This is a genomic window from Streptomyces sp. NPDC006309 (assembly GCF_040613095.1).
Taxonomy (GTDB): domain Bacteria; phylum Actinomycetota; class Actinomycetes; order Streptomycetales; family Streptomycetaceae; genus Streptomyces.
Window position 1 is genome coordinate 1 of record NZ_JBEXRO010000022.1, and the last position, 56,921, is coordinate 56,921.

General features: G+C 72.3%; 50 protein-coding genes, 1 rRNA gene and 1 riboswitch (1 of these 52 running past the window's edge). Of the genes, 29 read left to right on the forward strand and 22 right to left on the reverse strand.

From position 1 onward, the window contains the following. Positions 1-155: 155 nt before the first annotated feature. From rrf to ABZ117_RS25330, 11 genes are all read left to right on the forward strand, one after another. A 5S ribosomal RNA gene (gene rrf, locus ABZ117_RS25280) occupies positions 156-272 on the forward strand. A gap of 110 nt (positions 273-382) precedes the next feature. Beyond that, positions 383-1,009 (forward strand): CDP-alcohol phosphatidyltransferase family protein, encoded by a 627-nt coding sequence (locus ABZ117_RS25285; RefSeq protein ID WP_356824068.1) that lies wholly within the window; start codon positions 383-385, stop codon positions 1,007-1,009. Positions 1,010-1,115: 106 nt separating this feature from the next. Continuing rightward, positions 1,116-3,611 carry a mannose-1-phosphate guanyltransferase gene (locus ABZ117_RS25290; RefSeq protein WP_356824069.1) on the forward strand — a complete coding sequence of 832 codons (2,496 nt, stop codon included), beginning with the start codon at positions 1,116-1,118 and terminating at the stop codon, positions 3,609-3,611. 182 nt (positions 3,612-3,793) lie between these two features. Continuing rightward, positions 3,794-4,642 (forward strand): DUF881 domain-containing protein, encoded by an 849-nt coding sequence (locus ABZ117_RS25295; protein ID WP_356824189.1) that lies wholly within the window; start codon positions 3,794-3,796, stop codon positions 4,640-4,642. Next, a complete protein-coding gene (locus ABZ117_RS25300) occupies positions 4,639-4,971 on the forward strand; it encodes a small basic family protein (RefSeq protein WP_003988855.1) in 333 nt (110 codons plus the stop codon). Before ABZ117_RS25295 ends, ABZ117_RS25300 begins: the two co-directional genes overlap by 4 nt. 5 nt (positions 4,972-4,976) lie before the next feature. Next, on the forward strand, positions 4,977-5,858 hold the full coding sequence (locus ABZ117_RS25305) for a DUF881 domain-containing protein (protein WP_356824070.1): 882 nt from the start codon (positions 4,977-4,979) through the stop codon (positions 5,856-5,858). 190 nt (positions 5,859-6,048) lie between these two features. Next, positions 6,049-6,879: an FHA domain-containing protein gene (locus tag ABZ117_RS25310; protein WP_356824071.1), complete on the forward strand. Its 831-nt coding sequence runs from the start codon at positions 6,049-6,051 to the stop codon at positions 6,877-6,879. Between the two features lie 44 nt (positions 6,880-6,923). After that, complete coding sequence (locus ABZ117_RS25315) at positions 6,924-7,661, forward strand: MerR family transcriptional regulator (protein ID WP_356824072.1); 738 nt, start codon at positions 6,924-6,926, stop codon at positions 7,659-7,661. 154 nt (positions 7,662-7,815) lie between these two features. After that, positions 7,816-8,289: a bifunctional nuclease family protein gene (locus ABZ117_RS25320; RefSeq protein ID WP_003988851.1), complete on the forward strand. Its 474-nt coding sequence runs from the start codon at positions 7,816-7,818 to the stop codon at positions 8,287-8,289. Between the two features lie 261 nt (positions 8,290-8,550). Then, complete coding sequence (locus ABZ117_RS25325; RefSeq protein ID WP_356824073.1) at positions 8,551-9,234, forward strand: MerR family transcriptional regulator; 684 nt, start codon at positions 8,551-8,553, stop codon at positions 9,232-9,234. 68 nt (positions 9,235-9,302) lie between these two features. Then, positions 9,303-10,874 carry a DNA polymerase IV gene (locus tag ABZ117_RS25330; RefSeq protein WP_356824074.1) on the forward strand — a complete coding sequence of 524 codons (1,572 nt, stop codon included), beginning with the start codon at positions 9,303-9,305 and terminating at the stop codon, positions 10,872-10,874. Here the strand turns inward: ABZ117_RS25330 and ABZ117_RS25335 are convergent. Continuing rightward, entirely contained in the window at positions 10,778-11,167 is a 390-nt protein-coding gene (locus ABZ117_RS25335) for a PRC-barrel domain-containing protein (RefSeq protein ID WP_356824075.1), read from the reverse strand. The genes ABZ117_RS25330 and ABZ117_RS25335 overlap by 97 nt on opposite strands. A gap of 119 nt (positions 11,168-11,286) precedes the next feature. Next, a riboswitch (glycine riboswitch) is annotated at positions 11,287-11,381 on the forward strand. 173 nt (positions 11,382-11,554) lie between these two features. On the opposite strand from ABZ117_RS25335, the gene gcvP reads away from it, so the two are divergent. Continuing rightward, positions 11,555-14,440: an aminomethyl-transferring glycine dehydrogenase gene (gcvP, locus tag ABZ117_RS25340; protein ID WP_356824076.1), complete on the forward strand. Its 2,886-nt coding sequence runs from the start codon at positions 11,555-11,557 to the stop codon at positions 14,438-14,440. A 55-nt stretch (positions 14,441-14,495) separates the two neighbouring features. Here the strand turns inward: gcvP and ABZ117_RS25345 are convergent, their stop codons facing one another. From ABZ117_RS25345 to ABZ117_RS25370, 6 genes are all read right to left on the reverse strand, one after another. Then, positions 14,496-14,915: a TOBE domain-containing protein gene (locus tag ABZ117_RS25345; RefSeq protein WP_356824077.1), complete on the reverse strand. Its 420-nt coding sequence runs from the start codon at positions 14,913-14,915 to the stop codon at positions 14,496-14,498. A 27-nt stretch (positions 14,916-14,942) separates the two neighbouring features. Next, a complete protein-coding gene (locus ABZ117_RS25350) occupies positions 14,943-16,262 on the reverse strand; it encodes an ABC transporter ATP-binding protein (protein ID WP_356824078.1) in 1,320 nt (439 codons plus the stop codon). Further along, on the reverse strand, positions 16,259-17,119 hold the full coding sequence (locus ABZ117_RS25355; protein WP_356824079.1) for an ABC transporter permease: 861 nt from the start codon (positions 17,117-17,119) through the stop codon (positions 16,259-16,261). Before ABZ117_RS25355 ends, ABZ117_RS25350 begins: the two co-directional genes overlap by 4 nt. Further along, positions 17,116-17,925 (reverse strand): molybdate ABC transporter substrate-binding protein, encoded by an 810-nt coding sequence (gene modA / locus ABZ117_RS25360; protein ID WP_356824080.1) that lies wholly within the window; start codon positions 17,923-17,925, stop codon positions 17,116-17,118. Before modA ends, ABZ117_RS25355 begins: the two co-directional genes overlap by 4 nt. Before the next feature lie 300 nt (positions 17,926-18,225). Further along, the gene (locus ABZ117_RS25365) at positions 18,226-18,624 is read right to left on the reverse strand and encodes a helix-turn-helix transcriptional regulator (protein ID WP_356824081.1); all 399 of its coding nucleotides are present in this window, start codon (positions 18,622-18,624) and stop codon (positions 18,226-18,228) included. A 47-nt stretch (positions 18,625-18,671) separates the two neighbouring features. Beyond that, positions 18,672-20,630 carry an amino acid transporter gene (locus ABZ117_RS25370; RefSeq protein WP_356824082.1) on the reverse strand — a complete coding sequence of 653 codons (1,959 nt, stop codon included), beginning with the start codon at positions 20,628-20,630 and terminating at the stop codon, positions 18,672-18,674. A 448-nt stretch (positions 20,631-21,078) separates the two neighbouring features. Between ABZ117_RS25370 and ABZ117_RS25375 the strand changes: the two genes are divergently transcribed. After that, on the forward strand, positions 21,079-22,560 hold the full coding sequence (locus tag ABZ117_RS25375) for a glycoside hydrolase family 43 protein (protein WP_356824083.1): 1,482 nt from the start codon (positions 21,079-21,081) through the stop codon (positions 22,558-22,560). A gap of 72 nt (positions 22,561-22,632) precedes the next feature. On the opposite strand, the gene ABZ117_RS25380 is transcribed toward ABZ117_RS25375, so the two are convergent. After that, positions 22,633-22,839, reverse strand: a complete 207-nt coding sequence (locus ABZ117_RS25380) for a DUF5999 family protein (RefSeq protein ID WP_356824190.1) — start codon at positions 22,837-22,839, stop codon at positions 22,633-22,635. Positions 22,840-23,187: 348 nt separating this feature from the next. Beyond that, positions 23,188-23,772 (reverse strand): hypothetical protein, encoded by a 585-nt coding sequence (locus tag ABZ117_RS25385; protein ID WP_356824084.1) that lies wholly within the window; start codon positions 23,770-23,772, stop codon positions 23,188-23,190. A 573-nt stretch (positions 23,773-24,345) separates the two neighbouring features. Between ABZ117_RS25385 and ABZ117_RS25390 the strand changes: the two genes are divergently transcribed. Beyond that, the gene (locus tag ABZ117_RS25390) at positions 24,346-25,863 is read left to right on the forward strand and encodes a glutamate--cysteine ligase (protein ID WP_356824085.1); all 1,518 of its coding nucleotides are present in this window, start codon (positions 24,346-24,348) and stop codon (positions 25,861-25,863) included. A gap of 1,285 nt (positions 25,864-27,148) precedes the next feature. Next, on the forward strand, positions 27,149-27,949 hold the full coding sequence (locus ABZ117_RS25395) for a type II CAAX endopeptidase family protein (protein WP_121789860.1): 801 nt from the start codon (positions 27,149-27,151) through the stop codon (positions 27,947-27,949). A 19-nt stretch (positions 27,950-27,968) separates the two neighbouring features. Here the strand turns inward: ABZ117_RS25395 and ABZ117_RS25400 are convergent, their stop codons facing one another. From ABZ117_RS25400 to ABZ117_RS25410, 3 genes are all read right to left on the reverse strand, one after another. Then, on the reverse strand, positions 27,969-28,781 hold the full coding sequence (locus tag ABZ117_RS25400) for a PhzF family phenazine biosynthesis protein (RefSeq protein WP_356824086.1): 813 nt from the start codon (positions 28,779-28,781) through the stop codon (positions 27,969-27,971). Positions 28,782-28,887: 106 nt separating this feature from the next. Next, complete coding sequence (locus tag ABZ117_RS25405) at positions 28,888-29,313, reverse strand: VOC family protein (RefSeq protein WP_356824087.1); 426 nt, start codon at positions 29,311-29,313, stop codon at positions 28,888-28,890. A 132-nt stretch (positions 29,314-29,445) separates the two neighbouring features. Then, positions 29,446-30,297, reverse strand: a complete 852-nt coding sequence (locus ABZ117_RS25410; protein WP_356824088.1) for a class I SAM-dependent methyltransferase — start codon at positions 30,295-30,297, stop codon at positions 29,446-29,448. A gap of 277 nt (positions 30,298-30,574) precedes the next feature. Between ABZ117_RS25410 and ABZ117_RS25415 the strand changes: the two genes are divergently transcribed. The 4 genes from ABZ117_RS25415 (at position 30,575) to ABZ117_RS25430 (ending at position 34,801) form a co-directional block, all read left to right on the forward strand. After that, a complete protein-coding gene (locus ABZ117_RS25415; RefSeq protein WP_356824089.1) occupies positions 30,575-31,201 on the forward strand; it encodes a PadR family transcriptional regulator in 627 nt (208 codons plus the stop codon). A gap of 252 nt (positions 31,202-31,453) precedes the next feature. Further along, positions 31,454-32,116 carry a Clp protease N-terminal domain-containing protein gene (locus ABZ117_RS25420; RefSeq protein ID WP_356824090.1) on the forward strand — a complete coding sequence of 221 codons (663 nt, stop codon included), beginning with the start codon at positions 31,454-31,456 and terminating at the stop codon, positions 32,114-32,116. Positions 32,117-32,637: 521 nt separating this feature from the next. After that, complete coding sequence (locus tag ABZ117_RS25425) at positions 32,638-33,642, forward strand: EamA family transporter (RefSeq protein WP_356824091.1); 1,005 nt, start codon at positions 32,638-32,640, stop codon at positions 33,640-33,642. Between the two features lie 190 nt (positions 33,643-33,832). After that, a complete protein-coding gene (locus tag ABZ117_RS25430) occupies positions 33,833-34,801 on the forward strand; it encodes an EamA family transporter (protein WP_356824092.1) in 969 nt (322 codons plus the stop codon). Between the two features lie 10 nt (positions 34,802-34,811). Here the strand turns inward: ABZ117_RS25430 and ABZ117_RS25435 are convergent, their stop codons facing one another. Beyond that, a complete protein-coding gene (locus ABZ117_RS25435) occupies positions 34,812-35,492 on the reverse strand; it encodes a pyridoxamine 5'-phosphate oxidase family protein (protein WP_356824093.1) in 681 nt (226 codons plus the stop codon). Positions 35,493-35,555: 63 nt separating this feature from the next. Here ABZ117_RS25435 and ABZ117_RS25440 point away from each other — a divergent pair, with 63 nt between their 5' ends. After that, a complete protein-coding gene (locus tag ABZ117_RS25440) occupies positions 35,556-36,887 on the forward strand; it encodes an aminotransferase class I/II-fold pyridoxal phosphate-dependent enzyme (RefSeq protein WP_356824094.1) in 1,332 nt (443 codons plus the stop codon). 570 nt (positions 36,888-37,457) lie between these two features. Here the strand turns inward: ABZ117_RS25440 and ABZ117_RS25445 are convergent. After that, a complete protein-coding gene (locus ABZ117_RS25445) occupies positions 37,458-38,390 on the reverse strand; it encodes a DMT family transporter (RefSeq protein WP_356824095.1) in 933 nt (310 codons plus the stop codon). A gap of 74 nt (positions 38,391-38,464) precedes the next feature. On the opposite strand from ABZ117_RS25445, the gene ABZ117_RS25450 reads away from it, so the two are divergent. Continuing rightward, positions 38,465-39,367 carry a LysR family transcriptional regulator gene (locus ABZ117_RS25450; protein ID WP_356824096.1) on the forward strand — a complete coding sequence of 301 codons (903 nt, stop codon included), beginning with the start codon at positions 38,465-38,467 and terminating at the stop codon, positions 39,365-39,367. A 64-nt stretch (positions 39,368-39,431) separates the two neighbouring features. Here ABZ117_RS25450 and ABZ117_RS25455 read toward each other — a convergent pair whose 3' ends face one another. From ABZ117_RS25455 to lanL, 6 genes are all read right to left on the reverse strand, one after another. After that, the gene (locus ABZ117_RS25455) at positions 39,432-39,902 is read right to left on the reverse strand and encodes a pyridoxamine 5'-phosphate oxidase family protein (RefSeq protein WP_356824097.1); all 471 of its coding nucleotides are present in this window, start codon (positions 39,900-39,902) and stop codon (positions 39,432-39,434) included. A gap of 129 nt (positions 39,903-40,031) precedes the next feature. After that, entirely contained in the window at positions 40,032-40,508 is a 477-nt protein-coding gene (locus ABZ117_RS25460) for a Rieske (2Fe-2S) protein (protein ID WP_356824098.1), read from the reverse strand. Positions 40,509-40,799: 291 nt separating this feature from the next. Continuing rightward, entirely contained in the window at positions 40,800-41,681 is an 882-nt protein-coding gene (locus tag ABZ117_RS25465; RefSeq protein WP_356824099.1) for an ABC transporter permease, read from the reverse strand. Further along, positions 41,678-42,748 (reverse strand): ATP-binding cassette domain-containing protein, encoded by a 1,071-nt coding sequence (locus tag ABZ117_RS25470; RefSeq protein ID WP_356824100.1) that lies wholly within the window; start codon positions 42,746-42,748, stop codon positions 41,678-41,680. The genes ABZ117_RS25465 and ABZ117_RS25470 overlap by 4 nt, the downstream gene beginning before the upstream one ends. Before the next feature lie 484 nt (positions 42,749-43,232). Next, positions 43,233-43,385, reverse strand: coding sequence for a VenA family class IV lanthipeptide (locus tag ABZ117_RS25475; protein ID WP_356824101.1), 153 nt, complete (start codon positions 43,383-43,385; stop codon positions 43,233-43,235). 46 nt (positions 43,386-43,431) lie between these two features. After that, positions 43,432-46,095 carry a class IV lanthionine synthetase LanL gene (gene lanL / locus ABZ117_RS25480; RefSeq protein WP_356824102.1) on the reverse strand — a complete coding sequence of 888 codons (2,664 nt, stop codon included), beginning with the start codon at positions 46,093-46,095 and terminating at the stop codon, positions 43,432-43,434. A gap of 421 nt (positions 46,096-46,516) precedes the next feature. On the opposite strand from lanL, the gene ABZ117_RS25485 reads away from it, so the two are divergent. From ABZ117_RS25485 to ABZ117_RS25520, 8 genes are all read left to right on the forward strand, one after another. After that, positions 46,517-47,287 (forward strand): HipA family kinase, encoded by a 771-nt coding sequence (locus ABZ117_RS25485; protein ID WP_356824103.1) that lies wholly within the window; start codon positions 46,517-46,519, stop codon positions 47,285-47,287. A gap of 17 nt (positions 47,288-47,304) precedes the next feature. Further along, entirely contained in the window at positions 47,305-47,733 is a 429-nt protein-coding gene (locus ABZ117_RS25490) for a DUF3037 domain-containing protein (protein WP_356824191.1), read from the forward strand. Positions 47,734-47,882: 149 nt separating this feature from the next. Continuing rightward, a complete protein-coding gene (gene fabG, locus ABZ117_RS25495) occupies positions 47,883-48,644 on the forward strand; it encodes a 3-oxoacyl-ACP reductase FabG (RefSeq protein ID WP_356824104.1) in 762 nt (253 codons plus the stop codon). Positions 48,645-48,665: 21 nt separating this feature from the next. Continuing rightward, entirely contained in the window at positions 48,666-49,427 is a 762-nt protein-coding gene (locus tag ABZ117_RS25500; protein WP_356824105.1) for an SDR family oxidoreductase, read from the forward strand. A 187-nt stretch (positions 49,428-49,614) separates the two neighbouring features. Beyond that, entirely contained in the window at positions 49,615-51,192 is a 1,578-nt protein-coding gene (locus ABZ117_RS25505) for an ABC transporter substrate-binding protein (protein ID WP_356824106.1), read from the forward strand. 82 nt (positions 51,193-51,274) lie between these two features. Then, positions 51,275-51,958, forward strand: coding sequence for a uracil-DNA glycosylase (gene ung / locus ABZ117_RS25510; RefSeq protein WP_356824107.1), 684 nt, complete (start codon positions 51,275-51,277; stop codon positions 51,956-51,958). A gap of 159 nt (positions 51,959-52,117) precedes the next feature. Next, a complete protein-coding gene (locus tag ABZ117_RS25515) occupies positions 52,118-52,636 on the forward strand; it encodes a hypothetical protein (RefSeq protein WP_356824108.1) in 519 nt (172 codons plus the stop codon). Between the two features lie 1,151 nt (positions 52,637-53,787). Then, positions 53,788-54,699: a Gfo/Idh/MocA family oxidoreductase gene (locus ABZ117_RS25520; RefSeq protein WP_356824192.1), complete on the forward strand. Its 912-nt coding sequence runs from the start codon at positions 53,788-53,790 to the stop codon at positions 54,697-54,699. Here the strand turns inward: ABZ117_RS25520 and lnt are convergent. Next, positions 54,617-56,191 carry an apolipoprotein N-acyltransferase gene (gene lnt, locus ABZ117_RS25525; RefSeq protein WP_356824109.1) on the reverse strand — a complete coding sequence of 525 codons (1,575 nt, stop codon included), beginning with the start codon at positions 56,189-56,191 and terminating at the stop codon, positions 54,617-54,619. The two genes, ABZ117_RS25520 and lnt, sit on opposite strands and share 83 nt — an antisense overlap. Before the next feature lie 296 nt (positions 56,192-56,487). Then, positions 56,488-56,921, reverse strand: the 3' portion of a protein-coding gene (locus ABZ117_RS25530) for a nuclear transport factor 2 family protein (protein ID WP_356824110.1). The gene runs 43 nt beyond the window's last position; only the last 434 of its 477 coding nucleotides appear in the window; the start codon falls outside the window, past its right edge; its stop codon occupies positions 56,488-56,490.

The following is a 56,921-nucleotide window of genomic DNA, read 5'->3' on the forward strand; positions in this document are numbered from 1 at the left end:
CCGGATCTGGAAGCACGGTAACGTGTGGAGGTGACCGGTACTAATAGGCCGAGGGCTTGTCCATTGATGCTCGCGTTCACTGTGTTGGTTCTGAGACCACGACCACGTCACCTCGAGTTTGTTCGGGGTGTTTCGGTTGAAGTGTTTCATAGTGTTTCGGTGGTCATAGCGTGAGGGAAACGCCCGGTTACATACCGAACCCGGAAGCTAAGCCTCACAGCGCCGATGGTACTGCAGGGGGGACCCTGTGGGAGAGTAGGACACCGCCGAACTCCTTTTATAGCTCCGGCTCTTGGGCAGTACTGCCCAAGAGCCGGAGCTTTTTTGCGTTGAGGTAGGGTCAGGGGGCATCGTTGACTCATTTCGCACAGGAGGCCCCCGGGTGGAGGTCCAAGAGACCCGCGTCCAGACAGACCGGGTCCTCACCATCCCCAACATCCTCAGCATGGCGCGGCTCGTCGGCGTACCGCTCTTCCTGTGGCTGATCCTCAGGCCGGAGTTCGGGGGCCCCAAGAGCGATGGATGGGCCCTCCTGGTGCTGGCGTTCAGCGGGATCAGCGACTACCTCGACGGCAAGCTGGCACGGCGCTGGAACCAGATCAGCAGCCTCGGCCGGCTCCTTGACCCCGCCGCAGACCGCCTGTACGTCCTCTCCACGCTGCTGGGGCTCACCTGGCGGGAGATCCTCCCCCTCTGGCTGACCGGCCTGCTGCTGGCCCGAGAACTGGTCCTCCTGGTCATGGTGGGCATCCTGCGCCGGCACGGGTATCCGCCGCCGCAGGTGAACTTCCTCGGGAAGGCCGCCACCTTCAACCTGATGTACGCCTTCCCCCTCCTGCTCCTCAGTGACGGACACGGCTGGATCGCGTCACTCGCTGCGATTTTCGGATGGGCGTTCGCCGGATGGGGTACAACCCTCTATTGGTGGGCAGGAGTGCTTTACGTGGTGCAAGTCCGCCGATTGGTGCGTGCGGACGCCACGGTCGATCGAACTCGGCGATTGTCCTGACGTGAGTCCTGGCGTAACGCTTCGTTGGCCCGCGATGGAAAAGTGCGGGACAATCTGGACGGGTGAAGTCGGCTAGACCGTCGTCTCTGAGGAGGACGCTTCCGACATGAAGGCCGTCGTGATGGCCGGTGGCGAAGGCACACGCCTGCGCCCCATGACCTCGAGCATGCCCAAGCCGCTCCTGCCCGTGGTGAATCGCCCGATCATGGAGCATGTGCTACGGCTGCTCAAAAGGCACGGGCTCAACGAGACCGTCGTCACCGTGCAGTTCCTGGCCTCGCTGGTCAAGAACTACTTCGGTGACGGCGAAGAGCTCGGTATGGAGCTCACCTATGCCAACGAGGAGAAGCCACTCGGTACCGCCGGAAGCGTCAAGAACGCCGAGGAGGCGTTGAAGGACGACGCCTTCCTTGTGATCTCCGGCGATGCCCTGACCGACTTCGACCTCACCGAGCTGATCAACTTCCACAAGGAGAAGGGTGCGCTGGTCACGGTCTGCCTGACCCGGGTGCCCAATCCGCTGGAGTTCGGCATCACCATCGTGGACGAGGAAGGCAAGGTCGAGCGCTTCCTGGAGAAGCCGACCTGGGGACAGGTCTTCTCCGACACGGTCAACACGGGCATCTACGTCATGGAGCCCGAGGTCTTCAACTACGTCGACCCCGATGTTCCCGTCGACTGGTCCGGCGATGTCTTCCCGCAGCTGATGAAGGAAGGCAAGCCGATCTACGGCTACATCGCCGAGGGCTACTGGGAGGACGTCGGCACCCACGAGAGCTACGTGAAGGCCCAGGCGGACGTGCTCGAAGGCAAGGTCGACGTCGACATCGACGGCTTCGAGATCTCCCCGGGCGTGTGGGTGGCGGAAGGCGCCGAGGTGCACCCCGACGCCGAGCTGCGCGGACCGCTGTACATCGGCGACTACGCGAAGGTCGAGGCCGGCGCGGAGATCCGCGAGCACTCCGTCATCGGCTCGAACGTCGTCGTCAAGAGCGGTGCCTTCCTGCACAAGGCGGTCGTCCACGACAACGTGTACGTCGGTCAGCACAGCAATCTGCGCGGCTGCGTCGTCGGCAAGAACACCGACATCATGCGGGCCGCCCGGATCGAGGACGGCGCGGTCATCGGTGACGAGTGCCTGATCGGTGAGGAATCGATCGTCCAGGGCAACGTCCGCGTCTACCCGTTCAAGACCATCGAGGCCGGCGCCTTCGTCAACACCTCGGTGATCTGGGAGTCGCGGGGACAGGCGAACCTGTTCGGCGCCCGTGGCGTCTCCGGCATCCTGAACGTCGAGATCACTCCCGAGCTGGCGGTCCGGCTCGCCGGTGCCTACGCGACGACCCTGAAGAAGGGCGCCACCGTCACCACGGCCCGTGACCACTCGCGAGGTGCCCGCGCGCTCAAGCGTGCGGTGATCTCCGCGCTCCAGACCAGCGCCATCGACGTACGCGACCTGGAGAACGTGCCGCTGCCCGTGGCCCGGCAGCAGACCGCGCGCGGCAGCGCCGGCGGCATCATGATCCGTACCTCGCCCGGCATCCCCGACTCGGTGGACATCATGTTCTTCGACTCGCAGGGCGCGGACCTGTCGCAGGGCAGTCAGCGGAAGCTGGACCGCGTGTTCGCGCGGCAGGAGTACCGGCGGGCGTTCCCCGGTGAGATCGGCGATCTCCACTTCCCGGCGAGCGTCTTCGACTCGTACACCGGGTCGCTGCTGCGCAACGTGGACACGACCGGTATAGCGGAGGCGGGCCTCAAGGTCGTCGTGGACGCCTCGAACGGCAGCGCCGGGCTCGTGCTGCCCAGCCTGCTCGGCAAGCTCGGTGTGGACTCGCTGACCATCAACCCGGGTCTCGACGAGTCCAGGCCGACGGAGACGGCGGAGATGCGGCGCAAGGGCCTCGTGCGGCTCGGCGAGATCGTCGCGTCGTCGGGTGCCGCGTTCGGCGTCCGGTTCGACCCGGTCGGTGAGCGGCTGTCGCTCGTCGACGAGAAGGGCCGGATCATCGAGGACGACCGGGCCCTGCTGGTGATGCTGGACCTGGTGGCCGCCGAGCGGCGCAGCGGGCGGGTGGCGCTTCCGGTCACCACGACCCGGATCGCCGAGCAGGTGGCCGCGTACCACGGCACCCAGGTCGAGTGGACCACCACCTCGCCCGACGACCTCACGCGCGTGGGCGGCGAGGAAGACACCATCTTCGGCGGTGACGGCAAGGGCGGGTTCATCGTCCCCGAGTTCAGCAGCGTCTACGACGGCACAGCGGCCTTCGTACGGCTCATCGGGCTCGTGGCGCGCACCCAGCTCACCCTCAGCCAGATCGACGCGCGGATCCCGCGGGCGCACGTCCTCAAGCGGGACCTGGCGACGCCGTGGGCCGTCAAGGGCCTGGTGATGCGGCGGGTGGTCGAGGCGGCCGGGGACCGCTTCGTCGACACGACCGACGGTGTGCGGGTCGTGGAGACCGACGGCCGCTGGGTGATGGTGCTGCCCGACCCGGCCGAGGCGGTCACGCATCTGTGGGCCGAGGGGCCGGACGACGCCTCCGCGCAGGCCCTGCTGGACGAGTGGGCTGCCGTCGTGGACAGCGCCGGCCGGTAGTACCGGGAACGGCGTGAGCCGCTGCACGCGTGCGTGCCGGACAGGCGCCCCGGAAGGGGCCTGTCCGGCACGCCGGTGGGGCCGTTCGGAGGTACTGCTCGCGACATGCGACGATGTGCGGCATGCCGCAGCAACCCCCCGTTCGGAGCAGCCCCGCGCGGCCGCAGCGCCCGGACGCCTCCATGTCGTTGATCACCAACGTCATGGATCACAGCCTCGACGACGGATACGCCGAGGCCGCCGCCCGGAAGAAGGCCCAGGGTGAGGGCGGTCTGCCGAAGACGCTCCGGGCCAGACTGGGCCTGGCCGCCGGCCTCGTCCTCGCGGCGCTGGTGGTCACCGTCGGCGCGGCCCAGGCGCGTGTGGCGGCGCCCGTGGTGGCCAAGGAACGCCAGGAACTGATCGACCGCGTCGACAGCGAGACCAAGGACGCGGACAAGCTCGAGAGCACGGTCGACAAGCTGCGCGACGACGTGGGTGCGCGCCAGCGGGCGGCCCTGAGGTCCAGCGGTGGCAGCGCGGCGGCGGACCTGGTGGGTGTGCTGTCCGGGGCGTCCGCCGTGCACGGGCCCGGCGTCAGGCTCGTCGTGAACGACGCCAAGGAAGCCACCAGCGGCGGGGACGGGTCCAATCCACGGGAGACGTCGGGCTTCTCCGACACCGGCCGGCTGCGCGACCGCGACATGCAGCGCGTGGTCAACGGGCTGTGGGCCTCGGGGGCCGAGGCGGTCTCCATCAACGGGCAGCGGCTGACGGCCCTGTCCGCGATCAGGGCCGCGGGGGACGCGATCCTGGTCGACAACAGGCCGCTGGTGCCGCCGTACACGGTGCTGGCGGTGGGGGACGGGCAGAGGCTCGGCACCAGGTTCCAGAACAGCGCCGACGGCCTGTATCTGCACGCGCTGGTGGAGAACTACGGCATCCGCGCGACCATCTCCCCGGAGGGTGACGTCCGGCTGCCCGCCGCCCCCAGTGTGATCGTACGTACAGCGCAGCCGAGCAACGAGAACAGCGAGAAGGGCACATCGTGATCGCCGTACTGGGTCTCGTCGTGGGAGTCGTGGCCGGCCTGCTGGTCCGGCCCGAGGTTCCGGCGGTCGTCGAGCCTTATCTGCCGATCGCCGTCGTCGCGGCGCTGGACGCCGTCTTCGGCGGACTGAGGGCCATGCTCGACGGCATCTTCGACGACAAGGTCTTCGTGGTCTCGTTCCTGTCGAACGTGGTCGTCGCCGCCCTGATCGTCTTCCTCGGTGACAAACTGGGCGTCGGCGCACAGCTGTCCACGGGCGTCGTCGTGGTCCTCGGCATCCGGATCTTCTCCAACGCCGCGGCGATCCGGCGACACGTCTTCCGGGCGTGACACTGATGAGCGAACACAACGACGGCAAGGACCGGCCGGAGAGCCGGCTGCCGCAGAGCCGCCCGCCCGAGCACGGGCTGCGCAGGGAACTGCCGGCCGAGGTGCCCGCGTCCGCGTCCCCGCCCGGGGCCGGCCGGCCGGCCGGGGAGCAGCCCCAGCAGCCGCTGACCGGACGGCAGCGGCTCGTCAAGGGCCTGTGGCCGCCGCGTTTCACCCGCGCCCAACTCATCGTCGCGGTGCTGCTGTTCGGCCTCGGCTTCGGCCTGGCCGTCCAGGTGGCGTCCAACAGCGACACCGACAGCGCGCTGCGCGGAGCCCGTCAGGAAGATCTCGTACGCATCCTCGACGAACTGGATTCGCGTACCCAGCGTCTTGAGGACGAGAAGCAGGGACTGGAGAAGCAGCGCCAGGAGCTCCAGAGCAGCTCCGACCAGGCCGCGGAGGCGCGCAGGCAGACCGCCGAGAAGAAGAGGCAACTCGGCATCCTGGCGGGCACCGTGGCGGCGCAGGGGCCCGGCATCACCATGACGATCGAGGACACGAAGGGGACGGTCAAGGCGGACATGCTGCTCGACACGATCCAGGAGCTGCGTGCGGCCGGCGCGGAGGCGATCCAGGTCAACGGGGTCCGGGTGGTCGCCGGCACCTACTTCACCGACTCCGGCAAGAGCGTGAGCGTCGACGGGAACAAGATCGGCGCGCCTTATCGTTTCAAGGTCATCGGCAAGCCGCAGGACCTCGAGCCGGCGCTCAACATCCCCGGGGGCGTGGTGCAGACCCTGGAGAAGGAGCAGGCCACGGCGACCGTGCAGCAGTCCGACAAGATCGTCGTGGCTGCCTTGCGGCAGGTGAAGCGGCCTGACTACGCTCGGTCGTCCTCCCGGTGAACCGGCGGTGCATGGCGGCTGTCGCGTACGGGCATGAGCTTGCGGGGGGTCGGCGCACCGAAGAGGTGGCGCGTGATGGAAACTGTTTGGTGGATACGGACGTTGTGAAGATGTCCGGCTCGGCCGGTGTAGGCAATCAGGGTTCGTCCTGCCCCACGGGCGGGTCTGTTTCGGTCAAGGGGAATCGCCCGTGAAGTTGTTTGCGAAGTTGTTCGGCAAGAGCGCGCGAGAGGGCGGCGACAACGCCACCGCCCGTCATCGTGCGCAGCCTGACGCGGAGGGCCAGCGCCCGCTGTTCCGGGACCAGGTCGCTGGTCCGGGCGGTGACATTTCCGGTGGTCAGGGCGCGGCGTCTGTTGACCCTGCCCAGGCCGGCGGCATAGGTTTCGGGCAACCGTCAACCTCAGGTGCGGGTGGAGGGTTCGCCCCCGGCCCGTACGCGTCCAACGCCCCGGCGGGGCAGCCGCGGCAGGAGGATCCGTCGATGTCGGTCCTGGTGTGTACGAGGTGCGGCAACCGCAACGCGGAGAACGCCCGGTTCTGCTCCCACTGCGGCGCACCGCTGCGCCCCGGCGTGGCGCCCGAGCGGGCCTCCGAGACGACGTCCACGATCTCGATCTCCGGCCTCGAGGCCTACGACTCCGAGGTGACCGGCCAGACGCCGCTGCCGATGCTCTCCCCGGAGGCGCAGGCCGCGGTGGACGCGCTGCCGCTGGGCTCGGCGCTCCTGGTGGTGCGCCGGGGTCCGAACTCGGGCAGCCGCTTCCTGCTGGACAGCGACCTGACCACGGCCGGCCGTCATCCGCAGAGCGACATCTTCCTGGACGACGTGACGGTCTCCCGGCGGCACGTGGAGTTCCGGCGCTCCGCGGACGGCTCCTTCACGGTGGCCGACGTGGGCAGTCTGAACGGCACGTACGTCAACCGGGAGCGCATCGACCAGGTCGCTCTGTCGAACGGCGACGAGGTGCAGATCGGCAAGTACCGGCTGGTGTTCTACGCGAGCCGGCAGGGCATCTGACCCACCCCCGGACCGACGTCCGGGGGGACCCCCAGGGAAGGTCCATGCTGCGAACACCGAGCGGCGGTGCCGGAAGCGGTACCGCCGCCAGGGACAGCGGGCTGATGAGCATCGGCACGGTGCTGAACACGCTGCGCGACGAGTTCCCCGAAGTCACGATCTCCAAGATCCGTTTCCTGGAGGCGGAGGGGCTCATCGAGCCGCAACGGACGCCGTCGGGGTACCGCAAGTTCAGCGCGGGGGACGTCGAGCGCCTCGGTCACGTCCTGCGGATGCAACGGGACCACTATCTTCCGCTCAAGGTGATCCGGGAGTACCTGGACGCCATGGAGCGGGGTGAGGCCGCCCCGCTGCCCCTGGTCGGGCGCCAGCGCACCGCGGAGGACGGCCCGGAGCCTGCGGAGACGCCCACGGTGGCCCGGGTCGGCAAGGCCGAGCTGCTGGCCGCCGCGGACATCGACGAGGCGGACCTGAAGGAGTGGGAGTCCTACGGGCTCATCGCTCCTTTGGCGGACGGGGCGTACGACGCCGAGGCGGTCACCGTGGCCGAGCTCATCGCCGAGCTGGGCCGTTTCGGCATCGAGCCGCGCCACCTCCGGGTGATGAAGGCCGCCGCGGACCGCGAGGCGGGGCTGGTGGACCAGGTGGTGGCCCCGCTCAAGCGCCACCGCAATCCGCAGACCAGGGCACTCGCCGAGGCCCGTACGAAGGAACTGGCGGCGGTCACGACGAAGCTGCACGCCGCTCTCGTGAAGACCGCTCTCGGCGTACGCCTCCCCTGAGTCCTACGGGCCACCGGAACCGGCCCAGGGGCCGGGCTGAGCCCGGTGGGGACCGGGCCCGGAGGGGGGAGCGGCGGGGGTCCGGGCGGCCGGATCGGGCACCTGTTCCCGGCCCGACTACCCAAACGTCCCGGGCACGGCCTAGGGTTGCTGTGTGAACGAGCTCGATGTCGTAGGTGTCCGGGTCGAAATGCCCTCCAACCAACCGATCGTGCTCCTGCGCGAAGTGGGAGGCGATCGTTACCTCCCTATCTGGATCGGGCCGGGGGAGGCGACGGCGATCGCCTTCGCCCAGCAGGGCATGGCCCCCGCGCGACCGCTGACCCACGACCTGTTCAAGGACGTGCTGGAGGCCGTCGGCCAGGAGCTGACCGAAGTCCGCATCACCGACCTGCGGGAAGGGGTCTTCTACGCGGAACTGGTGTTCGCCAGCGGGGTCGAGGTCAGCGCCCGCCCCTCCGATGCCATAGCGCTGGCCCTGCGCACCGGAACGCCGATCTACGGCAGTGACACGGTGCTGGACGACGCGGGCATCGCCATTCCGGACGAGCAGGAGGACGAGGTGGAGAAGTTCCGCGAGTTCCTCGACCAGATCTCGCCCGAGGACTTCGGCAGCAGCAGCCAGTGAGACGCGGCGCCGGCCTGCCGGACCCCGGGTTCCTCCCGGGCGGTGGGCGGTTCCGCGGGGCCGTTGCCCCGGCAATTGCCTCCGGCCAGTGAGAGCGTCCTACGGCTTCCCGCGAGCGCATTCGGCTAGCCTTTCCCCGCGGTGGGATACGGGAAACCACTCCTAGGGTGATTATCACTCGGCGTGCCGAGTGTGGCGATCGTTGACGCACCCCTGGTGACTGCCTACCGTCGAGAAGGCAGGTCAAGGACGGAGGTCGGCGTGAGAACCAGCGGCGACGGTACGGCTGGGGGTGCCCCCGGACGCGGTTTCGGGGAGAGCGGTCCGTACCCGCCCCCGGACTCGCGGCTGCGCTCGAGCGGGGGTTACCCCCATCCCGGCAGCGCGGCCGAGCACGCTCCGCAGCTGCCGACGGCGGTGCCGAACGGCGGAGGGGTGGCGTCCATGACGTCCGAGGAGATCGGCTACCGCGGGCCCACGGCCTGCGCGGCCGCCGGCATCACCTACCGGCAGCTCGACTACTGGGCCCGCACCGGGCTGGTCGAGCCCAGCGTGCGGCCCGCCTACGGGTCGGGCACCCAGCGTCTGTACAGCTTCCGGGACGTCGTCGTCCTGAAGATCGTGAAGCGGTTCCTGGACACCGGGGTGTCGCTCCAGAACATCCGCACGACCGTGCAGCACCTCAGAGAACGCGGTTTCCGCGACCTTGAGCGGATGACCCTCATGAGCGACGGCGCCACCGTGTACGAGTGCACCTCGCCGGACGAGGTCCACGCCCTGCTCCAGGGCGGTCAGGGCGTCTTCGGGATCGCCGTCGGCGTGGTGTGGCGGGACGTGGAGGGCGCGCTCTCCCAGCTGCACGGCGAGCGTATCGACACGGGGGAGACGCTGGTCGGGCAGAACCCGGCGGACGAGCTGGCGCGGCGCCGCAACCGGGCGGTCTGACCGCCGGAGTCCCCGCGGTGCCCTCCGCCGTCACCGCGTTGTCAGTGCCGTGGTGCAGCATCGGAGATGTGAGAAACGCGCCCACGGTCCTGCATCTCGACATGGATGCCTTCTTCGCCTCGGTGGAGCAGGCGTCCAAGCCGAGCCTGCGCGGGAAGGCCGTCGTCGTGGGCGGTCTCGGGCCGCGCGGGGTGGTGGCCACCGCGTCGTACGAGGCACGGGTGTTCGGGGTGCACTCGGCGATGCCCATGGGGCAGGCGCGTCGGCTGGCACCCAACGCCGCCTATCTGGTGCCGCGCTTCACGCTGTACCGGACGATCAGCGACCAGGTGATGGCGCTGCTGCGGGAGCTGTCACCGCTGATCGAGCCGCTCAGCCTGGACGAGGCGTTCGTGGACCTGGAGGCCGGGGGAGCGGCCTGGGACGAGGAGTCGGCGCGGCGGGCCGGGGAGAGGCTCCGCGCGGACATCCGGGCGGTCACCGGGCTCACCGGGTCGGTGGGGCTCGCCGCGTCCAAGATGCTCGCGAAGATCGCCTCCGAGCAGGCGAAACCGGACGGCCTGGTGCTGATCGAGCCGGGGACCGAGCGGGCGCTGCTGGGGCCGATGCCGGTGCGGACCCTGCCGGGGGTCGGCCCGGCCACCGGGGACCATCTGCGCCGGGCCGGGATCACCACGGTCGAGGAGCTGGCCGAGGCGGGCGAGGACGAACTGGTCCGGATGCTCGGCAAGGCGCACGGGCACGCGCTGTACGCCATGGCCCTGGCCCGGGACCAGCGGCCGGTGGTGGCCGAGCGGGAGACCAAGTCGGTGTCGGTGGAGGACACGTACGACGTGGACATCCACGACCGGCTGCGGGTCGGCATGGAGGTGCAGCGGCTGGCCGACCGGTGTGTCCGGCGGCTGCGCGAGGCCGGGCTGTCCGGGCGGACCATCGTGCTGAAGGTGCGGCGGTACGACTTCTCGACGCTCACCCGCTCCGAGACGCTCAGAGGGCCCACGGACGATCCCTCGGTCATCCGTGAGGCGGCGGCGCGGCTGCTGGACTCCGTGGACACCACGGGCGGGGTGCGGCTGCTCGGCGTCGGCGTGTCCGGGCTCGCCGACTACACGCAGGAGGATCTGTTCGCGCAGGCGGCGGGGGAGCGGGCGGTGGACCTCGCCGAGGAGGCCGTGCCGCAGGCCCCGGCGGAGCAGGTGGACCCGGCCGAGCGACAGTGGCGGGCCGGGCAGGACGTGCGGCACGACGACTGGGGACACGGATGGGTGCAGGGCAGCGGGCTGGGCCGGGTCACCGTGCGCTTCGAGACGCCGCAGTCCGAGCCGGGCCGGGTCCGGACGTTCCGGGTCGACGATCCCGCGCTGGCACCGGCCGAGCCCTTGCCGCTGGTCCCGGAGCCGGCCTCGCCCACCCGGCCGGCCTCGGCCACCCGGCCGGCCTCGGCCACCCGGCCGGCCTCGGCCACCCGGCCGGCTTCGGGTGAGCATCCCGGACGTCCGGCCTCGGACCCGGACGGGTACGACGGGCGATCCGGCGGAGGAGTTCAGGGGCCCGGTGCGGGCCGGGACTCCTCCGGTGGCGCCAGGGTGCCGAAGTCGTGGTCCGGGACGCTGGGCGGGGGCGCCGTGTCCAGGCCGTAGTGGTGGTAGAGCTGGAGTTCCTGCTCGGGGGAGAGATGGCGGCCCACGCCGAAGTCGGGGGCGTCCTTGATCAGGGCGCGGTCGAAAGGGATGTGCAGCGTGCCGTCGAGGAATTCGCTGGGCTCCAGGGGGACGAAGGCGTCCCGGGAGAAGAGACCGGTCCGTATGGCCGCCCACGCGGGCACGCCGGTCGCGTCGTCGAGGTACACCTCGTCGATGGTGCCGATCTTGGCGCCATTGACGTCGAACGCCTTGCGGCCGATCAGGTTGCGCGGATCGATGTCGGTTCGCACGGTCCCTCTCTCTCCACGTGGTCGCAACACATCCGTAAGCACTACAAAAGAGCAGATTCAGGGAGGCGGCCACTCGAGGGCTCAGGCGTTGACCCCGCTGGTAGGCTGACAGCGGCTGCTGACCCCGCGCGGGAGAGTCCTCCGACCACGTCGGAGGCGCCGAAGGAGCAAATCCTCCCCGGAATCTCTCAGGCTCACGTACCGCGCGGACGAGGTCACTCTGGAAAGCAGGGCGGGTGTGCACGGCGTCCGCTCTCACCGACGGTGAAAGCCGGTGCCCGCGAGGGCCCGGTGAAGCTCTCAGGTCAGATGACAGAGGGGGAGGCCGTCGGGGTATCCGTACCGGGGTGCCCCTCGAAGGTCGCGTCAGACCAGGAGGCCTCCGCAATGACCGCCCATCGCATTCCGCTCTCCGAACTCGAAGCGGGTATCCCGTTCGAGCAGCGCCACATCGGCCCTGACCAGGAGGCGCGGGCCAAGATGCTCGCGCAGGTCGGGTACGGCTCGCTGGACGAGCTGACCGCCGCCGCGGTCCCGGACGTGATCAAGAACGTCGACGCCCTCGATCTGCCGGACGCCCGCACCGAGGCCGAGGTGCTCGCCGAGCTGCGTTCCCTCGCCGACCGCAACCAGGTCCTCGGCTCGATGATCGGACTCGGGTACTACGGCACGTTCACGCCGCCGGTCATCCTGCGCAACGTCATGGAGAACCCGGCGTGGTACACGGCCTACACGCCGTACCAGCCGGAGATCTCCCAGGGCCGTCTGGAGGCCCTGCTGAACTTCCAGACGGTGGTCGCCGATCTGACCGGCCTGCCCACCTCGGGCGCCTCCCTGCTGGACGAGGGCACCGCCGCCGCCGAGGCGATGGCGCTCTCCCGGCGCATGGGCCGGAACAAGAAGGGCCTGTTCCTGGTCGACGCGGACGCGCTGCCGCAGACCATCGCCGTGATCGAGACGCGTGCCGAGCCGGCCGGCGTCGAGGTCGTCGTCGCCGACCTCAGCGACGGCATCCCGGCCGGGATCGCCGAGCGCGAGATCAACGGCGTGCTGCTCCAGTACCCGGGCGCCTCCGGTGCCGTACGGGACATCAAGGCGGTCATCGACCAGGCGCACGAGCTGGGCGCCCTGGTGACGGTCGCCGCCGACCTGCTCGCGCTGACCCTGCTGACCTCCCCGGGCGAACTGGGCGCGGACATCGCGGTCGGTACGACCCAGCGCTTCGGCGTGCCGATGGGCTTCGGGGGACCGCACGCCGGCTACATGGCCGTCCAGGAGAAGTTCGCGCGCAGCCTGCCCGGCCGTCTGGTCGGTGTCTCCGTCGACGCCGACGGCAACCGGGCCTACCGCCTGGCCTTGCAGACCCGTGAGCAGCACATCCGCCGTGAGAAGGCCACCAGCAACATCTGCACCGCGCAGGTGCTGCTCGCCGTGATGGCCGGCATGTACGCCGTCTACCACGGTCCCGAGGGCCTGCGGACGATCGCCCGCCGCACCCACCGCTACGCCACGGTCCTCGCCGCGGGCCTGAAGGCCGGCGGGGTCGACATCGTCCACGGCGCGTACTTCGACACCGTCACCGCACGCGTGCCCGGCAGGGCCGCCAAGGTCGTCGCCGCCGCCCGGGACAAGGGTGTCAACCTGCGTCTGGTGGACGCCGAGCACGTCTCCATGGCCTGCGACGAGACCACGGGCCGGGCCCAGCTGGCCGCCGTCTGGTCCGCGTTCGGTGTCGAGGCCGACGTCGAGGCGCTGGACGCGGCCGCCGAGGACACCCTGCCCGAGGCGCTGCTGCGCACCGACGCCTACCTCACCCACCCGGTGTTCCACCAGCACCGCTCCGAGACGGCGATGCTGCGTTACCTGCGCCGCCTGGCCGACCGCGACTACGCGCTCGACCGCGGCATGATCCCGCTGGGCTCCTGCACCATGAAGCTCAACGCGACCACGGAGATGGAGCCGGTCACCTGGCCCGAGTTCGGGCAGCTGCACCCCTTCGTGCCCGCCGAGCAGGCCGAGGGCTATCTGACGCTCATCCGTGAGCTGGAGGAGCGGCTCGCCGAGGTCACCGGCTACGACAAGGTCTCGCTCCAGCCGAACGCCGGTTCGCAGGGCGAGCTGGCCGGTCTGCTCGCCGTACGCGGCTACCACCGCGCCAACGGCGACGAGCAGCGCACCGTCTGCCTCATCCCGTCCTCCGCGCACGGCACCAACGCGGCCAGCGCCGTGATGGCCGGCATGAAGGTCGTCGTCGTCAAGACCGCCGGCGACGGCGAGATCGACATCGAGGATCTGCGGGCGAAGATCGAGAAGCACCGTGACGAGCTGTCGGTGCTGATGATCACCTACCCGTCCACGCACGGTGTGTTCGAGGAGCACGTCGCCGACATCTGCGCCCGGGTCCACGAGGCCGGCGGCCAGGTGTACGTCGACGGCGCCAACCTCAACGCCCTGGTCGGCGTGGCCAAGCCGGGCCACTTCGGCGGCGACGTCTCCCACCTGAACCTGCACAAGACGTTCTGCATCCCGCACGGCGGCGGTGGTCCGGGCGTCGGCCCGGTCGCCGTCCGCGAGCACCTGGCGCCGTACCTGCCCAACCACCCGCTCCAGCCGGCCGCGGGACCGGAGACCGGCGTCGGCCCGGTCTCGGCCGCCCCGTGGGGCAGCGCGGGCATCCTGCCCATCTCCTGGGCGTACGTCCGTCTGATGGGCGGCGAGGGCCTGAAGCGGGCCACGCAGGTGGCCGTGCTGTCGGCGAACTACATCGCCAAGCGCCTGGAGCCGCACTTCCCGGTCCTCTACACCGGCCCCGGCGGCCTGGTCGCGCACGAGTGCATCATCGACCTGCGCCCGCTGACCAAGGCGACCGGCGTGAGCGTCGACGACGTCGCCAAGCGCCTGATCGACTACGGTTTCCACGCCCCGACGATGTCGTTCCCGGTGGCCGGCACGCTGATGATCGAGCCGACCGAGTCGGAGGACCTCACCGAGCTGGACCGTTTCTGCGATGCGATGATCACCATCCGCGCGGAGATCGAGAAGGTCGGTTCCGGCGAGTGGCCCGCCGAGGACAACCCGCTGCGCAACGCCCCGCACACCGCCGCCGCGCTCGGCGGTGAGTGGGCGCACGCCTACAGCCGCGACGAAGCCGTCTTCCCGGCCGGCGTCTCGGCCGCCGACAAGTACTGGCCGCCGGTGCGCCGCATCGACCAGGCCTTCGGTGACCGCAACCTGGTCTGCTCCTGCCCGCCGCTGGACGCGTACGAGGACTGAGCGAGCCGCTGGTGAGGGTCCCGCCCGGAATCCGGGCGGGACCCTCGCGTTTCTGCTACGCCGTCGCCAGGGAGACCTCGGTCGCCTTGATCAGGGCGACGACGTCGGAGCCCACGAAGAGGCCGAGGTCCTCGGCGGCGTCCCTGGTGATGGCGGCGGTGAGTTCGCCGCCGTCCACGGTGACCTTCACGGAGGCCATGACGTCGCCGACCACGAGGTGGGTGACCGCGCCGGGCAGCTGGTTGCGGATCGACAGGCCCGCGACCCGGTTGGTGGCCAGGGACACCTCCGTCGACTTCACCAGGGCGTGCACGGCGGAGCCCGGGGCGAGACCGAGCTGCTCGGCGGCCTCCAGGGTGATGGCCGCCGTCAGGTTCTGGCCCCCGGCCAGGCGGACGCCGACGGTCGCCATCACCTCGCCGGGGTGCACCTCGGTGACGGTGCCGGGCAACTGGTTGCGGATGCTGAGGCTCATGGCCCCTCACCGTAGTGGGCGAGGAGGTCAGGCCGGGTACGCGTGCGTCTGCGTCGCCTTGACCATCGCCCAGACCGGTGCACCGGGGTGCAGGTCCAGCTCGGCCGCGGCGACCGTCGTCAGGTCCGCGGTGAGCGGGAGTCCGCCGGTGAGGTCGGCGCGGATCCGGTCGCCGTGCGTCTCCAGGCCCGCGATCTCGCAGCGCCACACGTTCCGGGCGCTCGTACCGGCGGGCCGGTCCCGGAACAGGGTCACGGCCGACGGCGGGAACGCCACGAAGACCGGTCCCGACAACTCCTCCGTGGTCGTGATCTCGGGCCCGGGGTCGAGCCGTACCGTGTGGCCCGCGGCCTGCCCGCGGTAGAGGTTGAGGCCGACGAGCTGGGCGATGTAGTCCGTGCGCGGGTGGCGGGCGATGTGGGCGGGCGTGCCCTCCTGCACGACCCGGCCGTCTTCCACGACCACCAGCCGGTCCGCGAGCACCATCGCGTCCAGCGGGTCATGGGTGACCAGTACGCAGACCGCCTCGAACTCGGCCAGGTGGCGGCGGAGCTGGGCGCGGACCTCCAGGCGGGTACGGGCGTCCAGGGCCGCCAGCGGCTCGTCCAGGAGCAGCAGCCGGGGACGGGTGGCGAGGGCGCGGGCGAGCGCCACGCGCTGGGCCTGACCGCCGGAGAGACGGCGCGGTCGGACGCCCGCGTGACCGGCCAGGCCCATGCGCTCCAGCCAGGCCGCCGCCTGGGCGCGGGCCTCGGCCTTGCCCGTCCCCCGGCAGCGGGGGCCGAAGGCGACGTTGTCCAGGGCGGACAGGTGCGGGAAGAGCAGGTAGTCCTGGAAGACCACGCCGACCGGGCGGGACTCCGGGGGAGTGCGCTCCAGCGGGGTGCCGTCCAGGCGCAGATGGCCGTCGGTGAGCGGGGTGAGACCGGCGAGGGCGCGCAGGGCGGTGGTCTTGCCGGCGCCATTGGGGCCGAGCAGGGCGATGACGTCCCCCGGGGCGGCCGTCAGGGTCACGTCCAGGCGGAACGGGGGGCGGTCGACGACGAGGCGGGCGTCCAGGCCCTCGTCGGGGGCGGCCTCTGGGTGCGGGCGGGGGGTGGTCGGCCGGCCCTCGGCCGGGCTCGGGTTCCTCCCCGCGTCACCGGTGCGGGTCTCGTCGTCGCTTGCCGGTGGCCCGTGTGGGGCGCGAGCGCCGTCGGCGGCCGCGGGTGCGTCCGGGTGCAGGGGTGGCTGTGCGGTGTGGTTGCCGGTGGCCGCCGGTCCGGCGGGACGGTCGGCGGTTGCCGGTACACCTGGGTTCGGCGCGTGGGCGGGGGCGTCGGGGTGCTCGGGGCCGGTGTTCTTCATGAGGTGGTTGTCCAGCGGTCCCTGAGCCCGGCCAGCACCGCGATGGACACCGTCAGCAGGACGAGACTGAGGGAGACGGCGGCTTCGGGGTCGTTCTGGAGGGCGAGGTAGACCGCGAGCGGCATGGTCTGGGTGCGGCCGGGGAAGTTGCCCGCGAACGTGATCGTCGCGCCGAACTCGCCGAGCGCGCGTGCCCACGCCAGGACCGCGCCCGCCGCGACGCCGGGGGCGATCAGCGGCAGCGTGACCCGGCGGAACGCGGTGAAGCGGGAGGCGCCCAGTGTGGTGGCCGCCTCCTCGTAGCGCGGGTCGGCGGCGCGCAGCGTGCCCTCCACGCTGATGACCAGGAACGGCATGGCCACGAACGCCTCCGCGATCACGACGCCCGCGGTGGTGAACGGCAGGGTGATTCCGAACCAGGAGTCCAGCCACTGGCCGATGACGCCGTTGCGGCCGAGGGCGAGCAGCAGGGCCACACCGCCGACGACCGGCGGCAGCACCAGGGGCAGTGTCACCAGGGCGCGCACGAGGCCGCGGCCGGGGAAGTCCGTGCGGGCCAGCAGCCAGGCCAGCGGTACGCCGAGGACGAGGCAGACGGCGGTCGCCGCGGTGGCCGTGACCAGGGACAGCTGGAGCGCCTGCCACACCTCGGCGCTGGTCAGCTGGTCCGGCAGGCTGCGCCAGGGCGCCCGGACGAGCAGGGCGAGCAGCGGCAGCAGCAGGAACGCCAGGGCCAGCAGGCCCGGCAGCAGCAGCGGCAGCGGCACTCCGCGCCGGCCCCCCGTGCCGGCGCGGCGGCGCCGCGGCCGGCCCGTGCGGGGGCCGGTCGCGGTACCGGGCTTGTCGAGCGAGGTCACGGCTTGAGGAACCCGGCCCCGGTCAGCACCTTCTGGCCCTCGGCGGACCGCACGAGGGCGATGAACGCCTTGGCGGCCCCGGCGTTGGGGGCGTCTTTGAGCAGGGCGATCGGGTAGGCGTTGACGGCGTCGGCGGACTCGGGGAACTCCACGCCCTCCACCTTGCCGTGCGCTGCCTTCACGTCGGTCCTGTAGACCAGGGCCGCGTCGGCCTCCTTCAGCTCCACCTTGGTCAGGGCGCCCTTGACGTCCTGCTCGTAGGAGACGGGGGTCAGCTTCACCCTGCCCGCGGCCAGGGCCTTCTGGGCGGCGGCGCCGCACGGCACCGTCCTGTCGCACAGGACGACCTTCAGACCGGACTGGGCGAGGTCCTTCAGGTGGGACAGCTTGTGCGGGTTGCCCGGGACGGTGGCGATCTCCAGCTGGTTGCGGACGAAGGTGGCCGGGGTGCCGGCGGTGCCCTTCTTGTCCGTCACGACCGCCATCGTCTTGGGGCTGGCGGCGGCGAAGACGTCCGCCGGGGCTCCGCCGGTGATGCTCGCGGCCAGGCTGTCGCTACCGTTGAAGCTGAAACTGACCTTGGTGCCGGGGTGCTGCTTCTCGAACTGCCCGCCCAGCGCGGTGAAGCTCTCCTTCAGGGAGGCGGCGGCGAACACGGTGACCGTGCCGGACAGCTTCGGGGCGGGCTTGTCCGCCCGGTCGGTCGAGGAGTCAGAGGAGGAGCAGGCGCTGAGCGCCATCAGGGCGGCTGCCCCCACGCCGGCCGGCTTCAGCATCCGCCGGGTACGGCGCACGGAACGGGTCATCACGGTTCTACTCCTCGGTTCGGTGGACCAACCTGTCGCGCCCCTGAACGGCCGGGCTACGGCCGTGTGGTGATGATACTGCCGCATCTGCCAGCGTTGAGTCTCCTGTCGCATCGCACGAGCCATGAACTCGCGCCTTGTAGCTTGCATGTGCGTTCTTGCGGTGCTTCCGGGCGGGGGCGGCTGTGTCCCGCCCCCGGGTACGACGGAAGGCGGCCCGGCGGGCGCCGGGCCGCACGGACGGCGGAAGGGGGGACGAGGAACGGGGCCGCCCACCGGCCGGCCGGTGGGCGCCGCCGGTCAGACCCGGTCGATGTGCACGTTGGTGGACTTCACGCGGGCGGTGGCCTCCACGCCGACCTCGAGGCCGAGTTCCTCCACGGCTTCCCGGGTGAGCAGCGAGACGAGCCGGTGCGGGCCCGCCTGGATCTCCACCTGGGCGGCGACGTCCCCGAGTTTGATCGCGGTGACGATGCCGGGGAAGGCGTTGCGCACGGAGGTGTGGGAGGCGTCCTCCTCACCGCTGCCGCCCGCCCGGGCCAGTTCCACCGAGAACGCGGCCAGGTCCCGGCCGTCGATGAGGCGCCGTCCGGACTCGTCGCGGTGGGTGGTCATCCGGCCGGCGTCGGCCCAGCGGCGGGCGGTGTCCGGGCTGACGCCGAGCAGCCGCGCGGCCTGGCCGATCGTGTAGGACTGCATGCCGGTCACGATAGGGCACCGCGGACCTGGGCCTGACGGCCGTACCGTCACCCGGTGTGCACGCGCGGCCGGCGTGTCCGGTCCGGTTCCGCCTCGCGCAGTACCTCCCGGGTCACCGGTGCGACCTCGCCCTGGCCGAAGAGGAAGAAGCGCAGGAAGTTGGTGAACGGACTGCCCTCGGTCCACTCGAAGTAGATGTGCGGGGTGCAGCCGGTGACGTCCCGGACGTGGAGGAGGAGCGCGGCCAGGGCGTTGGAGATGGAGGAGTGCTCCAGGGTCAGCACACGGTAGCGGCCGTGCAGGACCTCGCCGCGCACGGTCAGGCCCGTCTCGAACTCGGAAGGATCGGTCACCGTGACCTCGGCGAAGACGAAGTCCTCCTGTTCGGGCATGTCGTTGTCGGCCCGGATCTGTTCGATCTTCTCGCGGTACTCGGCCTTGTCACGGCGGTCCGGCTCGTTGGCGATGAACCGCATCTTCCGGCTGGCCATGTCCCGGATGAACCGTTCCGCCAGCGGGTCCAGCGTCACGCTGGTCACCCGCAGTTCGAACGCGCGGGCCAGCCGGGACAGCAGGGAGACCAGGATGATGCCCGCGATGAAGCAGGCGCCGATCTTCACACCGTCCGGGCGCTCGATGACGTTGACGACGGTCGTGTACAGGAACACCGCCGCTATCACCGCGAACCCGATGGTCCAGCCCCGCTGCCCCGCCTTGCGCGCGGCGATGGTCACCGCGATCGCGGCCGAGCTGATCAGCACCAGCACACCGGTGGCGTAGGCGCCGCCCTGCTTGTTGACGTCGGCGTCGAAGATCCAGGTCACCAGGAAGGCGACCAGCGTGAAGACGATCACCATCGGGCGTACGGCACGCGCCCAGTGCGGGGCCATGCCGTAGCGGGGCAGGTAGCGCGGCATCAGGTTCAGCAGACCGGCCATGGCGGAGGCGCCCGCGAACCACAGGATGGCGATGGTCGAGACGTCGTACACCGTGCCGAAGATGCCGCCGAGGTACTCGTGCGCGAGGTACGCGAGCGCGCGGCCGTTGGCACTGCCGCCGGTCTTGAACTCCCGTTCCGGGATCAGCAGCGTGGTGATGAAGCTGGTGGCGATCAGGAAGCAGCTCATGACGAGCGCGGCCGTCGTCAGCAGCTTCCTGGTGTCGCGGATGCGGCCGGCCGGCCGCTGCTCGGTGTCGCCGGGGTCGCCCTGGACGTGCGGCATGACGGCGACACCGGTCTCGAAACCGGACAGGCCCAGGGCGAGCTTGGGGAACACGAGCAGTGCCACGCCGACCATGGCGAAGACGTTGCCGTGTTCCGTGGTCAGGGCACCGGCCCAGTCGGTGACCAGGTGGCCGGCGGTGACGACGTGCCACAGGCCGGCGATCACGACGACGACATTGAGCCCGAGGTAGACGCCGACCAGGGCGACGGCGACCCCGATCGCCTCCAGGAAGCCCTTGAGGAAGACCGCGCCGAGCAGTGCCACCAGGAACAGGGTGATCGGCATCTGCTTGCCCTGGAGGGCGTTCGTCAGGTGCGGGTTCTCCACCAGGTGGGTGGCGGCGTCGGCGGCGGAGAGCGTCATGGTGATCAGGAAGTCGGTCGCCGCGAAGCCCAGCAGTGTGAGCACGAACAGCTTGCCCTGCCAGAAGGACAGCAGGCGTTCCAGCATGGCGATGGAGCCCTCGCCGTGCGGGCTCTCCTCGGCCACCCGGCGGTAGACCGGCAGGGCGCCGGCCAGGGTCACTATGACCAGCACGATGGTGGCCACCGGGGAGAGCAGACCGGCCGCCAGCGCGGCGATGCCCGGCTGGTAACCGAGGGTGGAGAAGTAGTCGACACCGGTCAGGCACATCACCCGCCACCAGCGCTGTCCCTGGTGCGGCGGCCCGGGCTCGGCGTGCGGCCCCGTGTGGCCACCGCCCTTGCCCATGTCGGACAACCCCTCGAGCATCCAGGCGCGCAGGCGGCTGGTACTGGGAGGGCGCTCGGTCGTGACCATCGGCGTGCTCCTGACGTGCGGCTCAGCTTTTTCCGGCCATCACGTGGGACGGCGGCAACAGCGTAAGCAGAGCGTGATGCCGAGGCATGGGGATCAGACCCCGGACGGCGTCAAACTTGCGTTAAGAATGGCCCGTGAGGGGAGAGACCGCACCAAATGGCGAGGCAGGAGGCCCGCGACGGCCGAGGGGGCGGGCGCGTGGGGGAGGGCTCACGCCGGCCGACCGACGACCACGGAGCGTCACTTCCCGGCCGTAAACCCCTGAGCGCCGCCCCCGGCGGGGCATCGGGGAGCCACTCCCGACGCCCGTAGGCCCCCGCCGTACCCGTAGGGACCGGTGCCGGCCGCACGCCGATCATTCACGCAGCCGTTCCGCCCTCGGGGACCACGGCTCCTCGATAGAATTCGTTGTTGAATTCGAAACTTTCGAACCTCTTCGGGAGCGAGCATGCGGACCTACGACAATCCCGTCCTCCCCGGTTTCCACCCCGACCCGAGTGTGTGCCGGGCCGGGGACGACTACTACCTGGTGTGTTCCAGCTTCGAGTACGTCCCCGCCGTTCCCCTCTTCCACAGCCGGGACCTGGTGCACTGGCGTCAGATCGGCAACGTCGTCGACCGGCCGGAGCAGCTCGCGCTGTCCGACGACGTCCCGGCCTCGGGCGGCATCTACGCGCCGACGATCCGCCACCACGACGGACGGTTCTACGTGATCACCACCGCCGTCGGCGCCGGCGGCACCTTCCTCGTCACCGCCGACCGCCCGGAAGGGCCGTGGTCCGACCCGGTGTGGATCGACCTGCCGGGCATCGACCCCGACCTCGCCTGGGACGAGGACGGCAACTGCTGGTGTGCGATGGCCGGGGTCACGGTCGCCCGGATCGACCCGGGCACCGGCAAGGTGCTGGAGGGCCCGCTGCCGATGTGGTCCGGGACCGGTCTCGCGGACCCCGAGGCCCCGCACCTGTACCGGATCGGTGACCGGTGGTACCTGCTGCTCGCGGAGGGCGGCACCGGCCTGGGGCACGGAGTGTCGGTCGCGCGGGCCCGCTCGCCGCGCGGCCCCTGGGAACCGGCGCCCGGCAATCCGCTGCTGTCCCACCGCGGCACCGGCCTGCCCGTCCAGTGCACGGGGCACGGCGACCTGGTCCAGGCGGCCGACGGCAGCTGGTGGATGGTGCTGCTGGGCACCCGGCCCCGCGGCTGGTTCCCCGGGTTCCACGTGCTCGGGCGGGAGACCTTCCTGGTGCCGGTGGAATGGTCCGACGGCTGGCCCGAGGCGGGAGCGGTGCGCGAGCGGCATCCGGCGCCGGCCGTCTGGGCACCCGTCGAACAGCCACCCGTACGGGACGACTTCACCGGCACGGAGCTCGCGCCGCACTGGATATCCCCGCACCGCAGGCCCGAGGGCTGCTGGTCGCTGACCGAACGGCCCGGCCGGCTCACCCTGGCGGCCACCGGGGACAGCCTCGACCGGCCCGGGCACACCTTCGTCGGCCGCCGCCAGCAGCACCACGACTGCCGGGCGGCCGCGCTGCTGGAGCCCGGGGCGGCACGGGCCGGGCTGTCCGTCCGGCTGGACGAGGCGCACCACTACGACCTGGAGGTGAGCGGAGGAACGGCGGCCGTGATCGCGCGCATCGGCCCACTGCGCCGAACGGTCGCCGAACAGCCGGTGCCGGCGGGTCCTCTCACCCTGGCCGTCGACATCCGCGCGAGCCGCGACCCCGGACCGCGGAACGGCCCCGACACCCTCCTCTTCACCGTCGGGGCCGGCGAGGGGACCCTCCGGCTGGCCGAACTCGACGGCCGCTATCTGTCGACCCAGGTGGCCACCGGCTTCACCGGCCGTGTCATCGGCATGTACGTCACCGAGGGCCGGGCGGCCTTCGACTGGTTCGACTACCTGCCCGCGGACGCCACGACCTGATCCTCGAGGACATGTCTCGGGGCCGGTACGCACCCGGTGGGTACGGCCGGCCCCTCGGTTGCCGTGCCGCTCTCAGGCGGCGGTCATCACCCGCTCCGCACCGAGCGGGCGGTGCGGAGCGATGACGCGGCCGTCGGGCAGCAGCTCGCCGGTGTCCTCGAAGAACAGGACGCCGTTGCACAGCAGGCTCCATCCCTGCTCCGGATGGTGCGCCGTGAGGCGGGCGGACTCCCGGTCGGCGGATTCGGCTGTCGGGCACGGCGGCTGGTGCTGGCACATGGGCGGGATCTCTCGTTGGGTCGTGGTCATGTCCGTCCCCCGTGGTGGTGAGTCGGTCGGATCCAGTGTTGTCCTCTGGGCGTCATTCCGCAGGGATTTCACGGCACCGCTTCTCACTGGTTCAGGACGCGTCACCCGCCCGGTCGGTTCAGTCGAACTGCACTGTCCCTTTGGGTGGTTCAGGCTGACCGGATAGGGCTAGTCCATACGGAAGAGATCCGTTGGCATATGCCCATCCCGAACGCTCGTGCCAGGCGCCGGGCGCCGGGCACCGACGGCCGCGTGGCGGCCGTGGAAAAAGAGTCGTACCCCGCTTCCCTCCCGGGCGACGGGGTACGCGGGCGTGGGTCAGGCGGGCGAGCCGAGCAGCGGGAGGGGAGTCGCCCGATGGGTCAGCACCGGAAGCAACTCGGCCACCCGGAACGGGCGGTGCGCCGGGATGCCGGGCGGCGCCGGGGCGAGCGGCACGAGCAGGTCACCGGCGGCCGGGTGACCCTCGGTGCCGTCACCGGTGCAGTCGTCGTGCAGCCAGAGGGTGAGCATGTACAGGCCGGGGAGCGACAGCAGCCGTGCCTGGTACGGGTGCTGGAGCGCCTCGGCCTGGTGCAGGGCGCGTTCGGTGGAGGCGACGTAGGGACCCTCGAAGAAGTGCGAGAAGGCCCAGCCGTCGGGAGTGAGCATGGTCTCGGCCGCGGCCACCGCGCGATCGCCGCACCGGATCAGGAAGCGCCAGCCGGCCAGTCGTGTCGCGGACAGACCTTGCGCGGTGATCCGGTCCAACACGTGGACGGGCAAAGGGAATTCGGGCGTCGCGGGACCCTGCGCGGCACGCAGGGAAGGGGTACGCGCCTCACGCACCGCGGTGGGGGAACCGAGGGCGGTGAGGACGGAGCGCAGGGCAGGCGCGGGGGCAGGGGGAACATGCAACGGCATGGTGGGTCGCCTCTCATTCGACAGGCGCGGCGGCGCGAGGAGGGTGGGGCGGACGGCGCTGTCTGCTCACGGAAGGCCGGAGAGGTGGGGGCCCTGGTCGGGTCTGGACGAGGGTGCGGCTCTGTCTTTCGCCCGTCAACCGTGACGGCGGAAACGCGGCAAAAACCAGGACCGAGGGCGCCAACCTTGTGCCTTGTGGACGGAGTTTATACGACGCGTGTTCGGCCGGTGTTTCGGCTATCCCAATTCCGCGTGACGGACAAGGCGGAATTGGGTCGCTGATTCGCGGAGAAAATCCCGATTTCGCGGGGGATCCGTCGCCGCTGACCTCGTCGTACGCGCCGGTAGCGGTCGGCCGAATGTCGTCGGCGTTTTTCACGAGGCGTACGGGGCACCCGAAGGTGCGAGCTGCGGCATGCCCCGTGAATGTGCCGCGGGGAACATTCCGACAGAGTAGCGGGCGGCGGGCCGACACGGGACGTTATCGATCGCTTCGGCTGGGCATCATCCCTCCTGACGTGGGAGCCCGGCGAAACGGATCGTCGGCCCGCCCGTCCGAGGAGGGACTCTTCCATGGGGGAGAAGGTCGTGGCAGGGCAGTTCGACCTGTCCGATCGCCAGCGCTACCGCGAAAGGCTGCAGAAGTGCCTGACGGGGCTGGAGCGACTGCTGGCGGAGAAGCGATTCGACCGTCCCAAGAACCTCATGGGGGTCGAGATCGAATTGAATCTCGCCGGCCGTGACGGCATGCCGAAAATGTTGAACGGACAGGTACTTGAACGCATCGCAAGCCGTGACTTCCAGACCGAACTCGCCATGTTCAACCTGGAGGTCAACATAGCCCCGCACCGCCTGGGCGGCCGGGTGTTCGACCAGCTCGCCGAGGAGCTGCGGACCTCCCTGGCCTACGCCGACCGGAAGGCCGGTGAGGTGGACGCGGGCATCGTGATGATCGGCATCCTGCCCACGCTGGGCCGCGACGACCTGGTCTCCTCCAACCTCTCGGAGGCCGACCGGTACGCCCTGCTCAACGATCAGATCGTGGCCGCGCGCGGGGAGGACTTCCGGCTCGACATCGAGGGCGTGGAGCACCTCGTGTGCACGTCGAAGTCCATCGTCCCCGAGGCCGCGTGCACGTCCGTGCAGCTGCACCTCCAGGTCACGCCGGAGCGGTTCGCCGACGTGTGGAACGCCGCGCAGGCCGCGTCCGCCGCGCAGATCGCCGTCGGCGCCAACTCCCCGTTCCTCTTCGGTCACGAACTGTGGCGCGAGTCCCGGCCCCCGCTGTTCACGCAGTCCACCGACACCCGCCCGCCCGAGCTACAGGCGCAGGGCGTACGGCCGCGGACGTGGTTCGGCGAGCGGTGGGTGTCGTCCGCGTACGAGCTCTTCGAGGAGAACCAGCGCTACTTCCCGGCTCTGCTGCCGATCTGCGACGAGGAGGAACCGCTGGAGGTCATCGAGGCCGGCGGGGTGCCCAAGCTCGCCGAACTCGTCCTGCACAACGGCACCATCTACCGGTGGAACCGGCCGGTGTACGACATCGCGGACGGTGTCCCGCACCTGCGCGTGGAGAACCGGGTGCTGCCCGCCGGGCCGACCATCATCGACATCATCGCCAACGCGGCCTTCTTCTACGGCCTCGTCCGCGCCCTCGCCGAGGAACCCCGGCCGGTGTGGACGCGCCTGCCGTTCGCCGCGGCCGAGGCGAACTTCGACGCGGCGTGCCGGCACGGCATCGACGCCCGCTTCGTCTGGCCGAAGCGGGGCCGGTACGGCGGGACGGGCGAGGTCGACGCGGTCACACTGGTCCGCGACGAGCTGCTTCCGCTCGCCGCCGCCGGACTGGACGCGTGGGGCGTGGAGGCCGCGGACCGGGACCTCTACCTGGGCGTGATCGAGGAACGCTGCCGGCGCCGCGTGAACGGGGCGTCCTGGCAGGCGGCCACGTTCCACCGGGCGCTGGAGAAGGGGATGTCGCGCGACGCGGCCCTGGCGGCGACGACGCGGCGGTACGCCGAGCTGATGCATGTCGGGGAACCGGTCCACACGTGGCCGGTGGGCCTGCCGGACCCGGTACCGCTCGGCTGACGCCCGGCCCGCGCCGCGGCGCCTGAGCCGCGCGCCGAAGGCCGCGCGCAGAAACCCGGACCGCCGGGCGCGGCGCGGGGCTTGCGGGCTTTGCGCCGGGTCCGTGGGCATGGCGCCGGGACCCTCGGGCGGGCGCCGGGTTGCCGGACCTTGCACCGGTCCGTGGGTGTTGCACGGGCCCCTCGGGCGGGGCGCCGGTACTCGGGGTATTGGGCCGGGCTTGCGGGCTTTGCGTCGGGTCCGTGGGTGTTGCACGGGGCCCCTCGGGCGGGGCGCCGGTACTCGGGGTATTGGGCCGTGCTCGCGGGCCTTGCGCCGGGTCCGTCGGCATGGCGTCGGGACCCTCGGGCGGGCGCCGGGCTGCCGGACCTTGCACCGGTCCGTGGGTGTTGCCCGGGGCCCTGGGTGTTGCGCCGGGTCCCTCGGCGTGGCGCCGGGGCGCCGGGTCTTGGCGGGGCTGCCGGGTGTTGCGCCGGTTCGTGTGTGTTGATCCGGGCCCCGGGCGGGGCGCCGGGCCCCTCGGGTGTGGCGCCGGTCCTCCGGGTATTGGGCCGTGCTCGCGGGCTTTGCGTCGGGTCCGTGGGTGCGGCGCCGGGTCCCTCGGCGGGGCGCCGTGGCGCCGGGACCCTCGGGCGGGGCGCCGGGCTTCCGGGCCTTGGCCGGGGCCGTGGGTGTTGCCCGGGTCCCCGGCTATTGAACCGGGCTGCCGGACCTTGCACCGGTCCGTGGGTGTTGCCCGGGGCCCCGGGTGTTGCGCCCGGTCTCTCGGCGTGGCGTCGGGCCTCCCGGTATGGGCGGGGCTGCCGGGTGTTGCGCCGGGTCGCCGGGCTGTGCGCCGGGTCTCCGGGCGTGGTGCCGGGCCTGCGGGCATGGCGCTGGGTGCTCCCGGGCCTTGCGCGGGGCCCTCGCGTACGGCGCTGGGTTCCCCCCGGGCATGGCGCTGGGCCCGGGGTATCGCGCGGGGCTCCCGGGCATGGCGCCGGATCCGGGGTACTGCGCCGGCCCCCGTGGCATGGCGCTGGGTGCCCGGGCCCTCGCGCACGGCGCTGGGTGGCCCTGGGGCTTGCGCCGGCACCTGGCCTCGCGTGAGGCCCCCCGGTCAGGGCGTTGGCCTCTGGTGCAGGGTGCAGGGTGCCGGGCGCTGGGCAGGGTGCCGGCCGTGGTCCCCGGGCGGGCAGCCGGGGGCCCCTCCGTGGCGGGCCCGGTGCGCGTTGCCTGGGGCGCCTTCTGTAATCCTTGCCGGGCGAAGGCGGGCCGGAGGCCCGTGAGGCGGCTGGAGGCAGGGGTGCAGGTGGAGGCTGACTCGGTGGCCGGTTCCCCGGCGCGGGCGAGGGACCCGCGGCGGATACTGCGGGACGAGACACTGCTCGTACTCGCCCTCTCGCTCGGGGCGAGCGGCGTGTCCGCGCTCATCAGCTTCATCGGCTCGGTCACCCGGCCGGGTGGCCTCAAGGACCAGGCGGCCACCCTCAACGCCTCGGCCGCGCCCGGCCGCCCATGGCTCGACCTGGCCTGGCAGCTCTTCGGCATCGCCAGCGCCCTGGTCCCCGTGGCCCTGGTCGCGCACCTGCTGCTGCGCGAGGGCGCGAGCCTGCGGACGCTCGGCTTCGACCGCACCCGCCCCGGGCCCGACCTGGCCCGGGGCGCCGGCGTCGCGGCCGTGATCGGCAGCACCGGCATCGCCTTCTACCTGGCCGCTCGCGGCCTCGGCTTCAACCTCACCGTCGTCCCCGAGGCACTGCCGGACGTGTGGTGGAAGTACCCGGTACTGATCCTCTCCGCCCTCCAGAACGCGATCCTCGAAGAGGTCATCGTCGTCGGCTACCTGCTGCGCAGGCTGGGCCGGCTGGGCTGGACCCCGGGGACCGCGCTGGTGGCCAGCGCGGTCCTGCGCGGGTCCTACCACCTCTACCAGGGCATCGGCGGCTTCCTCGGCAACATGGTCATGGGCGTGGTGTTCGTGTACCTGTACCGGCGCTGGGGCCGGGTCGGGCCGCTGGTCGTCGCGCACTCGCTGCTCGACATCGGCGCGTTCGTCGGCTACGCCCTCCTCGCCGGCAAGGTGGGCTGGCTGCCGACGGCCTGAGCACCGGCGGCCGGACCGGTCAGGCGCGCAGTTCGCCGTCGATGACCGTGACCGCACTGCCGGTGAGCAGCGTCCGCTCGCCCCGCAGCCCGGTGCGGACCAGTCCGGTGCGGCGGGAGGCCTGGAGTCCGGTGAGGTCGTCACGGCCGAGGCGCGCGGACCAGTGCGGGGCGAGCGCCGTGTGGGCGCTGCCGGTGACCGGGTCCTCGTCGATACCGACGTTCGGGAAGAAACAGCGGGAGACGAAGTCGTAGCCGCGGGCCGGGTCGTCGGCGCGGGCGGTGGCGATGACGCCGCGGGACGAGAACGCGCCGAGAGCCCTGTGGTCGGGGGAGAGACCGAGGACGGTCTTCTCGTCGGCCAGTTCCACCAGCAGGTCACCCACGTTCGGCCCGGTGTCGAAGGCGCCGACCGGCGCCGCGCCCAGCGCCTCGGTGACCCCGGCCGGCAACTCGACGGGGGTGAGCGGGGCGGTCGGGAAGTCGAGCGTGATCGACCAGTCGGCGGCGGGCGTGGCGACGAGGACCCCGCTGCGGGTGGCGAACCGCACGGAACCCGTGTGGGCGCCGGTGGTGTGCAGCACGTGGGCGGTGGCCAGCGTGGCGTGGCCGCACATCGCGACCTCGGCGACGGGCGTGAACCAGCGCAGCGCCCAGTCCGCCGCGCCGCCGGCGGGCAGCCGGTGCGCGAACGCCGTCTCGGCGTGGTTCACCTCCATGGCGACGTTCTGAAGCCAGTCGTCGTCCGGGAAGACATCGTCCAGGAGCAGGACCCCGGCCGGGTTGCCGGCGAAGGGGCGGTCGGTGAAGGCATCCACGATTCGCATACGCATGCCGCCGACGCTAGCGCCCGCGCAGGTCCCCGGCCCACGGCCAATCCACGTGAACTGGTCTCCTTCCGAGGGCATCACCGCGACGGGCGCCGCCGGCTGCCGCTGCTCAGTCGATACAGAACTCGTTGCCCTCGATGTCCTGCATGCAGATGCACGAATCGGTGCCGTCGTACAGGAGTCGCACGCGTACCGCGCCGAGCTCCACCAGCCGCGCGCACTCGGCTTCGAGCGTGGCCAGACGCTCCTCACCCACGAGGCCGGTGCCGACCCGCACGTCGAGATGCACCCGGTTCTTGACGGTCTTGCCCTCGGGAACGCGCTGAAAGAACAGTCGCGGGCCCACACCCGTGGGGTCAGTGCATGCCCACCATGACCCCTGATCCTCAGGCGGCCGTGAGCGGTCGAACTCCTCCCAGGTGGCGAACCCCTTCGGCGGCGATACGACGTACCCCAGCACCTCGCACCAGAAACGGGCGACGTGCTCAGGTTCTGCGCAGTCGAAGGTGACCTGGAACTGCTTGATCGATGACATCGGCGCACCATAGCAGGGGGCTCTCCTGCTCATCTCCCGTTGGCTGCCTGCGCGTTGGAGATGGGGTGTCCGCTGTCCTGTGACAGTGAACCTTGACCGATTGCCGCTGAAGTCCGACCGCCTGGAGGCGCTCTACCGGCGGACCGCCGAGATCAGTCCGCCGGGCCGCTCCTCGCGCTGCGGCGGGGTGCTGATCGGGCGGCCGTAGGCGGCAGCGCGCTCGCGCAGGGTGTGGCTGTCGGCCTCCCAGCCGTGCCCGGCCAGCCATCCAGCCGGGTCGTCGGGCATCTCCGAGACCCACATGGACGCCGCCGATCCCGGCTCGGCGTCCGCGCCGAAGCGCTCGATCACGCCGCGCGAGCCCAACGTCAGCCCCATCCGACTGCCTGGCGCCGACTGCGCGCTGATCCGGGCCAGCAGCAGCTCCACCGCGTCCTCGGGCAGATAGATCAGCAGTCCTTCGGCGATCCACACGGTCGGCACGGCCGGGTCGTGCCCTGCGGCGGCCAGTGCGCCTGGCCAGTCCTCACGCAGATCCACCGCGACGGTGATCCGCTCGCAGCGCGCGACGGCCCGCTCCTGGCGCAGCACCGAAGCCTTGAAGTCCAGTGGGGCGGCTGTGTCGACCTCGAACAGCCGGGTGCCCTCGGGCCAGTCCATCCGGAAGGCCCGGCTGTCCATGCCGGCGCCGAGCAGCACGACCTGCCGGACCCCGGACGCGGAGGCCTGCTGCAACAGGTCGTCGAGGAACTTCGTCCTGATGACGATGGAGAACGACACGGCCAGCCTTCGGCGGCGCGCGGCCTCGTCATCGGGCAGCGGCGGCGAGGAGGGCCACAGGCCGCCGGCGGTGGCGAAAGCCTGCGCCAGTGGGTCGCGGAACAGCGAGTTCTCCCGCTCGGTCTCCAGCGCCCGCACCCGGGCCACCCCCACCGCCGTGGCCCACACTCCCGACGGCTGCAACCGCTCCTGCTCATCAGCCATCGCGCCAGCCTAGATGATCGATTCCAAGGGGAACTGATGAGTGGAGCCAGGTGCATGCGCGGCCAGCCGGTCATGCGCGTACTGATCGCCTACGACCACTGAACCCCTTGGAATCGATCACGCACGCGGAGGCCGGCCGCGTCTTCCGCTGCCGGTATGCCAGGACACCCGCTTCGGGAGGGGTATTGCCATGCGAATTTCGCCGATATATCGTTGAGACATCGCGAACGATACGCGATGCACACATGACAGGTCACTGATGAATGGAGTGAACGCGATGCGTACCCACGGATTCGAGCGTGGACATCGGCACGAGGGCCCCGGCCGCCGCGGCATGGGCGGCTTCGAGGGCCGGCGGGCCGCCTTCGGGCCCTTCGGGCCGGGTGGACCGGGATTCGGTCCCGGCGGCCCCGGCTTCGGGCCGGGCGGCTGGGGGTCACGAGGCCGGGGCGGTGGACGGGGACGGGCGCGGCGCGGTGACGTGCGCGCCTCGATCCTGGCCCTGCTCAAGGACCGGCCCATGCACGGCTACGAGATGATCCAGGAGATCGCCGAACGCAGCGGCGGCGCGTGGAAGCCGAGTCCCGGCTCGGTCTACCCCACCCTCCAGCTGCTGGAGGACGAGGGGCTGATCACCAGCGAGAGCGAGGGCGGCAAGAAGCTGTTCTCCCTCACCGAGAGCGGACGCACCGCCGCCGAGGAAGGCGCGGAAGCGCCCTGGGAAGAGGCCTCGCGCGGGGTCGACTGGGAGGCCCTCGGCGAGATCCGCCAGGCCGGATCGGGCCTGATGGAAGCCTTCGGGCAGGTCTTCAGGACCGGCAGCAAGGAGCAGCGCGAGAAGGCGCTGGCCGTCATCAACGACGCCCGCAGGAAGCTGTACCTGATCCTCGCCGACGAGCAGTGACGCTCGTACGTGCCCGGGCGCCCCGTGCGGTATCCGCGCGGGGCGTCTGCGTGCTGACGGACGATCAGGTCGGTCATGGGGGACCTGTGTGGCCGGGGCGCACGGGCGGTCCGCGTGCGCCCCATGATGAGTGCCGGCTGGATCTCCTCCGCAAGGATGACTTTCCGGTAGCCGATGTCCACTCTCCGTGGGACGCGAGAATGGTTCCCCCCGTGGATGACCGGTGCGCTTCCGCCTGATGGGGTAGAGGACGTGCACACCCGTACAGCCCACCGCACCGCCCACGACCAGTCGGTGCCGCACCAGGACGGCGCCGCCGAGCTCGGTGCCGAGCTGGCGGCGGTGGTCACCGGTGCCCGTCGCAGGGCCGTCCGGGACGGGGACCGGCAGACCGACACCGCCCATCTGCTCCACTCCCTTCTCGAACACGACCCTGAGGTCCGCGCCGCCGTGGGCGGCCCCGCGCGGCTCGCCCGGCTCCTCGGCTACCTCGTTCAGCGCAGCATCGGCTACGGGCTGCGCTGGCAGGGCAGCGTGGAGGACTCCGGGCCGATCACCGTCGTACCGCCACCGGCGGACCCCGCCGGTCCCCCTGGCCCCACTCACAGCGCGGACCCGGCGGACGACGCCGCTCCGGCCACGTGCGCCGATCCGGCCGGCCATGACGGTGGGGCCAGGGAGGTTGACGGGTGGTCTCCCGCCGCGTGGGCCGCTCTCGCGGATGCCCGAGGGCGGGCCCGGCGGCGGGGTGCGATCGAAGTCGCCGGCGCGGACCTGCTCACGGCGCTCGTCACGGATCCGGGCTCCCGGGCCGTCGAGGTCCTGGCGCGCGCCGGCATCTCCGCCCCCGAGCTGGCCGCGCGGGCCGTAACCGGCCCCGACGAGTCCGCCGACGACGACGGAACCGTGGGCTGACCCTTCCACCGTCCGCCGCGGCGGGGCCGCCCTCCGGTCCCCTCCCACCGTCCGCTGCCGGCGGGGCCGCCCCCCGGGTCCCCTCCCACTGTCGGCCGAGGCGACGGGGCCGCCCTTCGGTCCCCTTCCGCCGTCCGCCGAGGCGACGGGGTCGCTCCCTGATCCCTCCCACTGTCGGCCGAGGCGACGGGGCCGCGGGCTGACCCTTTCACGCGGCGCGCCGCGGACGACGAGACCGCTCCTTGATCCCCCCGCCGTCCGCCGGCAACGGCGGGGCCGCCCTTCACCTCTCCCGCCATCCCCCACCGGCGGCGGGGCCGCTCTTCACCTCTCCTGCCATCCCTCGCCGACGGCGGGGCCGCTCTTCACCTCTCCTGCCATCCCTCGCCGACGGCGGGGCCGCCCTTCACCTCCCCTGCCATCCCTCACAGGCGGCGGGGCCGCCCCCTGACCCCTCCCCCCGTCCACGACCTGAGACAGGTGTCAACACGCGTGACGCTGCTGTCGTCGCCTGTCATCATGTGCCGGTGCATACGTCTGTGAGCAGTCAGGACAGCCCCGGCAAGGGCGCCGGGCTCGGCCTCGCGCTCGTCTCGGCGCTGGCCTTCGGCGGGTCCGGGGTGGCCGCCAAGCCGCTGATCGAGGCGGGACTCGACCCGCTGCAGGTGGTGTGGCTGCGGGTGGCCGGCGCCGCCCTGATAATGCTGCCGCTCGCCGTGCGGCACCGCGCCCTGCCGGGCCGCCGGCCTCTGCTCCTCGCCGGGTTCGGGCTGCTCGCCGTCGCCGGTGTCCAGGCCTGCTACTTCGCCGCGCTCTCCCGCATCCCGGTCGGCGTGGCACTGCTCATCGAGTACCTGGCGCCCGCGCTGGTCCTGGGCTGGGTCCGGTTCGTGCAGCGACGGCCCGTGACGCGTGCCGCCGCGGCCGGTGTGGTCCTGGCGGCCGGCGGTCTCGCCTGTGTGGTGGAGGTGTGGTCGGGCCTGAGCTTCGACGCGGTGGGCCTGCTCCTCGCCCTGGGCGCCGCCTGCTGCCAGGTCGGCTACTTCGTGCTGTCCGACCAGGGCAGCGACGCCGGCGCCGAAGCGCCCGATCCGCTCGGCGTCATCGCCTACGGACTCCTCGTCGGCGCCGCCGTGCTGACGGCCGTCGCCCGCCCCTGGCGCATGGACTGGTCGGTGCTGGCCGGCTCGGCCCGGCTGAACGGCGCCGCCGTGCCCGCTCTCGCGCTGCTGGCCTGGATCGTCCTGGTCGCCACCGTCCTGGCGTACGTCACCGGCGTGCTGTCCGTGCGGCGGCTTTCCCCGCAGGTCGCCGGAGTCGTGGCCTGCCTGGAGGCGGTCATCGCGACCGTGCTGGCCTGGGTGCTGCTCGGCGAGCACCTCTCCGCGCCCCAGGTCCTCGGCGGCGCGGTCGTCCTCGCCGGTGCGTTCATCGCCCAGACGTCGGCCCCCGCCAAGGGCGATCCGGAGCCGGTCGCCGAGGGCGGTGCGGAACGGGAGTTGTCCGCCCGCGGTACCGCCGCATAGGGTCTCCCCATGCCGTCGAACGCACTCGTCCTTCCGCCCCCGGCCGCCTGAGGCGGGCCTCCGGGAGATCGGTCCCGCGCCATCCGCGCAGGGCCGGACGGTGCTGCCCGCAGACGAAGTCCGCGCGTCCCGCCGAAGCGGGGCGCCCCGAGCTTCCGCACCTCGCGTGCGTTTCTGCGGAGAGATTCCCTTGTCGAACGCTGTTTCCGGCCTGCCCGTCGGGCGTGGCCTGCTCTACTTGATCATCACCGGTGCCGCCTGGGGCACCGCCGGCGCCGCCGCCTCGCTGGTCTTCCGGGCCAGCGACATGGGCGCCTTCGGCCTGTCGTTCTGGCGCTGTGCGCTGGGGCTCGCCTTCCTGTCGGCCGGCCGCCTGCTGCGCCCGCGCGTCCGGCCGGGCGAGGCCGGAGCCGTAGCCGGGCCCGCGCCGGTACCCGTACGCCGCAGGATGGCCCGCGCGGTGGCCACCGGGACCGGGCTCGCCGTCTTCCAGACGGCCTACTTCGCCGCCGTGGCCTCGACGGGACTGGCCGTGGCCACCGTCGTCACGCTCGGCGCGGGTCCCGTGCTCATCGCGCTCGGCGCCCGGCTGCTGCTCGGCGAGCGGCTCGGCACGGGCGGTGTCGTGGCCGTGGCGGGCGCACCGGCCGGGCTGGCCGTACTGACCCTCGGCGGTTCCGCCGCGACGGTCCACCCGGCCGGTGTGCTCCTCGCGCTCGTCTCCGCGTCGGGCTACGGCGCCATGACCCTGCTCACCCGGTGGTGGGGCCGGGACGGGAACGCCGACGCCTCCGGTACGACCGTGGGCGCCTTCGCGGTGACCACCCTGTGCCTGCTGCCGTTCGCGGTGCACGAGGGACTGCTCCCGCACACCGCCCACCCGGCCCGGCTGCTGGGGCTGCTGCTCTACGTCGCCGCCGTACCCACGGCCCTCGCGTACGCGCTCTACTTCGCGGGAGCCGCCGTCGTACGGTCCGCCACGGTCTCCGTGGTCATGCTGCTGGAGCCGGTGACCGCGGCCGTCCTCGCCGTCGCCCTGCTCGGCGAGCGGCTCACGGTTGCCACCGTGGCCGGCACCCTGCTCCTCCTCGGCGCCGTGGCCGGCCTCGCCGTGAGCGAGGCCCGCGGAGCCGGCCGGTCGGCTTCGGTCCCGGTGTGAGGCCGCGCCGTCATCGCGCCGCCAGGTAGTCCGGCAGACCGGTACCGGGCGCCAGGTCGGCGTTGGGGACCGGTGTGCCGTACCCCTTGCGGAGCGGGACGACCCCGGCCCAGTGCGGCAGGCCGAGGTCCTCGGGCTCGTCGTTGGCGTCGCCCGTGCGGACCTTGGCGGAAACTTCCTCCAGGTCCAGGCGGATCACCGCGGTGGCGGCCAGTTCCTTCTTGTTCGCGGGCCGGGAGTCGGCGGCCCGGCCCGGGACGACATGGTCCACCAGCGCGTCCAGGGCGAGGCGCCGCTCCTCGGGGTCGGTGACCTCGTGGGCGGTGCCGTGCACCACCACCGAGCGGTAGTTGATCGAGTGGTGGAAGGCGGAGCGGGCCAGCACCAGCCCGTCGACGTGGGTGACCGTCAGGCACACCAGCAGGCCCGGGTCGGCCTGGCCGGTCATCCGCAGCGGACGGGAGCCGGTGGAGCCGTGGACGTAGAGCCGCTCGCCCACCCGGCCGTACAGCGTCGGCAGTACCACCGGGGCGCCGTCCCGCACGAAACCGAGGTGGCAGACGTACCCCTCGTCCAGTATCGCGTGCACCAGTTCCCGGTCGTACGACGCCCGGTCCGCGGAGCGCGTCGGCACGGTCCGGTCGGTCGGTGTGTAGGCGGTGGGCTGTGTGTCCTCGGTCGTGCCCTGCATGACGGTCCCCTCCATGGCGGCCTGCGCGTGTCATCGTGATTGCACTAGTGCATAATGTTCTTTGTGCTAGGAGAATATAGGATCAGTGGGCGTGGCGCAGCCGAGATCGCGGCCGACGTCGAACGCGCGGTCGGCACCGGGGAGCTGCGACCGGGCCAGCACCTGCCTGCCATGCGGGAGCTGGCGGCCCGGCTGGGGGTGAACCCCAACACGGTCGCCGCCGCCTACCGCAGCCTGCGCGAGCGCGGCGTGATCGAGACGGCCGGCCGCCGGGGCAGCCGCGTCCGTCCCCGGCCGGCCACCACCGGACGCGAGCAGCTGCGCGTGGAGGTGCCCGCCGGGGGCCGGGACCTGTCGACCGGCAACCCGGACCCGGCCCTGCTGCCCGGCCTGGCCCGGGCGCTCACCGCCGCGGCCGAGGTGGCCGGCCGACGGCCCGTCCTGTACGGCGACGACCCGGTCGACGCGGACCTCGCGCGGGTGGCCCGCGCCGAACTCGACGCCGACGGCGTTCCCGCGGGCCCGCTGGCCGTGACCTCCGGCTCCCTCGACGCCGTCGAGCGCGTCCTGACCGCGCATCTCAAGCCGGGGGACACGGTCGCCGTCGAGGACCCCGGCTGGGGCGGCCTGCTCGACCTGATCCCCGCCCTCGGCCTGCACGCGGCCCCGGTCGGCGTGGACGACGACGGACCGCTCGACGGCCGACTGCGGCACGCCCTGGAGTCCGGCGCCCGCGCCGTGATCGTGACCGACCGCGCGCAGAACCCGACCGGCGCCTCCGTGACCGCCACGCGCGCGCGTGCCCTGCGCGCGGTCCTGCGTGACCATCCGGGGACCCTGCTCATCGAGGACGACCACGGCCACGGAATCGTCGACCTTCCGCTGCATCCCCTCGCGGGCGTCACCCGCCACTGGGCCTTCGTCCGCTCCGCCGCCAAGGCCTACGGTCCCGACCTGCGCCTCGCCGTCCTCGCCGGGGACCCCCTCACCGTGGACCGGGTCCGGGGCCGCCAGCGTCTCGGCCCCGGCTGGGTCAGCCTGCTGCTGCAACGGACCGTGGCCCACCTCTGGACGCACGGCGCGATCGACCGGGCCGCGGTGGCGCGGTCGTACGGCGCCCGCCGGGACGCCCTGGTCGGCGCGCTGGCGGAACGCGGGGTCGCCGCGCACGGCCGCAGCGGCATGAACGTCTGGGTGCCGGTCCCCGACGAGACGGGCGCGGTGGCCCGCCTCCTCCAGGCGGGCTGGGCACCGGCCCCGGGCGCCCGCTTCCGCCTGGCCTCACCCCCGGGCCTCCGCATCACGGTCTCCCCGCTCGCCGAGGAGGACGTCATCCCGCTGGCGGACGCGGTGGCGACAGCGGTACGTCCGTCACCGGCGCGGACCTACGGCTAGGTCGTGTCGTCGAACTTCCGCCGTACGGCCTAGGTCGTGTCGTCGGACTTCCGCCGTACGGCCTAGGTCGTGTCGTCAAATTCCCGCCGTTCGTTCGGAGGGCGGGCTCTGCGGCGTCAGGTGCGTGCTCTCGGCGTGCCGGGTCCTGACTCTCGTACTGGACGTACTCGGGTCGGGGCCCGGTGCGGCGAGAGTGCGTGCATGGCGTCGTGGAGCAGGCGGGAGTTTGACGACACGGCGTAGGGGCGGGCTGTCGAAGAGGCGTGGGCACCGGGGCGGTGCCCACGCCGCCGGGCGCCCCCACGCGCCCCGCCCGCTCGGGCGCCCGGCCCGCTCGGGTCCGACTCGGGCTCGGCCTTCCGCGCCCGGCCCGCTCCGGGGGCCCCACTCGCGTCCGCCCCCGCCCCCCGCTCGAGCGCCCCGCGCCTGTAAGCGAGCCCGCGTCCTGCCCGCTCGGGCGTCTCCGCACCGGGCGGGACGCCGCACCCCACCGCGAGCAGGCCCTGCACTCTCGCCCGCCGCCCCCACGCCCCGCCCGGTCCGGTCCGGCGCTCCGCGTTCGCGTCCCCCTCAGCTCCGCTTCATGCGTATCTGGGTAAGTGCGGCGCCCGTCAGTACGATCACCGCACCCACCGGGGTGCTCCAGTGGAGCGATTCGCCGAGGATCGCGACCCCCGCGGCCGTGGCGATGACGGGGATGAAGTACGTCACCATCTGGGCGGTCGTGGGGCCGACCTCGGCGACCAGCCCGTACTGGAGCAGCACGGCCAGCCCGGTGCCCAGCGCGCCCAGCGCGGCGACGGCCAGCAGCGGCACGAGCGCGAAATGCCGCGGAACATCGGTGAACAGTGGTGTCACCACGGCCAGTTGAACCGTCGCCAGCAGCAGCTGGCCCCCGGTCATCGCCAGATGCGAGTTCCCGGTGCCGGCCAGTGTCCGCCGGACGTAGATCCACCCGACCGGGTAGCTGAACGATGCGAGCAGCGCCAGCGCCGTGCCCTTCGCGTCCAGGCCGTGGAAGCCCTGCCAGGCCCCCAGCACCGTCAGCACCCCGAGGAAGCCGAGCGCGAGGCCGGCGACGCGCACCCGGGTCGGCCGGTCCTCGGAGAGGGCGACGAGGGAAAGGGCCATGCCCCACAGCGGGGACGTGGCGTTACAGATGCCGGCCAGCGTGGACGGGATCGTGAGCTCCGAGTAGGCGAACAGGGAGAACGGCAGGGCGTTCAGCAGGAACGCGGCGACCGCCATGTGCCCCCACAGCCGGGCCCCGCGCGGCAGCCGCTGCCGCTTCACGGCCATAGCCGCCATCAGCACCGCCGTGCCGAACACGAGCCGTCCCAGGGTGACCTGGAAGGGGGCGTACCCGTCCGTCCCCACCTTGATCAGCAGGAAGCTAAAACCCCAGATCGCGGACAGGGCGGCGAAGCGCAGCCTCCAGTCGAGGCGGGCGCGGGCGCGGGCGGGGGATGCGGACCGGGTCGGGGGTGCGGTGATCGTGCTCATGGCTTCAACGATGCGGCAGCGGACCTCGTAGCACAATCGAGAATTTCCACCCGGTACCTCTTAGAATCGCTTACATGTTGAACCTGGAGCGCCTGCGCACCCTCGACGCCCTCGCCCGGCACGGCTCGGTCAGCGCGGCGGCCGACGCGCTGCACGTGACGACCTCCGCGGTCTCGCAGCAGCTGAGCAAGCTGGAGCGGGAGACGGGTCAGCAGCTCCTGGCCCGGAACGGCCGGGGCGTACGGCTCACGGACGCCGGCCGACTGCTGTCGGAGCACGCGGGCCGCATCCTGTCGCAGGTAGAGCTGGCCGAGTCGGACCTGGAGGCGCACCGCGGCCAGGTCGTCGGCGAACTCAGACTGTCGGCGTTCCCGACCGCGGCCCGGGGGCTCTTCCCGGACGCGCTCGGCGCCCTGCGCACCGAGCACCCGGGGCTGCGGGTGCGCTCCAGCGAGCTGGAGCCGGAGCAGGGCATCGCCGGGGTGGTCCGCGGCGATCTCGACCTCGCGGTGGTCCTGGACTGGTACAACAAGCCGATGCCCGTGCCCGACGGCCTGGTCAAGGCGGCCCTGCTGGACGACCCGGCCGATGTCGCCATGCCGGCCGGGCACCCGCTCGCGGACCGGGACGAGGTCGACCTCACCGAGTTCGCCGAGGACGAGTGGATCACCTGGGGCCAGGGCGAGTTCTGTCACGAGTGGCTGATGTTCACCCTGCGGTCCAAGGGCGTGGAGCCGATCGTCGGCCACCGCGCGGGGGAGACCCACACCCAGCTCGGCCTCGTGGCCGCCGGCCTGGGAGTGTGCATCGCGCCGCTGCTGGGCCGCCACCCGGTGCCCGAGGGGGTCGTGCTGCTGCCGCTCAAGCAGCGGATGCGGCGGCACGTGTACGTCGTCTGGCGCGCGGACGCCGACCGGCGCCCCTCCATCCGCGCGGCGGTGGACGCGCTGCGCGCGGCGGCACGGAAGCTGGGCTGAGTCGCAGGGCGTTGCCGTCGGACTCCCGTCGCCCGTGGAGCAGGCGGGAGTCCGACGACACGGCCTACGTCCCGCCCAGCTTCCGGAAGTCCCAGGACACGATCTTCTCCGGGGTGAGCCGGGCCCAGGCGTGCCGGCCGTCGTGCGGCATCTCGTCCAGGCCGAAGTTCTTCCGCGCGAACAGCGTCTCGGCCGTGTCGAGTTCGGCGCACAGCTCGCCCGTGCGCGGGACCTCGCCCACGAACTCCACCCGGCCGGACAGCTCGACCCCGCGCAACTGGTCGTACTCCTCACCCGAGTCGACCACGACCGCCACCCGCGGATCGCGGCGCAGTTGTGTCCAGCGCCGGCTGCGGACCACCGAGTACAGCCACAGCGAGGTGCCGTCCCAGGCGAACCACAGCGCACTCACATGCGGGGTGCCGTCGGACGAGACGGTCGCGACCCGGCAGGTGCGCTGGGCGGTGAGGAACGCGTCCAGTTCGCCGGGCGTCATCATGATCCTCCGGCCCCGGCGCTGCTGCGTGACGGTCATGCTGCCCCCTCTTCTCCCAGGTCGTGCCGGAGGAACGCCCCCCTGCGGCGATCCTCTGGCATCACGTCAGGAAAGGGAACGGTCCGGCTTGCGCTCGGCCCCGGGCGCGCGGGCGGGGCCGAGGCCGGGTCAGGCCAGTTCGATCTGGTCACCGGAGACCGTGATCTTCGCCGGGGGCAGGGCCCGGGTCGCCGGGCCCTTCTTCACGCTGCCGTCCTCCGCGGAGAAGTGGCTGTTGTGGCAGGGGCAGACGATCTCGCCGTTCGCCACGCTGCCCACCGCGCATCCCTGATGGGTGCACTTGGACGAGAACGCCTTGTACGTGCCCGCCGTCGGCTGCGTGACGACGACACCGTGATCCTTGAAGATCTTGCCGCCGCCCTCGGGGATGTCCGAGGTCTTGGCGAGCGCCGTGCCGCCGGCCGGGGAACCGCTGTCCTGCGAGGAGCCGGCGGCGCCGGCCCCGGTGCCGGTGGTGTCGGCCGAGTTGTCGGTCGAGCCGCAGGCGGTCAGCGCGGCGGCGAGCCCCGCCGCTCCGGCCGCCGCCATGACGGTTCGGCGGGCCGGTGCCGGTGCCGTTTCCGGCGGGAGCGAAGCGCTGGTCATGTGGGATTCCCTTCCGCGGAGCCTCTTCGTGATCCGTGATCCGTGATCCGTGATCCGTCATGGGGTACGGCCCTGCGGCGGCGGCCGTTCAGGCGGGCACCCGGATCCCTGCCGCCGGATCACCGGCGGGCCGTGGGCCGCGACTGCGCAGCGGGTGCCGGCCGGACGCCGGCCAACCCCGGTGACCTCGGGCGACACTCAAGAAAGTCACATGAGCGGCAGACAGCTGAGTAGCGGCCGGGACGGCGGTGCCCCCTGCCGGGCGCACGACTGCGGCAGACGCGTCGCTCGTCACTCCGAGCGCTTGAAGCGGTGGGCGGCCCAGAGGAGGGCCAGTGCGCCACCGGCGAGGAGGAGAGCGGCTTCGAGGGGGAGGGGCGGCTGCCAGCCGGCCCATTCGATGCCCCCGACGGCTGCTCGGTCCGGCGCCCGCAGGGCGATGCAGCCGCGGAGCAGGTCCACTCCGTAGGCGATCGGATTGGCATCGGCCAGTGCGCGCGCCCAGCCGGGCATGGTCCGCAGCGGGAAGAAGGCGCCGGAGACGAACAGCAGCGGCATCATCACCAGACCGAGCAGCACGTGGAACGTCTCGGCCCGGCGGAGGCTCACGGCCACCGCCAGGGCCAGGGCGGTGATGGTGAAGGAGGCCAGGACCATGCTGACGAGAAGCAGCACCAGGAGTTGCGGGTCGTAGGGCAGACCGGCGGCCCCGGCCAGGCCGAGCAGTACGGCGCCCTGGGCCGTGGCGGCCAGGGTGCCGCCGATACAGCTGCCCAGGAGCAGGGTGGTGCGGCTGACCGGGGCCATCAGGAGTTCACGCAGGTAACCCCTCTCCCGGTCGTTGATCAGGCGGACGCCGACAGTGATCGCCGGCATCTGCACCGTCATCATCAGCATCCCGGGGAACAGGTACGTCCGGTAGCCGACGCCCAGTGAGGCGCTGGGGATGAGAGCGGCCAGGCCGCCTCCCAGGATGAGGAGGTAGAGCACGGGCTGGAGCAGCATCAGCGCGGTGTGGGTGCGTTGGCCGGCCAGGCGGAGCAGATCGCGGTGGACCAGTGCGTGGACCGCGCGCAGCTCGTGCCGTAGACGTGCCGGCCGTTCGCTGCCTGAGATGCCGGAGGGGCCCGAGGGGCCGGAGGTGTCCGAGGTCTGGAGTGTGAGTGTGGTCATGGGCCGCCGTCAGCTTCTGCCGTGCTTGCGCGTGGGATGGGAGTGGTGGCCGGAGTCCGGGCGGGTTGCGTGGCCTGAAGGCTGCGGCCGGTGTGGTGGAAGAAGACATCGTCGAGCGTGGGCGCGGTCGCGGAAGCGGCGTGCACGGCGACGCCGTGTCCTTCCAGAGCCGCGCACAGGCGGGGGATCCAGGTGCTGCCGTCGGGCGCCCGCAGGCAGACCCCGTCGGCGTCCACGGTGATGACGCAGTTCGACGGCGCCGTCCGGCGCACGACCCGTCGTGCGGTCGCGTCGTCGCTGGTGCGCAGCACCACCCGGTCGTCCCCGATGGCGGCCTTGAGCGCGGCGGGCGCGCCCTGCGCCACCAGCCGGCCGCGGTCGATGATGGCGATCCGGTCGCAGTTCTCGGCCTCCTCCAGATAGTGGGTGGTGACGAAGAGGGTGCTGCCGTACCGGTCGCGCAGTGCGCGCAGGTGCTCCCAGACCTGGGCGCGGGCGTAGGGGTCGAGTCCGGTGGTCGGCTCGTCCAGGAACAGCACCCGGGGTGCGTGCAGGAGCCCGCGGGCGATGTCCAGGCGGCGCCGCATGCCGCCGGACAGGGTGCGTACGGGGGAGCTCCGCCGGTCGGTGAGGGCGACCATCTCCAGCACCTCGGTGGCGCGCCGGCGGGCGTGGCGTCGGCGCAGCCCGTACAGGCGCGCGTGAATGTAGAGGTTCTGGTCGGCTGTCAGGTCCGGGTCCATGGCGCTGTGCTGGAAGAGCATGCCGACCTGTTGACGTACCTGGTGGGGTTGGGTGAGCACGTCGGCACCGGCCACCGTGGCGTGACCGGCGGTGGGCCGGGCCAGGGCGCAGAGCAACGCGATGGTGGTGGACTTCCCGGCGCCGTTGGGGCCGAGGAAGGCGAAGGTCTCGCCTTGTGGCACGTCCAGGTCCAGGTCGCGTACGGCGTGGGTGAGGGTGCCCTCCGGCCCCGGGTAGCTCTTCGTCAGACCACGGGTGCTGATGGCGTACGCGGGCTCGGGGGCGTGCTGGGTGGCGTGCGGGCTGGTGAGGGGAGCTGTCATGAGGGCTGCCCGGGTGCGATCGTCTCCACCGGCATGCGGCTGCCTGCGGGTCCGACCCCGTCCACCGGTAGGCACCGGGCGCGCCCCGCCCCGGGCGGGCGGTGGAACCCGGTGCCGGCCGGGAGCCGTCGCGGGCAGGGGACAGGGGGACCGGCGCCCTGGCGGCGCTGACGGCCGATGGTGCCGGTGCGCTGGACGGGCGGGACCGTTCCCTCGGCGGTCGGAGCGGTACGGATGTACGGGCGCGGGGCCAGGGGGCTCATGTCGTCTCGTCGGCCTTACCGGTCGTGGGAGCAGCTGGGTCGCGGTCGCGGAGGCACGGGGCAGCTGTTGCGTGAGGCTCTCCGGTGCTTCTCGCGCGGTCGTGGAAGGCGGCGGAGGCTGTTGGCCGGTGGGACGGCCGCGTCCCGGATCCGGCCGTCACTCCGGCCGGCGGCTGTCCGGGGCTGCCCGGGTCAGCTGCCGGCCGAGTGGTGCCACCGGACTAGCAGGTCATGCCGATGCAGATGGTGTTGAGGGCGGTCAGCAGGCCGACGCAGACACAGGTCGCGGCGAACGGCGTTCCGTCGACGCTGACGGGGTCGGTCTCGGGAAGGGCGTGCAGCCGGGCCAGCAGTTCGAGGTCCTGGTTCTCCATGGGTTTCTCCTTCTTCTGTGGGGGTGGCGGCAGAACTCCCTGCCGCTCAGGCCGGCAGCTGGACCATCCAGTGCCGGGGGTCGGCGTGGCGGATCCGGAGGAGGAAGGCCAGGATTCCGGCGCTCCCGTCGCTCCAACTGGTCGAGACGTCCCCGTACTCGTTGGGGAAGACCACGTGGCCCTGGCGGTGGGCCCGTTCGGCGACGATGAGGCGGGCCAGCTCCGCGGCCATGGCGTGGTAGGCGGGGTCACCGGTGGCGTCGGCCATGTCGAGGAGGAAGTCGCCGTTGCCCGCCAGCCCGTGGCACTGGGTGAGCGCGGCGCAGGAGGCACGTTCCGTGACGGCGTGCGCGGCTCGGCGGGCGAGATCGCCGAACGTCTCCTCGCCGGTGACCTGCCACAGCCGGACGAGGAAGGTGCCGACGCCCGCGGCGCCGTGGCACCAGTAGGGGGCCGTGGGCACATCCGTGGCCTGGGCGGGCCAGTGGGCCGTCGGGCCGGTGAGCACAGCGCTGGCCACCAGGTGCTCGCCGGCCTCCACGGCCAGTTCCAGGTGCTCGCGGCGTTCGGAGACGGCCGCGGCGGCCAGGAGGAAGAAGCCGATGCCGGCCGTTCCGTGGGCGAAGCCCAGGTAGCGTTTGCCGGGTTCCTGGGAAAAGGCTTCCGCGGGAACCGCCCAGCTGACTCCGGACTGTTTACGCTCAGCGGCGGCGACCAGCCGGTCCGCGGCGGCGACGGCCAGTTCGGCGAAGCGTGCGTCGCCGGTGCGGTGATACAGGTGCAGGGCGGCGAGTCCGCTGCCCGCGGCGCCGTGGGTGATGTCGTGGCTGGGCGTGGACTGTTGCGGTGCCAGGGCCAGGGCCAGCGCCTGATCGGTGAGTTCGCGGTCATCGATGGCGCGTCCGGCGTCGTACAGGGCCCAGGCGGTTCCGCGGCCGCCGAAGTGCAGGCCGGGGCGGGTGGCGCCGCTCTCGGCGCGACGTGCGATCCAGTGGCCCGCGGTGGAGATCAGCTCCGGCAGGCGGGGGTCGCCGGTGAGTTCCCAGTACCGCGTGAGCACCGCCAGGACGCCGGCCGCGCCCTGCTGCACGGTGCAGGGGTCGCTCTCCCCGGCCGTGGTGGACACGGGCCACAGCCGCCGGTCGTCGGCCGGGGTCATCGAGTCGATGAGGTGGCTGACGAGCCCGGCCACCGGATCCTGGAGGCCGCCGTCCCGGGCCGGGCCGGCGGCGGCGTCGCACACCGGCCGTGCCGGAACCGCCTTCCGGAGAGCCTCTCGGGCCCTGCTCGGGGCCCAGCGCTCGGCAGGATCGTCCTTCATCAGGCCGAGCAGCATGTCCGCCAGACCGTCCGGCAGGCGCAGCGGCCCGGTGACAGCGGCCAGCCATGCGGCGAGCCGCTGTTCCGCGGGCCGGCCGGCAGGCTCCTCGGGCAGCAGGTTCGGCACCTTCCCGGCCAGGACGAAGCACGCGGTGGCGCCCAGGCTGTAGTAGTCGGCCGTCGGGGAGACGGGTGCGCCGGTGAGGCGTTCGGGTGCGCTGAACCCCGGGGTCCCCAGGCGCGTCGGCCGGGGGGAGTCGTCCTCCAGGACCGCGAGTTCCAGGTCGATCAGGCGCAGTTCGCCGTCCGGGCGGACCATGACGTTGCCGGGTGTGAAGTCCCGCAGGACGCAGCCGTGGGCGTGGGCCGCGGCGACCAGGTCCACCAGGCGTGCCACCAGGGCCAGCGCGTCGGCGCGGTGACGCTCGCCCCCGAAGTCGCGGGAGTGCTCGGCGACCCAGGTGCGCAGGGCGACCCCCGGCACCTCCTCCTGCGCCAGGAACAGGTGCCCGCCGTGCTCGAACAGGCCCAGCGGCTCCGGAGCGAGCCCGAGGCCCTTGAGCTTCTCCAGCGTCCGGGCCTCGGCGCGCAGCCAGTCGCGGACATCGCGGCCGGCCGCGTCGGCCTCCACGTGCGGCCGGGTCTCCTTGATCACCACGGGAGTGCCCGTGCGGACGTCGGTGCCCCGGTAGACGCCGCCCTTGTTCGTGTGCCGGATCGCCTCCCGCACCGCGAAGCGGCCGCCGAGCACCACCGGGCCGCTCGCCGCCTCCGCCGGACGCGGCGGGACAGGCACCGCGGCGGGGAACGGGCAGACCGCCCAGTCGGGCGGGGAGTACTGGCCGGTGCGCTTGTCCTCCACGGGGTTGCCGTCGGGATCCTCGATGAACCACACCAGCAGGCCGTTGTCCGCCAGCCGCTGCCTGCCGACGAAAGAGCCGTAGCGGTAGTGCACCAGGCTGTGTGCGGCGTAGGGGTGGTCGGACAGGATCCGGGGGCCGGCCAGCCCCGCTGTGGCCCGGTGCAACTCCTGGGCGAGCCGGGCCGCGTCGGCGTCGGAGCGCGGGTAGACGGTGATGAACTTGCCCGAGTTCCCCCGGGGGGTCGCGCGGGTGTTGAGCGCGCTGACCTGGTCGAGCGACCGGGCGAACTTGAACGCCGACTCCTCCGGAAGCAGTACGTCCAAAGCCTTCGCGAGGACCGTCGGCGCGGACGCGGCCGTCGCCGACAGATGCAGCTTCCAGCCCTGCTCGCGCCGTGTCCCGGACCGGGGTGTGACGAGGCACCACATCCCGTCCGTGTCGGCGGTCCAGCGCGCTTCCGTGGCTGTGGCGTGCAGCGCTCGGTCGAGAAGGCCTTGCAGGTCGACTTCGGTGGTGTGGCTCGTCATGCGTGTCCCTCCGAACGGCGAGAACCGTTGGTGGAGACGTGCCCCGATGGCATAGACACACCAACACACACCCGACCGGATTCATCCCATCCGGTAAGCGTGTGGTGGTGTTTTCCCCACCCCAGGAGCGCGCCCGGCGCAGGCAGAGATGAGCGGGCGTATGCGCCGGACGGCAGTCGCCGTCCCGGCGGCCGGCCGCCGCTCGCGGAGGGGGCAAGGCGGAGTCCGTCGTGTCCCTGGCCCGCCGGCTCGGGCGCTCCTCGCGGGTGATCACCCTCGGTTACTATGCTCACTTCACGCCCGAGGCCGGGAGCGACGGGCGACCGGCCGCCGACGGGCTGCCGGGGGAGCCACGGACCACCGCACTCCGCCCGAGGTGGATCTTGTATTGCAAGTCTGAAGAGACGGATGGCCCGGGGAAATGCTGAGAGAGGTCACCGCGACCCGCTACATCACGCCCCTGCGGGAGGGCGGTTCGCTGCCGGGGCTCGTCGAGGCCGACGACCTCGGCACGTACGTCATGAAGTTCACCGGCGCCGGACAGGGCCGCAAGACGCTGGTCGCCGAGGTGGTGTGCGGTGAACTCGCCCGGCGCCTCGGATTCCGGATGCCCCGCCTCGTCACCGTGGGGCTGGATCCCGTCCTCGGGCTCGGCGAACCCGACCAGCAGGTGCAGGACCTGCTGCGCAACAGCGGCGGCACCAACCTCGGCATGGCCTTCCTCTCCGGCGCCCTCGGTTACGACCCGCTCGCCTTCCCGGTGAGCCCCGAGGAGGCCGGCCGGATCGTCTGGTTCGACGCGCTGATCAACAACGTCGACCGCTCCTGGCGCAACCCCAACCTGCTCGTGCACCGGGGCGAGCTGTGGCTCATCGACCACGGCGCCACGATGATCTGGCACCACAACTGGCCCTCCGCCGAGGCTTCCGCGGCCCGCGCCTACGACGCCGGCGACCACGCCCTCGCCCGGTTCGCCCCGGACGTGAGCGCCGCCGCGGCCGAGCTGGCGCCCCGGGTCACCGAGGACCTGCTCGCCGAGGTCACCGCCGAGATCCCGGACGCCTGGCTCGCCGGTGAGCCGGGCTTCGACACCCCGGACGACCTGCGCCGGGCCTACATCCGGCCGCTGCTGGCGCGGGCGGCCGTCATCGCCGGGCGCATCACCGGCATCGGCACCGAGGAGGGCAAGTGAGCGAGCGCCACATCCACATGGCCGGCCATGTCACCGAGCGGCACATCACCCGCGCGGGCCAGGGCGGCGACCGGGACGTGTTCGAGTACGCGCTGCTGCGGGTCGTCCCCCGGGTGGAGCGCGGAGAGTGCGTGAACGCGGGTGTGGTCGTCTACTGCCGCGCCCGGCAGTACGTCGGCGCCCGGACCCACCTGGACGAGACGCGGCTGCTCGCGCTGGACCCGCGGGCCGACGTGGCCGGGGTCCGGGCGGCGCTCGGTGCCGTGGAGAAGGTGTGCGCGGGCGGGGCGGAGGCCGGGCAGGCGGCCCGGGACGACGCCGGGCGCCGGTTCCGCTGGCTGATCGCGCCCCGTTCCACGGTCGTCCAGCCCGGCCCCGTGCACACCGGGCTGACCGCCGACCCGGCCGCCGAGACGGAGCGGTTGCTGGACCTCCTGGTGAGGTAATGGATCACACCGGCCGGGTGTGCCGTTGACACCGGGTGCCAGGGCTTCTAGCGTCACCTGTGCTGAAGGTACTAAGCGGTCGCTCACCGCTTGAGGGGCTCTCTCCCCGGGAGTCCCGGCAGTTCTCTCAAGGGCGAGGAGAAGCAGCAATGTCCACCACTGAACAGCGGGTCGCGGTAGTCACCGGCGCGGCGCGCGGCATCGGCGCCGCAACCGCCGTACGACTGGCCGCCGAGGGCCACGCGGTCGCCGTGATCGACCTCGACGAGGCCGCCTGCAAGGACACCGTCGAGAAGATCACCGCGGCCGGCGGCAAGGCCGTCGCGGTCGGCGCGGACGTCTCCGACGAGACGCAGGTCGAGGCGGCCGTCGCCCGGATCGCGGCGGAGCTGGGCGCCCCGACGATCCTCGTCAACAACGCGGGCGTGCTCCGCGACAACCTGCTGTTCAAGATGAGCGTCTCCGACTGGGACACCGTCCTGAACGTCCACCTGCGCGGCTCCTTCCTGATGACGAAGGCCGTCCAGAAGCACATGGTCGACGCGGGCTTCGGCCGGATCGTCAACCTGTCCTCCTCCTCGGCGCTCGGCAACCGCGGCCAGGCCAACTACTCCGCCGCCAAGGCCGGTCTCCAGGGCTTCACCAAGACCCTCGCCATCGAGCTGGGCAAGTTCGGTATCACCGCCAACGCCGTCGCGCCCGGCTTCATCGCCACCGAGATGACCAAGGCCACCGCCGACCGCGTCGGCATGGGCTTCGAGGACTTCAAGAAGGCCGCCGCCACCCAGATCCCGGTGCAGCGGGTCGGCGAGCCCGAGGACATCGCCAACGCCATCGCCTTCTTCACCGGCGAGGCGGCCGGTTTCGTCTCCGGCCAGGTGCTGTACGTCGCCGGCGGACCGCTCGACTAGGGATTCAGAGGTAGCACGGACATGACTGAACTCCCGGAGCTGTCCGGCAAGGTCGCCCTCGTCACGGGCGCGAGCCGCGGCATCGGCTACGGCATCGCCGAGGCGCTGGTCGCCCGCGGTGACCGCGTGTGCATCACCGGCCGCAACGAGGACGCCCTGAAGGAGGCCGTCGGCACGCTCGGCGCCGAGCGGGTCATCGGCGTCGCCGGCAAGGCCCACGACCTCGACCACCAGAGCGAGGCCGTCCAGCGGACGATGGAGGCCTTCGGCCGCGTCGACTTCCTGGTCAACAACGCGGGCACCAACCCGGTCTTCGGCCCCATCGCGGACCTCGACCTGGAGGTCGCCCGCAAGGTCTTCGAGACCAACGTCGTCTCCGCGCTGGGCTTCGCCCAGAAGACCTGGCACGCCTGGCAGAAGGACAACGGCGGCGCGATCGTCAACATCGCCTCCATCGCCGGCCTGTCCGCCTCGCCGTTCATCGGCGCCTACGGCATCAGCAAGGCCGCCATGATCAACATGACCCAGCAGCTGGCGCACGAGTTCGCGCCCGGCGTCCGGGTCAACGCGATCGCGCCCGGCGTGGTCAAGACCAAGTTCGCGCAGGCCCTGTACGAGGGCCGGGAGGAGGAGGCCGCGGCCCCCTACCCGCTCGGCCGGCTCGGCGTGCCCTCCGACATCGGCGGCGCCGCCGCGTTCCTCACCTCCGGGCAGTCCGACTGGATCACCGGTCAGACGCTCGTCGTGGACGGCGGCATCTTCCTCAACGCCGGCGTGCACTGAGCATCCCTTCCGGGCGCCGATTTTCGGACGGATCGGCGCCCGGAACACCGCCGGCAATCCGCAGAGCGGACTGACAACGTCGTCATCGCCCAGTCGATCGAGAAGGCCTGTTTCCGGGGAGGTTCAGGGGGCCGGACGCTGCGGTATGGTCTGCCGACCTTGGTATGGCAGATCGAGGAGCGTGCGCGTGTTCAACCGGAACCGATTCCTGCGAAGAGTCGCGGCGATCGCGTCCATATCCCTGGTGGCCGGCTGCGGCCTGCTGTCCGACGGCGACCCCAACAGCCAGGGGCCGATCGTCGTGGGCACCACCAGCGCCCCCAGTACGCTGGACCCGGCCGGTGCCTGGGACGGCTCCTGGGAGCTGTACCGGAACATCTTCCAGACGCTCCTCGCCTACCCGAACGGGGCCACCACCCCCCAGCCGGACGCCGCCCAGAGCTGCGCCTTCACCGATTCCACCAGCCGCGTCTACCGCTGCAAGCTGCGCGCCGGCATGAAGTTCTCCGACGGCGACCCGCTGACCGCCCAGGCCGTGCGGCACTCCATCGACCGCATCCGCACCATCAACGCCTCCGGTGGCCCGGCCGGGCTGCTCGGCAGCCTGGACCGCGTCGAGACCTCCGGTGACCGCGAGATCGTCTTCCACCTGAACAAGTCCGACGCGACCTTCCCGTTCGTGCTGGCCACCCCCGCCATGTCGATCGTCGACCCCGACGACTACCCGGCGACCTCCCTGCGCAAGGACACCTCGGTCCACGGCTCGGGCCCGTACAAGCTGGAGTCGTACGCGGAGGACGAGAAGGCCGTCCTGGTCCGCAACGGCAACTACCGGGGCTTCGCCGAGCCGCAGAACAACGCGGTGACCATCCGCTACTTCCAGGACTCCGCCGCCATGGTCAAGGCGCTGCGGAACAAGCAGATCGACGTCACCTACCGCGGTCTCGCCGCCGACGACATCCTCGCCCTCCAGCAGCACAACACCGGGGACCTGCAACTGGTCGACGGCGCCGGCACCGACATCAGCTACCTGGTGTTCAACCCCAAGGACCCCTGGGCCAGGCAGCCCGCCGTGCGCCGGGCCATCGCCCAGCTCGTGGACCGGGGCGCGATCGCGCACAAGGTCTACAAGGACACCGTCGACCCGCTGTACTCGATGGTCCCCAAGGGCCTGACCGGCCACGCCACCGGCTTCTTCGACGACTACGGCGACCCGAGCGTCCCCAAGGCCCGCAAGATCCTCTCCGACGCGGGTATCACCCGGCGGGTCCCGCTCACCTTCTGGTACACCACCGACCGCTACGGCTCCGAGACCGGCCGGATGTTCCAGGAGCTGAAGCGGCAGCTGGAGGACTCCGGCCTGTTCAGCATCACCCTGCGAAGCCGCCCCTGGAAGAGCTATGTGGTCGGCTACCAGAAGGGCGAGTACCCGGTGTTCGGGCGCGGCTGGTTCCCCGACTTCCCGGACGCGGACAACTTCATCGCCCCGTTCGTCGGCGAGCACAACGCGCTCGGCACGCCCTACCCCGCCAAGGAGATCACCGGCCGGCTGCTGCCCCACGCGCGCGCGGAGAGCGACCGCGCCCAGACCGTGAAGGACGTGGAGCAGGCCCAGCAGATCATGGTGAACGACGCCCGGCTGGTGCCGCTGTGGCAGGGCCGGCAGTTCGTGGCGGCCAGTGACGACATCGCCGGCGGCGAGCAGGCCCTCGACCCGTCGACGATCATGATGATGTGGACGCTGCACCGCAAGACCAGCTGGTGAACCGCCCTCGCAACACCGGTTGTCAGTGGTCGCCTGTAGGTTCGGACGCCTGGAAGTGACCGCACATCGTGAGGACGTTGACGTGACCGACACCGCCATGCTGCCCGAGTCCTGGCGCGGGGTTCTGGGTGACGAGCTACAGCAGCCCTACTTCAAGGAGCTGACCGAGTTCGTCGAGGAGGAGCGGGCGAGGGGGCCGGTGTATCCGCCGCGCGAAGAGGTCTTCGCCGCGCTGGAGGCGACGCCGTACGAGCGGGTCAAGGTCCTCGTCCTGGGCCAGGACCCGTACCACGGCGAGGGCCAGGGCCACGGCCTGTGCTTCTCGGTCCGCCCGGGCGTACGGACCCCGCCGTCCCTGCGGAACATCTACAAGGAGATGCGGGACGAGCTGGGACTGCCCGTCCCGGACAACGGCTATCTGATGCCGTGGGCCGAACAGGGCGTGCTGCTGCTCAACGCGGTCCTCACGGTCCGGGCCGGCGAGGCCAACTCGCACAAGGGCAAGGGCTGGGAGAGGTTCACCGACGCCGTCATCCGCGCGGTCGCCTCCCGCCCCGACCCGGCGGTCTTCGTGCTGTGGGGGAACTACGCCCAGAAGAAACTCCCGCTGATCGACGAGACCCGGCACGCCGTGGTCAAGGGCGCGCACCCCTCGCCGCTGTCCGCGAAGAAGTTCTTCGGCTCCCGCCCGTTCACCCAGATCAACGAGGCGATCGCCCGCCAGGGCCACGACCCGGTCGACTGGCGGATCCCGGACCTCGGCTGACGGCTCGCGCGGGCGCGGCCCGGGCCCGGGCCGCGCCCGTCCGCCGGCGGCCCGTTACCGGCCGTCCGGGGCGGCCTGCCGGGGATTGCCGGCGGCGCCGGTTAGCGTCGGGACAGACGGCTGACCGGACGAACAGCCGACGACGGCCTGGAGGACGCGGTGGCGGAGCGACGGGAACAGGCGGCGCCCGATGGCGTGCTGACGCGGATCGGGCAGGTCGTGATGCTGCACCACGGCGGCGACCGCGAGGAGGCCCGCAGCCGCTTCCTGGACCTGTGGGCGGAGGTCGGCGAGGACGGCGCCCCCCTGCACCGTTGCACCCTCGCCCACTACCTGGCGGACACCCAGGACGATCCGGCGGACGAACTCGCCTGGGATCTGCGCGCGTTGTCGGCGGCCGAGGAACTGTCGGACGGCCGGGCGGCCGACGGCCCGGACAGCGTCCGGGGCTTCCTGCCCTCCCTGCACCTCAACCTGGCCGCCGACTACGTCAAGCTGGGCCGCACCGACGCGGCCCGCAGCCACCTGCGCCGCGCCCGCCGCGCCGCGAGCCACCTGTCGGACGACGGCTACGGCACGGGGGTGCGGTCCGCGATCAGCCGGCTGGAACTCCGGCTCGGCCAGGACGGCACCCCGGATGACGACGGCTGGTCACCCCCGCGGCAGCGCCCCGGTTAGCGCACGCCGACCCGGTAGCGGCTCGGACACCGGTGCCTCAGTGCCCGTACGCCCGTTCGCAGACCAGGGCCTGCGGGCTGTCCTTGTGCCAGCCGCCGTACCGCTTGCCCAGAGCGCACATCTCCCCGCCCGTCGGGAGCCGGGAAGGCAGGGGCCGGCCTGACAGCTCGGCGGGCAAGCGCCAGGGCCGGCCCGGGTGCGGGGGACCGGGTGGAAGCGGCGGCCGGTGCCCGGCCGGGGGTGCGCTCCCCGTCCGGAGCGGCGCCTGGGTCCCGGAGCCTCCCGGGTGGCGGGACGGTCCGGCCGGCTCCAGTGCCTCCCGGGGCGGTGCCTGCGCCACCCGGGGCACCGCGCTGCCGTCCGGCCGGCGCGCCGCCGGCTGCGAGGAGACGGTGCCCGGTGGCGGTCCGGGCGCCGCCGGATGCCGCACCGTCACACAGCCGGTGAGGGCCGAGACGGCCACGGTGACCAGAAGCGCTGCGGTCGTCGTCGTTCGATGCACCCGGGCCACTCTGCTGGGTCGGCGCCCGGCCCGGCACCGGGAAACCGGGGCCGGTACCCTCGCACGGGTGGACTCCTGCCCCGTACGGCGGCGCTCCGGGTACCGGAGATGACGCTCGGACGGCGGCTTCCTGCCCCGCGCCCGGCACATCGGCGGGCCGCGCCACGTCGCCGGGCGCGGCCGGAGAGCCGTGGAGCCGGAACATCCCCGCCGGCAACTCCCGCAGTCCGGCCCGGATCTCCTCCGGGCCCGGCACCCGCGCTGAAGGAACCGGCCGCGCACGAGCCATCGCCCTCCCGCCGAGCGCGGCCACGTGCACGCCTGCGCGGCGGTCATGTCCCCGGCGGGGGAGCGGGCACCGGACGACGCGAGCACCGAACTGCCGCACCGCTACGGCGGCCTGCACCACCCCGTCCCCGCCGCGATCGCCGCCACCCGGCTGCCGCGTACGACCGCGATCGCCCGCCGGGCCGGCAGGGCCGCTCGCGTCGACATGGCCGGCCACCGTGCCGTCGTCGCCGTACGCGGCGCCGGTGATCGCGGCCCTGCCGCAGGCCGGACCCGCGCCGGTCCTGCGCGGCTTCGCCCGGCCGGCGGCCGCCGTATGCTGCCGGGGACGCGCACATCGGCGAGCGGTAGGGGAGAGCACGTGAAGGTCGGCTGCATCGGACTCGGGGACATCGCGCAGAAGGCGTACCTGCCGGTGCTGGGCACGCAGCCGGGGATCGACCTGCACCTCCAGACCCGTACGCCCGCCACTCTCGACCGGGTCGCCGACACCCTGCACCTGCCGGCGGAGCGGCGGCACGCCACCCTGGACGCGCTGCTCGCCGCCGGACTCGACGCGGCCTTCGTGCACGCCCCCACCACCGTCCACCCCGAGATCGTCACGCGGTTGCTCGAGGCGGGCGTACCGACCTATGTCGACAAGCCGCTCGCCTACCGCCTCGAGGACTCCGAACGGCTCGTGGACCTCGCCGAGCGGCGCGGTGTGCCGCTGGCCGTCGGCTTCAACCGCCGGTACGCCCCCGGGTACACGCAGTGCCTTGACCACCCGCGCGAGCTGATCCTCATGCAGAAGAACCGGATCGGGCTGCCCGAGGAAGCGCGCTCGATGATCCTGGACGACTTCATCCACGTCCTGGACACCCTGCGCTTCCTGGCGCCCGGCCCGGTGGACGACGTGACCGTCCGGGCCCGCGCCGAGGGCGGGCTGCTCCACCACGTCGTCGTCCAGCTCGGCGGCGACGGCTTCACCGCGCTCGGTGTGATGAACCGGCTCAGCGGCTCCAGCGAGGAGATTCTGGAGGTCTCCGGGCAGGACAGCAAGCGCCAGGTGCTCAACCTCGCCGAGGTGATCGACCACAAGGGGCAGCCGACCGTGCGCCGGCGCGGCGACTGGGTGCCGGTGGCCCGGCAGCGCGGCATCGAGCAGGCGGTCCTCGCCTTCCTGGACGCCGTCCGGGCCGGGAAGACGCTCAGCGCCCGGGACGCGCTGGCGACTCACGAACTGTGCGAACGGGTCGTACGAGCGGTGCAGGACCGCTGCGGCGCAGCCTGAGCGCCCGCGCCCACTCGGTCACGCACAGCACGGCCAGCACCAGGAGCGCGGCGGGCACCGGCCAGTCCCCGTAACGGGCGTACGGCGTGACACCGTGCGCGAGCGGTACGTCGTACACGCGGGCGGTGTCCGCGCCGGTACCGAGCCACGGCCCGAGGCGCTGCCCCTCCGGTCCGTAAACCGCCGACACACCCGTGAGAGTGGCGTGCACCATCGGGCGGCCGGTCTCCGCGGCGCGCAGCGCGGCCAGCGAGGCGTGCTGCTCCGGTGCCCAGCTGTGCTGGAAGGAGGAGGTCGAGGACTGGCCGAGGAGCAGGTCCGCGCCGTCCTCGGCGAGATGCCGGCTCATGTCGGGGAACGCCGTCTCGAAGCACACCAGCGGGCCGATCCGCAGCCCGTGCCCCACGTTCATCACCGTCTGTCCGCTGCCGCGCCGCCGGTCCTCGCCGGCCGCCCGGCCCACCGAGGTGACCCAGCCGAGCAGGGAACGGGCCGGTATGTACTCGCCGAACGGGACCAGCCGCATCTTGTCGTACCGGTCGCCGGTCAGGCCGTCCGGGCCGACCAGGACCGAACTCTTGTAGATGCCGGGCCGGTCGGAGCGGCGTGCGTCCACGTTCACCAGCACGTCGGCGCCGGTCCGCCGGGCGAGGGCCGCGAGCCGCCGGGCCAGGTCCGGCCGGTCGTCCAGGTCGAAACCGACACTGGACTCGCCCCACACGACCAGGTCGACGCCCTTCCCGGCGAGCCGCCGGGTCAGCCGCTCCTCCCGGTCGAACCGCTTCTCGCCGCTGTCCTGCCCGGCCACGACGCCCGGCTGGACGACGGCGACCCGCACCCGCCCGTCGACCTCCGGGCGCGGCGCCCACGCCCAGGCGGCCGAGGCCGCGGCGGCCGTCGCGACCAGCGAGGCCACGGCCCGCACGCGTGCGGCACGAACGGAGACCAGCACGGCCGCCGCCACGTTGACGGCCACGACCAGGAAGCTGAGCAGCCACACCCCGCCGACCGAGGCCAGCCGCAGCGCCGGACCGACCTGCCACTGACTGGAGCCCAGCATGCCCCACGGCCCGCCGAGGCCCTGCCAGGAGCGGACCAGTTCCACCGCCAGCCAGGCGGACGGCAGCACCAGCAGCGCGGCGGCGCCCCGGCCCGGCGACGGCGCCCCGCCGAGCAACCGGCGCACCAGCCAGCCCCAGGGCGCCCAGAGCGCGCCGAGCAGGATGGCTATCAGGAAGATGAACACGTGCAGGCTCGGCAGCAGCCAGTGGTGCACGGCCAGCAGGAAGCCGAAGCCGCCGCACCAGCCGTCGTACGCCGCTCGCCGCCCGGTCGGCGCCGAGCGGGCCAGGAGCAGCCACGGCACCAGGGCGACGTACGCGAACCACCACAACGACGGCGCCGGGAAAGCGAGTACGGGCAGGGCGCCCGCGAGGGCCGCGGCGCCGGAGCGCGGCCAGGGGGAGGTCAGGCAACGGTCGATCATCCTCATAGGGACCCTCCCTACCCAGCGAATGCTCCAGTGTGCGTGGCGGAGCGCGATCTCCGGCAGGCCGGGTCCGGAACCGGTGCCCCGCACGGCCCGGTCCGGGCAGCGGCTGCGGGCCGTACGCGGCCGGGCCTCCCGGTGTCCGAGCCGCTGGGTCGTGCCGTCGAACTCCCGCTGTTGGCCCGGAGGGCGGGCTGTGCGGGGTCGGGTGCGTGCTCTCGGCGTGCCGGGTGGACGCACCCGGGTCGGGGCCCGGTCCGGCGAGCGTGCGTGAGCAGGCGGGAGTTCGACGGCCCGGCCTAGGAGGCCGGCGCTTCCCCGGCCGGCGGCCGGCGCCACTGCTCGTGCGCGACGGCCTCGCACAGCCGCCAGCCCTCCCGGGTGCGCAGCAGGGCGAATTCGTAGCGGCCCCCGGACACCAGGTCCGGCGCGGCGGGGGTGCCGGCGTCCGTCCACCGTGTCGGGGTGAGGTAGTCGGCCCGTACCCGGGCGGTGTCGCCGGTGTCGTGGTCCAGGAGGCCGAACCGTACCCGCCGGTTGACGATCAGATGCTGGCGGACGGCGGACAGCGCCGTGTTCCCGGCGAGCCAGCCGGCGACCTGGCCCGCGGCACCCTCGATGCCGCCGGCCGAACGGTAGTCGGCCCGCCCGTCCGCGGTGAACAGCCCCTCGTACGCCGTCCAGTCACCGTCGCCCACCGCCACGGCGTACTCGGTGACCAGGTCGTCCACGG

Bases quoted from the DNA above. Each gene is read 5' to 3' on its own strand.
- modA (WP_356824080.1), bottom strand. From the start codon at position 17,925: ATGACCCGTTCCGTGCGCCGTACCCGGCGGATGCTGAAGCCGGCCGGC.
- ABZ117_RS25375 (WP_356824083.1), top strand. From the start codon at position 21,079: ATGCGGACCTACGACAATCCCGTCCTCCCCGGTTTCCACCCCGACCCG.
- ABZ117_RS25470 (WP_356824100.1), bottom strand. From the start codon at position 42,748: ATGACAGCTCCCCTCACCAGCCCGCACGCCACCCAGCACGCCCCCGAG.
- ABZ117_RS25465 (WP_356824099.1), bottom strand. From the start codon at position 41,681: ATGACCACACTCACACTCCAGACCTCGGACACCTCCGGCCCCTCGGGC.
- ABZ117_RS25350 (WP_356824078.1), bottom strand. From the start codon at position 16,262: ATGAAGAACACCGGCCCCGAGCACCCCGACGCCCCCGCCCACGCGCCG.
- ABZ117_RS25305 (WP_356824070.1), top strand. From the start codon at position 4,977: ATGAGCGAACACAACGACGGCAAGGACCGGCCGGAGAGCCGGCTGCCG.
- ABZ117_RS25405 (WP_356824087.1), bottom strand. From the start codon at position 29,313: ATGTCATCGATCAAGCAGTTCCAGGTCACCTTCGACTGCGCAGAACCT.
- ABZ117_RS25410 (WP_356824088.1), bottom strand. From the start codon at position 30,297: ATGGCTGATGAGCAGGAGCGGTTGCAGCCGTCGGGAGTGTGGGCCACG.
- ABZ117_RS25455 (WP_356824097.1), bottom strand. From the start codon at position 39,902: ATGACCGTCACGCAGCAGCGCCGGGGCCGGAGGATCATGATGACGCCC.
- ABZ117_RS25390 (WP_356824085.1), top strand. From the start codon at position 24,346: ATGGGGGAGAAGGTCGTGGCAGGGCAGTTCGACCTGTCCGATCGCCAG.
- ABZ117_RS25295 (WP_356824189.1), top strand. From the start codon at position 3,794: ATGTCGTTGATCACCAACGTCATGGATCACAGCCTCGACGACGGATAC.
- ABZ117_RS25345 (WP_356824077.1), bottom strand. From the start codon at position 14,915: ATGAGCCTCAGCATCCGCAACCAGTTGCCCGGCACCGTCACCGAGGTG.
- ABZ117_RS25490 (WP_356824191.1), top strand. From the start codon at position 47,305: ATGGCCGGCCATGTCACCGAGCGGCACATCACCCGCGCGGGCCAGGGC.
- ABZ117_RS25435 (WP_356824093.1), bottom strand. From the start codon at position 35,492: ATGCAGGGCACGACCGAGGACACACAGCCCACCGCCTACACACCGACC.
- ABZ117_RS25460 (WP_356824098.1), bottom strand. From the start codon at position 40,508: ATGACCAGCGCTTCGCTCCCGCCGGAAACGGCACCGGCACCGGCCCGC.
- ABZ117_RS25485 (WP_356824103.1), top strand. From the start codon at position 46,517: ATGCTGAGAGAGGTCACCGCGACCCGCTACATCACGCCCCTGCGGGAG.
- fabG (WP_356824104.1), top strand. From the start codon at position 47,883: ATGTCCACCACTGAACAGCGGGTCGCGGTAGTCACCGGCGCGGCGCGC.
- ABZ117_RS25400 (WP_356824086.1), bottom strand. From the start codon at position 28,781: ATGCGTATGCGAATCGTGGATGCCTTCACCGACCGCCCCTTCGCCGGC.
- ABZ117_RS25290 (WP_356824069.1), top strand. From the start codon at position 1,116: ATGAAGGCCGTCGTGATGGCCGGTGGCGAAGGCACACGCCTGCGCCCC.
- ABZ117_RS25475 (WP_356824101.1), bottom strand. From the start codon at position 43,385: ATGGAGAACCAGGACCTCGAACTGCTGGCCCGGCTGCACGCCCTTCCC.
- ABZ117_RS25365 (WP_356824081.1), bottom strand. From the start codon at position 18,624: ATGCAGTCCTACACGATCGGCCAGGCCGCGCGGCTGCTCGGCGTCAGC.
- ABZ117_RS25380 (WP_356824190.1), bottom strand. From the start codon at position 22,839: ATGTGCCAGCACCAGCCGCCGTGCCCGACAGCCGAATCCGCCGACCGG.
- gcvP (WP_356824076.1), top strand. From the start codon at position 11,555: ATGACCGCCCATCGCATTCCGCTCTCCGAACTCGAAGCGGGTATCCCG.
- ABZ117_RS25500 (WP_356824105.1), top strand. From the start codon at position 48,666: ATGACTGAACTCCCGGAGCTGTCCGGCAAGGTCGCCCTCGTCACGGGC.
- ABZ117_RS25315 (WP_356824072.1), top strand. From the start codon at position 6,924: ATGCTGCGAACACCGAGCGGCGGTGCCGGAAGCGGTACCGCCGCCAGG.
- ABZ117_RS25445 (WP_356824095.1), bottom strand. From the start codon at position 38,390: ATGAGCACGATCACCGCACCCCCGACCCGGTCCGCATCCCCCGCCCGC.
- lanL (WP_356824102.1), bottom strand. From the start codon at position 46,095: ATGACGAGCCACACCACCGAAGTCGACCTGCAAGGCCTTCTCGACCGA.
- ABZ117_RS25370 (WP_356824082.1), bottom strand. From the start codon at position 20,630: ATGGTCACGACCGAGCGCCCTCCCAGTACCAGCCGCCTGCGCGCCTGG.
- ABZ117_RS25385 (WP_356824084.1), bottom strand. From the start codon at position 23,772: ATGCCGTTGCATGTTCCCCCTGCCCCCGCGCCTGCCCTGCGCTCCGTC.
- ABZ117_RS25415 (WP_356824089.1), top strand. From the start codon at position 30,575: ATGCGTACCCACGGATTCGAGCGTGGACATCGGCACGAGGGCCCCGGC.
- lnt (WP_356824109.1), bottom strand. From the start codon at position 56,191: ATGAGGATGATCGACCGTTGCCTGACCTCCCCCTGGCCGCGCTCCGGC.
- ABZ117_RS25450 (WP_356824096.1), top strand. From the start codon at position 38,465: ATGTTGAACCTGGAGCGCCTGCGCACCCTCGACGCCCTCGCCCGGCAC.